This window comes from Hansschlegelia sp. KR7-227 (assembly GCF_049446035.1).
Classification (GTDB): domain Bacteria; phylum Pseudomonadota; class Alphaproteobacteria; order Rhizobiales; family Methylopilaceae; genus Methylopila.
Genome location: NZ_JBMSEA010000001.1, coordinates 617,734 through 672,606, shown reverse-complemented (window position 1 = coordinate 672,606; position 54,873 = coordinate 617,734). Strand labels below are relative to the sequence as shown.

The window sequence follows — 54,873 nt, the reverse complement described above, 5'->3', positions numbered from 1 at the left end:
CTGGTCGAAGCCGACATAGCCCGGAGGCGCGCCGATCAGGCGGCTGACCGTATGGCGCTCCATATATTCCGACATGTCGAAACGCAGCAGCTTGACGCCGAGCAGCGACGACAGCTGGCGCGCGACCTCGGTCTTGCCGACGCCGGTCGGGCCGGAAAACAGGTAGCAGCCGATGGGCTTCTCCGGATCCCGCAGCCCGGCGCGGGCGAGCTTGATGGTGGACGACAGCGCCTCGATCGCCGCGTCCTGCCCGTAGACCACGCGCTTGAGATTGGTCGTCAGCGAGCGGAGCACCTCGGCGTCGTCCTTGGAGACGGATTTCGGCGGGATGCGCGCCATCGTGGCGATCGTGGTTTCGATCTCCTTCACGCCGATGGTCTTCCGGCGCTTGTTCTCCGGCAGGATCATCTGGCTCGCGCCGGTCTCGTCGATCACGTCGATCGCCTTGTCCGGCAGCTTGCGGTCGTTGATGTAACGGAATGACAGCTCGACCGCGGCCTTGATCGCCTCATTGGTGTAGCGGACCTGGTGGAAGCTCTCGTAATAGGGCTTGAGGCCCTTGAGAATCTCGACCGTGTCCTCGACCGAGGGCTCCGCGACGTCGATCTTCTGGAAGCGGCGGACGAGGGCCCGGTCCTTCTCGAAATGCTGGCGGAACTCCTTGTAGGTCGTCGAGCCGACGCAGCGCAGCGTGCCGCTGGCGAGCGCGGGCTTCAGCAGGTTGGAGGCGTCCATCGCGCCTCCGGAGGTCGCGCCGGCGCCGATGACGGTGTGGATCTCGTCGATGAACAGGATCGCGCCCGGCGTCGCTTCGAGCTCCTTGACCACCTGCTTGAGGCGCTCCTCGAAATCACCGCGGTAGCGCGTGCCGGCCAGCAGGGAACCCATGTCGAGCGCGAAGACCGTCGCGTCCTGGAGCACTTCCGGCACCTCGTCGCGCACGATGCGCAGCGCCAGGCCCTCCGCGATCGCGGTCTTGCCGACGCCTGGATCGCCGACGAACAGCGGGTTGTTCTTGGTGCGCCGGCAGAGGATCTGGATCGTCCGGTTGATCTCGGCGTCGCGGCCGATCAGCGGATCGATGCGGCCCTCCCTCGCCTTCTTGTTGAGGTTGACGCAATAGGCGTCGAGCGCGTCGGCCTTTTTCTTGGCGCCGCCGCCGCTTTCCTCGGTGGACGAGGTCGTGTCGTCGTCCGCGCCGCGGGCGGGACGGGCTTCAGACAGGCCGGGACGCTTCGCGATGCCGTGGCTGATGTAGTTGACCGCGTCATAGCGCGTCATGTCCTGCTCCTGCAGGAAGAACGCGGCGTGGCTCTCGCGCTCGGCGAAGATCGCGACCAGCACGTTGGCGCCCGTCACCTCCTCGCGGCCGGACGAAGTCACATGGATCACGGCGCGCTGGATCACGCGCTGGAAGCCTGCGGTCGGCTTGGAATCCTCGGTGGTCTCCCCCACGAGATTGTCGAGCTCGGTGTCGACATACTCGATGAGGTTGCGGCGCAGGATCTCGACGTCGACGTTGCACGCCCGCATCACCGCCGCCGCGTCCTGGTCATCGACCAGCGACAGCAGCAGATGTTCGAGGGTGGCGTATTCGTGGCGACGCTCATTGGCGAATGCGAGCGCGCGATGAAGGGACTGTTCGAGGCTGCGCGAGAAAGATGGCAACGGGTTACCTCACTTCTTTTCCATGACGCACTGCAATGGATGCTGATGCTTACGCGCGAAATCCATCACCTGGGTCACTTTGGTTTCGGCCACCTCGTGGGTGTAGACGCCGCATTCCCCCACCCCGTGATTGTGGACGTGCATCATGATGCGCGTCGCAGCCTCGCGGTCCTTCGAAAAGAACTGCTCGAGCACGTGCACGACGAACTCCATGGGCGTGTAGTCGTCGTTCAGGATCAGGACGCGGTAGAGACTCGGCCGCTTGACCTTGGGCCGCGTCTTCGTGACCACCGACGTCCCCGGTCCCTCGTCGCCGCGGCGCGGTCCGGCCATCAGCCAGCGTCCCGTGGATCGGCCGGCCGGGCCTCGATCCCGACCGCCTCTTGGAAGCCCCGTGGAAATCGTTTTGCCCACCTCTCTCATGGGATCCGCCGTCCGGTCCGCCGACCGAGGACGCCCGTCCTCATGGCGACGCGCCAAATCATATCGTCGATCCTAGCTCTGGATGCGTCCCTGCGCCAGACCAACGCTCCGGCGCCCAAGGCTCAGTTATGGTCGGGCGCCGCCTCTGAAAAGGGCGCCCGCCCCGCCGATCGTGAAACGCAAAAAAGCCCGGCGCGGCGGCCGGGCTTCCTTAATCGACGCGCGCCCCACGAGGCGCGCATGAAACTGGGGTCGATTACTTGACCTTCGCGAGGGCCGTCTCGACCGGCTTGTAGCTTTCCTTCGCGAGATCGGCGTACAGCTCGCCGATCTTGGTCAGGCGCGCAAGATAGGCTTCATAGCTCGACTTGACGAAGGCCGACTGCACTTCGATCGCCTTATCGAGCGACTTCACGCCGATCAGCTTTTCGAAATGGGCGGAACCCTCTTCCAAGGCCTTCTTGGAGTAGTCGGCCACCTCTGCGGCGATCGCCTGCACGCCCTTGCTCACCGAGCCAAGGCTCTTGAGCGCAACATCGACGTTCTCGCGGCTCATCTTCTGGACGTCGTCAAACGTAGTCGTCGTCATGATCTTTTCCCTCTCTTGGCGCCGGGATGCATTGATTGCGATGTTCTATGCAGTGCGCCAGATGTCATGAGAAGACCTTGACGCTTACCGGACGCTTCACCGTTTCGGCGGGACAGATATATGCGCCGCAGCAAAAGTGTCAAGTTTTTTTTGCGTTGCACAATGAGCTTTCCGCTTAACCGCTCCGTAACCGCGTCTGACTACCGTCGTTGACTGAGACGTCGGCGCGACACTGGCCCCGACGGTTGTGATTCCAGGCCGCACACGGGGCGGCTCCTCCCGATGCGGCGGGCGGACGAGCAGGCGACAGGGACGGCGGGCATGATTTCGCGTTGCGTATCGAAATGGGCCGGCGGCCTGCTCACCTGCGCCACGACCGCAGCCATTCTCGCCGGAGCGATGGTCGTCACCGTCGACAGCGCCGAGGCCCGTTCCAAGCGCCGCATTCATAAGGCGCCGCGGCCCGCGGCGGCCGCGAGCTTCACCGCCGCTTCCAACTACGCGGCTCTCGTGGTGGACGCCAAGACCGGGCGCGCGCTCTTCGAGAAGAACGCCGACGCCACCCGCTTCCCCGCCTCCATCACCAAGGTCATGACGCTCTATCTCGTGTTCGAGGACCTGGAGCGCGGCCGTATCCGCCTCGACAGCGACATGACCATGAGCGCGCGCTGCGCCGCCCAGGCCCCCTCCAAGCTCGGGCTCCGTCCCGGACAGACCATCTCGGTCGAGAACGGCATCAAGGCTCTCGTCACGAAGTCCGCCAACGACGTGGCCTGCGCCTTCGGCGACAACCTCGAAGGATCGGAGGCCGCTTTCGCCGATCGCATGACGCGCAAGGCGCGCGCGCTGGGCATGAGGGAGACGGTCTACCGCAACGCGTCGGGTCTGCCGAACCCCTATCACGTCACCTCGGCGCGCGATCTGGTCACGCTCGGCCTCGCGATCCAGGACCGTTTCCCGCGCTATTACGGCTACTTCGGCACCCGTGTCTTCGCCTACGGTAAGCAGCGCATCGGGAACCACAACCGGCTGCTCGGCCGGGTCGAGGGCGTCGACGGCATCAAGACCGGCTACACCAACGCCTCCGGCTTCAACCTGCTGACTTCGGTCAAGAGCGGCGGACGCAGCGTCGTGGCCGTCGTGATGGGCGGACGCACCGGCGCTTCGCGCGACTCCCACATGCAGCAGCTGATCGCGCTGAACCTCCCGCGGGCCTCGACCGGCGCGCGCACGGCGCCGCTCGTCGCGGAAATCGGCGAACGGCCCGCGCCGAGCCGCATGCGGACCGCCTATGTCTCGGCGGGCCCGCTGCCTCCCCCCGCGGCCACGGAGCCGGAACGCGTCGCGTTCGTGACGCCCGCCACGGCGCCGCTTCCCCTGCCGGCTCCGGCGCGCGCGGTCGAGCCCAGACAGGACGATATCGCGGCCGCCCCTCTCGAAGGCGCCACCCCGAAGGCTCCGCTGCGCGCGGCGTCCGCCGACGCCCGGCCGGTCGTGGCCTCCTCCGCGCCGACCACGACGCCGCAGGCCTTGCGCTGGGTCGTGGGCAACCAGCCGGCGACGACCGGCAGCGTCGACCGCGGCTCCATCGACGACGCGGCCGAGACCGACCTGGCGGTCGCGCCTGCGCCGCGCCGGGCGACCCGGCTCGCGGCGGCCGAGACCAAGATCGAACCCAGGCCCGCGCCCACCGCCGAGCAGACTCCGCCCCGCAAGGGCTGGATCATCCAGATCGGCGCGACGACCGAGGCGGCCAAGGCCAAGGACCTGCTGAGCGACGCCAAGTCCAAGGCCGGCCGCGCGCTCGCCTCCGCCGAACCGTTCACCGAGGTCTACGCCAAGGGCGCGACCACCTATTACCGCGCGCGATTCGCCGGGCTGAACGAGCGCAGCGCGGACGCCGCCTGCAAGGCTCTGAAGCGCAGCTCGGTGAGCTGCTTCGCGATCAAGAACTGAACGGGAGGCCGGTCAGCCATGGCGCCGCTCCGCGAGAATGTCCTTGGCGGCGTTGACCCGCGCCGCGAGCTCCGTCGACCCCCCCTGGTCGGGATGGAGTTTCTTCATCAGCGCCCGATGCGCACGAACGATCTCTTCCGTGGTCGCCCCCGGCTGCAGGCCAAGGATCTTATACGCCTCCTCTTCCGTCATTACGCCCGACGGCCGGCCGCTCCGGCTCCGTCCGGGCCCCGGGTCCGCGTGTCCCTCGAAGTCTGGACGCCGGCCGGCCGGCCGGCGGCGACGGTCAGCTTTTCCAGCGCCGCGGCCTCCCGGGAGCGCTGACGGCCGCCGGGCGCCGACCGCCGCGACCCCCACGGCGCCGATCGCCATCAGCGCCAACCCGAGCAGGGGCTTGCCGGAGACCACCAGCGCAAAGCCGACCACCCAGGCGCCTCCGGCCGCGAAGCCGAGCGACTTGCGCGTGCGGACGGGATCAGCGTCGATGAGAATGCGCCCGACCGCGACGAATGTCGCGACCGCCATCGCGCCGAACAGAAACCAGATCATTCCAAGGCCTCGCGCCGGCGCCGCGCCGCGCCCTGCTTCGTGCGGGCCAAACTGGCACGACCGGGCGTTCGGGCGCCACGGCGAACGTCGCGTGGCGCCCAGCGCGGCGTGCTGCTAATTCCGCGTCGCGCTGGGCGCCGGCGATTCCGGAGCCGGCCGCCATGTCGCCCGCCCGCTCGCCGGAGCCTCCGCCATGTCCGACCTCCCCGTCGTCTCGACCGTCGAGGATGCGCGCGCCCGGATCGCCGGCTGGCGGGCGGCCGGCCGTTCCGTAGCGATGGTTCCGACCATGGGGGCTCTGCACGCGGGACATCTTTCGCTGATCGCCGAGGCCGCGCGCCGGGCGGAGCGCGTCGTGGTCTCGATCTTCGTGAATCCCACGCAGTTCGCGCCCCATGAGGATCTCGATACCTATCCGCGGGATCTCGACAGCGATCGCGGCAAGCTGGCCGACACGTCCGTCGCGCTGGTCTACGCGCCAACGGTCGCCGAGATGTATCCCGACGGCGCGGCGACCACCGTCACGGTCGGCGGACCGGCGGAAGGGCTCGAGAGCGTCGCGCGGCCGCATTTCTTCGCGGGCGTCGCGACGGTGGTCGCCAAACTGCTCATCCAGTGCGCGCCCGACGTCGCGGTGTTCGGCGAGAAGGACTACCAGCAGCTCGCGGTGGTGCGCCGGCTCGTCCGCGACCTCGCCTTGCCCGTCGAAATCGTCGCAGGGAGCACGGTGCGCGAAGCCGACGGGCTGGCGATGTCGTCCCGTAATGTCTATCTCAGCGCCGAAGAGCGAAGACGCGCTCCGGCGCTCCACGCCGCTCTCGCCGACGCGTCCTCCGCGATGGCGGGCGGCAGGGAGGTGGAGGAGGCTCTCTCGGACGCGCGGCGGCGGATCGAGGCGGCGGGCTTCGCGATCGACTACCTCGAGCTTCGTGACGCCCAAACGCTGGCGCCCTTGCGTGAACACGGGCCCCGCTCCGGGCGCATTCTGGTCGCCGCCCGTCTCGGCGCGGTGCGCCTCATCGACAATGTCGACGTCCCCGCCCTCACGAAAACGTGAGGCTCTGCCGCCGCATTCGGAACGGTTTGCTCAGTTTTACGTTTGTTCACTACCGTTGTTCAGGAACTGCCCAATCATGGCGTCGACCTCCACCCTTCCCCGCTTTTCGCCGATGACTGCGCCCGCCTTTCCGCGCGCGGAGCCGAAAGTCCGACGCCCGACGGCCATGGCCATCGAAGCGCGCGAGGCGCTCGCGCTGTGGCGACGCAAGAAGGCCGTCTTCGTCGATCTCCGGGATTGGGAGATGGTCGACGCCAACGGTTGGATCGAGGGGTCGCTGCACTGCCCTCCGGGCGAGTTCGCGAGCCTGATCGATCCGGCGAGCCCGCTGCACACGCGGCTGTTCGAGCCGGGCGTGACCTTCGTGTTCTACGGCGGCCCGAACACGGCGCCTCTCGCCGCCGCGCGTCGCGCACGAGCGCTCGGCCTTCATGGCGCGCTGGCGCTCCGTGGCGGCCTCACCTCCTGGCGAAACGCGGGCGGACGCATCGCAGGACACCCGAACAGCCCGCTGCCTGCGCTGCGCGCGTCGATCGCGGTCGCCAAGCGTTACGCCGGCTCGCGCCTGCGGCGCTTCATGCGGCGGCTTCGCGGCGCGAACGCGCAGGGCGGCGTCAGCCGCGGCTGAGCCGGACCCGACCGGTCCGTGCCGCAGATCATCACCCGAGGCTATAAGACTCTGCTGGCCGAGGCCGAGCGGCGCGTGCGCGCGCTCACGCCGGAGACGGCGATCGAGTTCGCCGCGCGCGACGGCGTCACTATGGTCGATCTGCGCGATCCCCGCGAGCTGGAGCGCGACGGCCGAATCCCCGGTGCGTTCCACTGTCCCCGCGGGATGCTCGAGTTTTGGATCGATCCCGAAAGCCCCTACCACAAGCCCGTCTTCGCTGAAGATCGCACCTTCGTGTTCTTCTGCGGCAGCGGCTGGCGCTCCGCGCTGGCCGCCGACGCCGCCCAGTCCATGGGGCTTCAGCCGGTGGCGCATGTCGCCGGCGGCTTCAAGGCGTGGCAAGCGGCGGGCGGTCCGGTTGAGCGCTGACGCCGCAAGCGGCCGCGTCTGAAGCGGTCGTGTTTGCCCGCCGCGTCCGGCCGGCCCTTCTCTTAGAGCTCTACTGTTGGCCCGACGTCCCGAGCCGGTCGAGGCGTGTCCTGCGGGCCGCCCGACCGAGGGGCGGCCCGCAGGCTCAGGTCGTTAGCCCCCGGAATGCGCCAGGATGGCGAGCAGCAGCAGAGCGACGATGTTCGTGATCTTGATCATCGGATTGACGGCTGGGCCGGCGGTGTCCTTGTAGGGATCGCCGACGGTGTCGCCGGTCACCGCCGCCTTGTGCGCCTCGGAGCCCTTGCCGCCGTGGTGGCCGTCTTCGATGTACTTCTTCGCGTTGTCCCAGGCGCCGCCGCCGGAGGTCATCGACAGGGCGACGAACAGGCCGGTGACGATCACGCCGAGCAGCATCGCGCCGAGAGCGGAGAACGCCTCGCCTTTGCCGGCGACCGCGAGAATCACGAAGTAGCCGACGACCGGCGACAGCACCGGCAGCAGCGAGGGGACGATCATCTCCTTGATCGCCGCCTTGGTCAGGATGTCGACGGCGCGGCCGTAGTCCGGCCGGTCCTTGCCTTCCATGATGCCCGGCTTCTCGCGGAACTGGCGGCGCACCTCTTCGACGATCGAACCGGCGCAGCGGCCGACGGCCGTCATGCCCATCGCCCCGAACAGGAAGGGCAGCATCCCGCCGAACAGCAGGCCCACGACTACGTAGGGGTTGGTCAGCGCGAAATCGAGCTTCACGTCTGCGAAGTACGGGTACTGCGCGGCGTTGGCGATGAAGTGGTTGAGATCGGAGGTGTAGGCCGCGAACAGCACCAGGGCCCCGAGGCCGGCGGAGCCGATCGCGTAGCCCTTGGTGACCGCCTTGGTGGTGTTGCCGACCGCGTCGAGCGCGTCGGTGGAGGCGCGGACGTCCGCAGGCAGGCCGGCCATCTCGGCGATGCCGCCGGCGTTGTCGGTCACCGGGCCGAAGGCGTCGAGCGCCACGACGAAGCCCGCCAGCGCGAGCATGGCGGTGACCGCGATCGCGATGCCGAACAGGCCGGCGAGCGAATAGGTCACGATGATGCCGGCGATGATCACCAGCGCCGGAGCCGCCGTCGCCTCGAGCGAGATCGCGAGACCCTGGATGACGTTGGTGCCGTGGCCGGTGACGGAGGCGGCCGCGATCGACTTCACCGGGCGGTAGTTCGTCCCCGTGTAGTACTCGGTGATGACGATAATCAGCCCGGTGATGACGAGGCCGACGACCGCGCAGAGATAGAGGTCCCAGCCGGTGAAGGTGACGCCGGTCGAGGTCGTGTACTCGGTCGTGAAGCCGACCTGCAGAGCGGTGACGATGGCGATGCCGACCAGCGACAGCGCGGCGGAGACGCCGAAGCCGCGGTAGAGCGCGCCCATGATCGACTGGCTCGCCGGCAGCTTCACGAAGAAGGTGCCGGCGATCGAGGTCACGATGCAGATCGCGCAGATGCCGAGCGGATACAGGATGAGGCTGCCGAGGGCGGCGTCGCCGGCGAAGAAGATCGACGCCAGCACCATCGTGGCGACCACCGTCACGGCGTAGGTCTCGAACAGGTCCGCGGCCATGCCGGCGCAGTCGCCGACATTGTCGCCGACATTGTCGGCGATGGTCGCGGGGTTGCGCGGATCGTCCTCGGGGATGCCGGCCTCGACCTTGCCGACGAGGTCGCCGCCGACGTCCGCGCCCTTGGTGAAGATGCCGCCGCCGAGTCGCGCGAAGATCGAGATCAGGGACGCCCCGAAGCCGAGCGCGACCAGGGCGTCGACCACCACGCGGTCGCCCGACTGGTAGCCGAGCATGCCGGTCAGGACCGCGTAGTAGATCGCGACGCCAAGCAGGGCGAGGCCTGCGACCAGCATGCCGGTCACGGCGCCGGACTTGAACGCGATCTCGAGACCAGCCGCCAGCGACTTCGTGGCGGCCTGCGCCGTGCGCACATTGGCGCGCACCGAGACGTTCATGCCGATGAAGCCGGCGGCGGCGGACAGCACCGCGCCGATCAGAAAGCCGATGCCGACCGCGATCGACAGAAAATAGGTGACGAGCAGGAAGATCACGACGCCGACGATGCCGATCGTCGTGTACTGGCGCTTGAGATAGGCCTGCGCCCCCTCGGCGATCGCGGCCGCGATCTCCTGCATGCGGGCGTTGCCGGCGTCCGCCTCCATCAGCGATTTGGTGGCCCAGACTCCGTACACGACGGACAGCAGGCCGAGCAACACGATCAGAAACAGCGCCATTGAAGCTTTTCCTTAGGACGTTTCCAGTTTCCACGCGCATGGAGCCTGTCCGGCTGCTTGGCCGCGGCTCTCTTTTTCAGTGTTTTGGGCGTCGTTCACCCTGTCGACCGGCAGGTCGGAGGGGAAGCTGCCAGAACGGCGGGGCGTCCGCAATGCAGCAGGACGCAGGCGCAGCGACAATCGTACGAGGACGCTGGGCTTTTCGCCCAAGGATCCACGGAAGCAAAAACGGCGCGCCCCAGGGGCGCGCCGTCGGCAGCTCCGGTTCCCGGCTTGCGCCGCGATGGGCTTACAGACCCTGTTCGATCTTGGTCGCGGCGTAGGCGATCGCCCGCTGATAGACGCTCGCGCGGTTCCACTCGCTCAGCACGGCGTAGTTGGCCGAGCCCTCCTCCCAGCCGCCGCCGGCCCGCCAGCCATGCGCCCTGAGATAATTGCCGATCGACGCGATCGTGTCGGCCGACGAACGCACCATGTCCGCGCGGCCGTCGCCGTCGCCGTCGACCGCGTATTTGAGATAGGACGACGGCAGGAACTGCGCCTGGCCGATCTCGCCATGCTCGGCGCCGCGCATCTCGCCCATCGTCAGGTCGCCGCGATCGACCAGGGTCATCGCGGCGATCAGCTCGCCCTGGAACATGTCGGTGCGGCGGCAGTCGAAGGCGAGCGTGGCGAGCCCGTTGAACACGTTCTTCCGGCCCTGGATCGCGCCGAACGCGGTCTCCATGCCCCAGATCGTCGCGATGATCGGCGCGGGAACGCCGTATTTGGCTTCGACCCGATCGAACAGCGCCCTGTTCTTCTGGATGCGGGACCGCGCCTGGCTGATGAGCGAGGCCGGGGCGCGCTTCGCGACGAACTGCTCGAAGCTCAGCTTGAACGGCCGCTGCGTGCGGTCGTAGGCGATCAGGCTCCGGTCGTAGCTGACATTCGCGAGCGCGGCCGAGGCCGTGCGCTGCGAGATGCCCTTCGAGACGGCCTCCTGCTGGAACTCCTGCACCCAGGCGTCGAAGCCCTCGGCGGTGTTGCCACAACTCGCGGCTTCGGCCGCGCCGACGAGGAGGATCGTCGCGGCCGCCCCGGCCGCGGCCGCGGCGAGAGACTTGAGAGTGGGTCGCATAGCGGCTCCGCCTGGCTGGTTTTTTCGATTCGTTACGGCTCGGAACCTGCGGCCGAAAAAAAGGCCATGATTCGATTGCGCGTCATCTTGCGTGGCGCCCGAAGGCTATTCAATCGCTTCGACGCCCGCTTTAGGGCCGGGCGTTGCGGGAGGGACACAGGCTCGCGCCGCTCAGAAATGACTGAAGCTCGTCCGACCGAGGGGGACGGCGCGGCCCTGGCGTTCGATCGTGACGCCCTCCCCCTCGATCACGACGCCGATGTCCGTCACGGCGACGGAGACGGCGGCGGCCTCGGCCTCGAAGCCTTCGGCGTCGTCGGGATCGACGGTGAGGAGGAGCTCGTAGTCGTCGCCGCCTGTCACCGCGATCGCGAAGGCCGACGGATCGGACTCGACGGCGCGTCGCGCCGCGTCCGACAGCGGAACCCGGGCCGCGTCGATCGCGAGCGCGACCTTGGAAGCGCCGGCGAGCTTTTCGGCGTCGCCCACCAGCCCGTCGGAGACGTCCATGGAGGCTGCGGCGTAGGTCGCGACCGCCTCGATCAGAGCGAGCCTCGGCTCGGGCAGAAGATAGCGGTCGAGCAGCCGCTCCTTCTCGGCCCGCCTGAGATCCCACGCGAGCTCCAGACGTTCGTCCTGACGCAGCTTCAACCCGAGCGCCGCGTCGCCGATCGTGCCGGTGACGTAGATCCGCTGGCCGGGCGCAGCCCCTGTCCGGCGCGGCGCCTGACCCTCGGGCGCATGTCCGAACGCCGTGATCGAGACGAAGAACGGCCCCGGCGTCCGCACCGTGTCGCCGCCGAACAGGCTGAGGCCGAACTCCTCCTGGTCGATCGCGAGGCCCTCGGCGAAGCTGTCGAGCCAGTCCGGCTCCCAGTCGTCCGTCAGCGCCAAAGTGACGAGATAGCCCACGGGCCGGGCGGCCTTCGCGGCGAGGTCCGAGAGATTGACCCGAAGCGCCTTGCGGGCGATCGCGTCCGGCGGATCCTCGGCGAAGAAATGCTCGCCCGCGATGAGCGCGTCCGTCGTGACCACGAGTTCGCAGCCATAGGCGTGCGGCAGCGTGGCGGCGTCGTCGAGCAGCATCGCGGCGCCGGGGGCTGTCGCGAGCGGCCGGAAGTAGCGGGCGATCAGTCCCGCCTCGTCGGGGCGGCGCGCGGTCATTTCGGCCACCCGCGCCGGGCGCTCACGCGAGCGCCGGCTTCTCGCCGTAGACGGCGTCGGCTCGGCGCTCGAAGGCTTCCGCATAGCGGCGGAACACCCGCTCGAACACCGAGCCCACCACCATCGCGAGCGTGCGGCTGCGAAGCTCCCAGTCGATGAAAAACTGGATCTCGGCCCCATGCTCCAGGGGCTTGAAGGTCCACCGGTTCTCCAGATGGCTGAACGGGCCGTCGAGATATTCGACGAGGATCGTGCGCCCTTCGCGGTCGAGCGTCACCCGGCTCGTGAAGGTCTCGCGGATGATCTTGTAGGCGATCGTCATGTCCGCGACGAACACGGGACGGCTGTCGCGCTCCTCGCGCCGGCGAATGCGCAGCGCCTCGCAGAGCGGCAGGAACAGCGGATACTTCTCCACGTCTGCGACGAGGTCGAACATCTCGTCGGCCGTGTGCGGCACGCGACGTGTGGTGCGGAAGGTCGGCATGCAGGTCCGGACGCTGTTTCGCCTTGGGCGCGATCATAGGGCAGGCGCGCGAGACTTGTCTCGCGCGGGCCCCGGCTCAGGGAATGAGGATCGTCGAGCCTGTGGTCTTGCGACCCTCGAGAGCGCGATGAGCCTCCGCCGCCTCCGCGAGGGGAAAGCTGTGGTTGACGTCGATCGTCACGACGCCGGAGGCGATGACGTCGAACAGATCCTCAGCCGTGGCCACAAGTTCCGGCCGGGTCCCGATGTGATGGAACAGGCTGGCGCGGGTCGCGAACAGCGAGCCCTTCTTGCCGAGCAGCGCGACCGGGAAATCGGGGACGGCGCCCGACGACTGTCCGAAGCTCACCCACATGCCGCGTTGCTTCAGACAGTCGAGCGATCCCGGAAACGCGTCCTTGCCGACCGAATCGTAGACGACGTCGACGCCCTTGCCGCCGGTGATCTCTCGAACGCGCTCGACGAAGTTCTCGGTCTTGTAGTCGATGACGTGCGCGCAGCCCTTGGTCTTGGCCAGCGCGACCTTCTCCGGCCCGCCGGCCGTGCCGATGACGGTGGCGCCGAGATGCGCCGCCCATTGGCAGGCGATCTGGCCGACGCCGCCAGCCGCCGCGTGGAACAGGATCACGTGCTCGGGGCCCACCCTGAAGGTCCGGCGGAGCAGATACTGCGCGGTCATGCCCTTGAGCATCGCCGCCGCGGCGGTCTCTTCGCTGACGCCGGCGGGAATCTTCACGAGCTTCGCCGCGGGAAAGACCCGCTCGGTGGCGTAGGAGCCCATCGGCGAGTCGGCGTAGGCCACGCGGTCGCCGACCGCGACCTCGGTGACGCCCTCCCCGATCGCGGTGACGACCCCGGCGCCCTCCATGCCGAGCGTGAAGGGCGGCGTCGCGACATAGATCCCCGTGCGATAATAGACGTCGATGAAATTGACGCCGATCGCCGTCTGGCGGATCGCCGCCTCGCCCTTGCCCGGCGCCGGGACGTCGACGTCCTCGAAGCTCAGAACCTCAGGACCGCCGGTCTGGTTGACGCGGATCGCCTTCGCCATCGTGCCGTCTCCTCTGTCGCGGGGCGCCGCCGCCGCTGTCGTCGCCCTGATCTAGCGGGAGCACGGCCTCGGCGACAGGGGCGCGAGATGCTCTCGCCGGATGCGCCGCCGCAACGCCGGCCCGTCAGCGCGAAGGCTCGGGGGCCGTCACGAAGTTGCGGAAGGTGACGTCGGGCGCGCTGGTGTTGTGCTTCGAGAGCTCGATCCGGTCGAACCGGACCTCGTGCGCGTTGGCGCCTTGGAAGTCCATGATCGGCTGATTGTAGAGCCCCGCGTCCGTCCGCCAGTTGATCCGCGCGGCGTCGGCGTTGGTCGGCGTCACGAACATCGAGCGGATGCCGGCGAATGGCGGCGGCGGGTCGCCCGCCGGCAGCCCGTCGAGCGAAACGTCGAGCACGACCCGTTTGGCGTCGACCTTGGCGACCTTCAGCACGCCCGTGCCGCCCTTGGCGTAGGTCATCCGGAACGTCAGCGTCTTGGGATCGATCTCGAGGCGCGAGATGTCGACGATCGGCCGATGCTGCGTCTCGATCGGCCCGACCAGGAAGGAGGTGCCATAGGCCGCGTCCGGAAACCGATCGGGCGGCAGCGGCTTCGCCCGCCAGTAGCCGTCGAACGGATAGACAACGAGATATTCGATCCATTTGCCGTCGAACTTCTGGAACAGCTGGATCAAATGCAGGTCGTCCTCGTCCGTGTCGCCGATCACCACCTCGGCGCCGTGCGCCCGCCAGGACTCTCCGTAGGTGTGGCCGACGATGCGGGTGTCCGCGTCCTCGTAGAGCGTCCGCTTCTTCGGCGTGAACCTATGCTTGGGATCGTCCTTCATCGCCTCGCAATTGGCGAAGTCCGGCCCGGTGCTGTCGGTCTTGAGGTCGTCGAGATAGACCGGCGCGCTGACGTCGATCCGGAAGGAGCGGACCTTCGGGTTGGCGAAGGTGTAGTAGACGTTGTCGAACTCCGCGCAGGTCGTCGGATCGCTGCGGTTCTGCACCCAGGCGGCGTCCGGCTCCTGCGCGGCCGCCGGCCCGGCCACCGCGACGCCCAGGACGAGCGCCGCGCATAGCCTCCGAGCGCGCGGGTCCATCGACCTCATGGTTCGCCGCCGGCGACCACGAGCGCTTGGCCCCGTTCGATCATGACGTCGTCCGATCCGACGGACGGGCGGGCGCGTCCTCCACGCCCGCGGCCTGGGCGAGCTTCAGGCGTCGGTTCTTGGCGGTCACGTTCAGGATCTCCACGACCAGCGAGAACGCCATGGCGGCGTAGATGTAGCCCTTCGGGACGTGGAAGCCGAAGCCGTCCGCCACCAGCACCATGCCGATCAGCAGCAGGAAGGCGAGAGCCAGAACCTTGGTGGTCGGGTGCTTCGCCACGAAGTCCGAGATCGGGCCGGAGGACAGATACATCACCGCCACCGCGATGACGACGGCGACGACCATGACCTCGATGTCCTCCGCCATGCCGATGGCGGTGATGATCGAGTCGATCGAGAACACGAGGTCGATGACGATGATCTGCGCGATGATCATCGCGAAAGCCTTCTGAACGCCGCCCTTTCCGGAGCCGTGCTCTTCGCCCTCGATGGAGTTGTGCAGCTCGAGCGTCGCCTTGACGAGAAGGAAGCCGCCGCCCGCGATCAGGATCAGGTCGCGCCAGGAGAATCCATTGCCGAACAGGGAGAAGACCGGCTCGCGCAGCGCCATCAGCCAGGTGAGCGCGAACAGCAGCACGATGCGGAAGATCAACGCGAGCGCGAGCCCGAGCTGGCGGGCCCGTTTGGCCTGTTCCTCAGGCAATTTCGCGACGAGAACGGAGATGAACACCACGTTGTCGATGCCGAGGACGATTTCCATCGCCGTCAGCGTGAGCAGAGCGACCCAGGCTTCGGGAGTCGCAAACACCTCAAGCATCGTTCGTCATCGCCTTTCGCCGCTGTTGCTATCGCGGCTGCGAAATATCCCGAGGCCTGCGAAATACAAGCCGATCGCCGACAGCGCCGCGATCACGATGCCATCAGGTCGAAGCTCTTCGGCGATGGCGACGACCGACAGGGCGGCTCCGACCAGCAGCAGCGACAGCGTCAGCGGCCGCAGCCGCCGAACCCGGAACGGGTGGACGAAGGGGATCGGCGCGAAGGTGAGCGCCGACAGCGCGACGACCACCGACAGCGTGACCATCGGCGGCGGCTGCAGCAGGAAAAGATAGAAGACGACGACGTTCCACACGGCCGGGAAGCCCTGGAAGTACCAGTCGTCCGTCTTCATCGTCGCGACGGCGAAATAGAGCGCGCTCGTCACGCATACGAGCACGGCGGCCGCCGCCCCGAGCGCCTCGGGAAGCAGGCCGGAAACGGCCAGCGCGTAAGCCGGCACGAGCACGTAGGTCACGTAGTCGACCACAAGATCGAGCGTGTCGCCGGAGAACGCCGGCGCAAACTCCCGGACGCGCGCCCTGCGGGCGAAGCTGCCGTCGATGCCGTCGACGACGAGGGCGACGGCGAGCCAGCCGAACATTGCGGGAAATTCGCCGCGTGTCGCCGCGAGCAGCGCGAGGAAGCCAAGTCCGGCGCCGGCGGCCGTGAAGAGATGTACGCCATACGCCACGATGCGCCGCATCGGGCCTGCCTCGACGGGCGGCGGAAAAGGCTCGGCCACGAAAACTCCCGGACGGGCGCCTCTTCTGAGCCGGGGCACCATGCGTGCACCATGACGTCGCGCGCGGGCCGCGGGAAGCCGGTTTGCGCGAGATGCTTCGGAAGCTTAGATGCGAGGCGTGAAACCTCCTGGCGGATGACAGCGTGATGGACATTCCGACGTGCGACGTCGCGGTGGTCGGCGGAGGGCCGGCCGGGCTGCTCGCCGCGCTTCTGGTCGGACGGACCGGTGCCGACGCCGTCCTCGTCGCTCCCCCGCCACGGCGCGACCCGCGCACCACCGCGCTGCTCGACGGCTCGGTCGCGATCCTCAGGGAGCTCGGCGTCTGGAGCGGCCTCGAGGCGGTCGCCGCGCCGCTCAGGAAGCTGCGGATCGTCGACGGCGGGCGGCGGCTGATCCGCGCGCGCGAGGTCATGTTCGACTCACGCGAGCTGGGGCTCGCGGCCTTCGGCTGGAACGTCCCGAACGCGGCGCTGGTGGACGCCCTGACGGCGGCGCTTGCGGCCAGCCCCACAGTCCGAATCGTCGCCCGGGAGGCCGTCGGCGCGCGACGCTCCGAGGACAGCGCCACGGTGCTGCTCGACGACGACTCGGAGCTGACGACGAAGCTCGTGATCGCGGCGGACGGCCGGCGGTCGGCGATGCGCGAGGCGGCCGGGCTGACGCTCCGCGCTTGTCCGGTCGATCAGACCGCCCTCGCCTTCACCGTCGCCCATGATCGCGACCATCAGGGCGTGTCGACCGAGATCCATGGCGAAGAGGGTCCGTTCACGCTCGTTCCCCTGCCGGGCCGTCGGTCGAGCGTGGTCTGGGTCGTGAAGCCCGCCCGGGCCGAGGCGCTGCTCGGGCTGACGCCGGCCGAGCTTGGGGCTGCGGCGACGGCGAAGAGCGGCCGCCTGCTCGGCGCGATGACCGTCGAAGGCGGGGTCGGCTCGTTTCCGATCGTGGTCGGCGCGGCGGCGCGGGTCGCAGGCGGCCGGACGCTGCTCGTCGGCGAGGCCGCCCACATCCTGCCGCCGATCGGCGCGCAGGGTCTCAATCTCGGCGTTCGCGACGCCGCGCGCGCCGCCAAAGTCGTCGCCGAAGCTCGCGCCGCGGGGCGGGACGTCGGCGGCGACGCCGCGCTCAGGGCCTACGCGCTCGCGCGCTCCGCCGACGTGTGGACGCGGACGGCGGCGACGGACCTGCTGAACCGATCGCTGATGACCCGGCTGCTTCCGGCGCATGCCGCGCGCGGCCTCGGTCTCGCCGCGCTCGCCGCGATAGGGCCGCTACGGCGCGTGGTGATGCGCGAAGGCCTCGTCGGCGGACGGGCGTTCTGAACCACGCAGGCGGCGAGGCTTCCGCCGCTATTTCCCGGCGTCGTAGAAGGCCTTGACGTCCTTTGCGAACGCCGCCCGCGAGGCGTCGCGGCTGTAGAACATGTGGCCGCCGGGATAGACCAGCAGCCTGGCCCGGTCCGGGTCGCCGAAGGCCGGCAACTGATCGAGCGCCATCTTGGATTCCATGTAGGGCGTTACGAGATCGGTCGCGCCATGGGCGACGATCACGCGCAGCTTGGGATCGAGCGCGAGCGCTTCGCGCAGCGCGCCGACGGATTCCGGCGCCGACTGGCCGGAGCCCCAGCGCCACTGCCTGTTGACCTCGTCGCTGAGCAGCTCGTAGCGGCGATCGACCTTGTAGCCGAGCTCGCGGGCGTAATAGTCGACCGCGGCGCGGGTCAGGGGCGCGCGGGCGCCGTCGAGCACCGGATCGTCGAAATTCGATCGCGCGGCCGAAGGGTCGGGATCGAAGGCGGTGACGTTCGCGTCGTAGAGCGAGCCGACCTTGCCCTCCTTGCGTCGCATCTCGCGCACGAAGCTCCGGATGTCGACGCGCCCGCCCAGCCTGCGCACGAAGTCGGGATCGAGGCCCGTCAGATCCGCCACGCGAGACGAGATCCGCTCGACGGCCTCCCTGTCGCGCGGCCCGCGCAGCAGGTCGGCCAGGAACGGACCGGTCGCGTAAGCCTCGACCTCGGCGAGATCGGAGCGCGCGGCCGGCTTGCCGTCGCTCTCGCGCTTCGTCGCCGCGAGCGAGGGCAACGCGTTGACCCAGGGCAGCGGCGACACGCCTTCGTCCTGGCGGATCGAGAAGTCGAGCACCGGCGAGATCGCCAACAGCCCCCTCACGCCGACCCCGTCACGCGTCTGCAGCGCGCGGGCGATGCGCGGAACGCGGAATCCGCCATAGGATTCGCCGGCGAGATAGACTGGCGATTTCAGCCGGTCCCGAGCCGCGAGGTTCTTGGCGACGACCCGCGACAGCGTCTCGACGTCGCCCTCGACGGAGTAGAAGCTCCGGCGAGACTCGTCCGATCCGCCGACGGCGCGGCTGTAGCCGGTTCCCACGGGGTCGACGAAGACCAGGTCGGTGAAGGCGAGCCACGTCTCGTGATTGTCGACCAGGTTCGGCAGGTCGGACGGGGCGCTCCCCTCCTTGCCGAACGGCAGACGTTTCGGTCCGAGCCCGCCGAAATTGAGCCAGGCCGACGACGCGCCCGGGCCGCCGTTGAAGACGTAGGTGATCGGCCGCGTGTTCGGATCGACCCGCTCGAGCGTGTAGCTCGTGACGACGATCTCCGCGACCTTCTCCCCCTTTGGATCGTAGAGCGGCGTCTGCTCCACGCGCGCCGTGTAACTCAGCGTGTCGTCGGCGGTGTCGACCTTGAGCTTGGCGGCGACGTCCGGCGGCAGCGCCGTCGGGTTCGGCCGCGGGGCCTCCTGCGCGGCGGCGAGAGGCGCGACGAGCATGGTTGCGACGAGGGCGAGCGGGGCGAGCAGGCGGCGCGATCGGGTCATGGCGGCCAAGATGGAGCGCGGCGCGTCCGGAGCGAGGGCGATCACGCTTATGCGACGACGCCCGGCGGTCCGGGCGGAGGCAGACAATCGGCCTGATGCGCCGTAGGCTTCGGAAGCGAAATGGCGGACGGAAGACGCATGCGCCTCGTGGCCCCCTCTCTGGCGGTTCTCGCTCTGTCCTGGGGGCTCGCTCCCGCCGCGGCGGCGGAGCCGACCTATGGCGCGATGGCCGGCGCCGCGCTCGGACAGGGCGCGAGCCTCAACGGCGCCGTTCCGTTTCCGAGGACCAATCCCTGGAACGTCGACATCTCGAAGCAGCCGGTCGACCCGCGCTCGGGCGCGCTGATCGCCTCGATCGGGCTCGACACGGGGCTGCACCCCGATTTCGGCAGCGGGACCTACGACGGATCGATCCTCGGCATTCCCTATTTCGTCGTGACGGGCGCCCGGGCCAAGGTGCGAATCCGGTTCACGGCCTATGGCGATCAGAGCGACAAGGGCCCCTACCCCATTCCGCCCAACGCCCGCATCGAAGGCTACAAGCCGAGCGGCCGGCCGTTCGACGGCGACCGCCACGTGCTCGTGGTCGATCGCGACAACGACCGCCTCTACGAACTGTACCGCGCGTTCAAGCGGCCGGATGGAAGCTGGAACGCCGACAGCGGCGCCGTCTTCCACCTCGACTCCAACGCGGTGCGGCCGACCGCCGAACCCGGCTGGACCAGCGCGGACGCGGCGGGTCTGCCGATCTTTCCGGGCCTCGTGCGCTACGACGAGGCCGCCGCCGGCGTGATCGCCCACGCGCTGCGCTTCACCGTCGACCGCACCCGCCGCGCCTATGTGCCGCCCGCGACCCATTTCGCGTCGAGCGACGCCTCGCCGAACCTGCCGCCGATGGGCATGCGCGTGCGGCTGAAGGCGAGCTACCGCATCCCGCCCGGCTTCAGCCGCCCGACCAAGGCGATCCTGCGGGCGCTGAAGACCTACGGCATGTTCGTCGCCGACAACGGGAGCGATTGGTTCATCTCCGGAGCGCCCGACCCGCGCTGGAACAACGACCGGCTGACGAGCGAACTGCGCCAGGTGAAGGGGCGGAATTTCGAGGTGGTCCGCATGCGCGGGCTCGTCGTTCGCTAGACCGCCTCAGCCCGCCTTCGTCCAGCGCCCGTCATCCGCCTGCTTCCAGTAGGCGCAGTCGTGGCCGGCCGCCTTCAGCGCCTTCCACTGGGCGCGGGCGGCGTCGAGCGCGTCCGGGTCGTGCCCGTCAAACAGGATCAGCGCGCGCTGGTAGGCCTCAAGGTCGGGCGGCGGCTCGGCGCCGTCGACCAGCACGCGCACGGCCGCGCCGTTGGGATTGCCCTCGGTCGTCGTCAGCCAGATCGGCTCATCCTGTCCGTCGGGATCAGCGGAATGGGCGAGAAAGCTCTCGTCCGACGAGGTCCACAGCGTGTCGTCGAGCGCCGAGACGCGTTCCGCGCTCGAAGCCTGCACGACGACCCTCCACTTCCGCTCGAGGCATTTTTCGAGCAGCGCCGGCAGCGCCCTGTCGAGCGGCTGCCGCGTAAGGTGGTAGAAGAAGATCTCGGTCATCGCCCCGCGGCCGTCCAGAAGCAAACGCGTCGTCCTCCGGCTCGACCGGAGGACCCATGTGCGTCGTCGAGCCCGACGTCCGACGGTGATGGTCCGGTCAAGCCGGACCATGACGAGCTCCCGCTTGGGTCGCCGCCCCACCGAGCGCGGGACGCCGGGCGGCTAACCCTCGTAGGAATCCCGCACCACGCGGTCGAGCAGGCGCACGCCCCAGCCCGAGCCCCAGCTCCGGTTGATGTCGCTCGAGGGCGAGCCCATGCCGGTGCCGGCGATGTCGAGATGCGCCCAGGGGGTGCCGTTGACGTGGCGCTTCAGGAACTGGGCGGCGGTGATCGAGCCGCCATGGCGGCCGCCGGTCTGCTTCATGTCGGCGAATTTCGAGTCGATCAGCTTGTCGTATTCCGGGCCCATCGGCATCCGCCACACCGGCTCGCCGGTCGCCTTGCCCGCCTTGAAGATGTTCTCCGATAGCTCGTCGTCGTTCGAGAACAGGCCGGCGTTGTCGACGCCGAGCGCGACCAGGATGGCGCCCGTCAGCGTCGCGAGGTTCACCATGAACTTCGGCTTGAAGCGGTCCTGCACGTACCAGAGCACGTCGGCCAGCACGAGGCGGCCTTCGGCGTCGGTGTTGATCACCTCGATGGTCTGGCCCGACAGCGAGGTCAGGATGTCGCCCGGGCGGTAGGCCTTGCCGTCCGGCATGTTCTCGACGCAGCCGATCGCGCCGATGACGTTGGCCTTCGCCTTGCGGCTCGCGAGCGCGTGCATCAGCCCGACGACGCAGGCGGCGCCGGCCATGTCGCCCTTCATGTCCTCCATGCCGGCGCCCGGCTTGATGGAGATGCCGCCGGTGTCGAACACCACGCCCTTGCCGACGAAGGCGATGGGCTGGGCGTCCTTGTTCTTCGCGCCGTTCCACCGCATCACCACGACGCGGCTCTCCTGCTCGGACCCCTGGCCGACCGCGAGCAGCGCGCCGAAGCCGAGCTTCTTCAGCGCCTTGTCGTCGAGCACCTCGACCTCGACGCCGAGCTCTTCGAGCTCCTGGGCCCGTTTGGCGAACTCCTTCGGGGTGAGCACGTTCGGCGGCTCGTTGACCAGGGTGCGTGCGGTCTCGACGCCCTCGGCGAGGCCTTCCTTCAGCTTCCAGGCCTTCTTGGCGGCGGACTCGTCGGCGACCGCGATGGTGACCTTGGAAAGCCGCGACGGCGTGTCGTCGTCCTTCTTCTTCGTCTTGTAGGTCTCGAACACGTAGCTGCGGAGCCGCATGCCGAGAGCGAGATCGGCGGCCGCCTCCGCGTCCGGAGCGCCGGACGCGGCGTCGAGCAGGACCACGACCTGTTCCGCCGCATCGGGGACGCGGCCGCGGATCTGCCCGCCGAGCTTCACCCAGTCGACGGGCTCCTTTCCGTCGCCGAGACCGACGACGACCAGCCGATCGAGATCCGTGATCAGCGGGGCAAGCATCTCGAAGCCCGAGCCGGCCTTGGCCTTGAAGCGCTCCGCGGCGGCCGCCCGCGCGATCGCCGGCTCGATCGGCGCCAGAAAGCGCGCCGTCGCGTCGCCGAAGGCGAGGTCCGGGCCGGCCAGCGCGACCACCACTCCCGACGGCTCGGCGGAAAGCTTCTGGAACGCGATCTTCAGCGGCGCCGCGGTCAACTCGATGGGTTTGGGCATGACAGGCGGAACTCCTCGGAGAATGTGGACGGCCTCGTGCTGAAGACGCGCGAGGACGAACGCGCGCAACCGCGAGGCGGAAATTCAGTGTCTCATCTATACGACACGCAGGCCGCCTTCCAGCGGTCGGAGGCCGGCTGGCGCCGACGCCGGCTTGCACGGACCGCCGAGCCGTCTTCAACTTGCAGCGCATGATCATCCGCGCGGCCGGGAGGCCGCGCCTCGGACAAGACGGCATGGCGCTGCTGTTCGGCCCAAGGACGCCCGAGCTGGGACCGAAGGCGCCGGGCCACGCGCCTCAGGCCAGAACGGCCGCTTCGGTCACGCCCCGTAAAGACTCCGCGCGCTATGGCTTTGCGGCGCGGGCCGAAGGGCCGCGGAGGAGTCTCGCGGCGCCCGATCGTACGCCGGCGCCACACCTCGGCGTCGAACGCGAGGGCCGCCCTTTTGGCGTTGGCGCGGAGCGCGGCTTCGTGCTTTATGGCGGCGCCGCATGCGCCGGTGATTTGGGGACGCGCAGGTCGGAGCGCCGACCGTCTTTCGCTCGCCAGTCAGCGGGTTTAGGACGGCTTCCTTCGGGGGTTGTGTTGTATCGGGAGGACGGATGACGCTCGCGCCGCGCCGCTCCCGTCCGATGCGTTCGGCGGGCCGGCGTCTCCTTTTCGCGACTCTGCTGGGTTCGGCCGGGCTCGCGCTCGGTCACGCTCCGACGAGCGCGCAGGTCTACAGCAACGACGTCCTGCCGCCCCTCCCCGACGGAGAGAAGCGAAAGCACGGCTTCGAGACGCTGCCGCGCAACCCCGTCGACAAGCGCCTGAAGAGCGCCAAGGCTGGTTCCGACGAGCACATGCTCATGGAGGCCAAGGAGCTCGTCTACGACTACGATCGTGAGGTCGTGACCGCCGTCGGCAAGGTCGACATCTACTACCAGGGCCGCGCGCTGCAGGCCGACCGGGTCGCCTACGACCAGAAGAACAACCGCGTCAAAGCGATGGGCTCCGTCAAGCTCACCGAGCGCGACGGCAACATCGTCTACGCCGACCAGCTCGACGTCACCGACGATTTCCGCGACGGCTTCGTCTCGCCTCTCAGGCTCGAGACGACGAACCGCACGCATTTCGCCGCCGCCCGCGGCCGGCGCGAGAACGGGACGCTGTCGGTGTTCGACCGGGGCGTCTACACGGCCTGCGAGCCGTGCCGGGAGAACCCGCAGAAGCCTCCTCTGTGGCAGGTGAAGGCCAAGCGCATCATCTGGCGCGAAGACGAGAAGATGATCTACTACGAGGACGCCACGTTCGAGCTGTTCGGTCAGCCGATCGCCTGGCTGCCCTACTTCTCGAGCCCCGATCCGACGGTGAAGCGCAAATCCGGCGTGCTCGCCCCGAGCCTCGCGCGATCCGGCGACGTCGGCTACAGCGTCGAGGTTCCTTATTTCTGGGCGCTGTCGCCGAGCTCGGACCTGACGCTCGCGCCGGTCGTCACGCAGAAGCAGGGCGTGATGCTGAAGGGCGAGTTCCGCCAGGAGCTGATCGACGGCGCTTATTCGATCCGCGCCGCCGGCATCAGCCAGACGAATTCGGACAAGTTCTCAGACAAGGTCCCGCTTCTCATCAACGGCGTGAAGCCGCAGGACGCGGGCCTTTCGATCGGCCCCGGCGACAAGAAGGAGCGCTGGGCGTTCGAGACCAAGGGCCATTTCGACATCAATGAGAAATGGTCCTGGGGCTGGGACGTGAACCTCGTCTCTGACAAATGGGTGCGCGGCGACTACGACCTCTGGGGCTCAAGCTACGACGCGACGTCGTCGCTCTATCTCATCGGCCAGGGCGACCGCAGCTGGTTCGAGCTTCGCGGCTACACCTTCTATGGCATGACGCGCTACGACCAGCAGGACCGCCTGCCTTGGGCGGCGCCCGTGCTCGACTACGAGTACACCTTCGAGAATCCGGTCGTCGGCGGCGAACTCTCGTTCGACATCAACGCCGCGACGATCCACCGCGACGAGTCGGACTATGCGCGCTACCGCACGCGCCTCCAGCCGCGGCCCGAGAACGCGCTGATCGGCGCGGCCGGAACCTACAGCCGCCTGTCCGGCGAGGTTCAGTGGCGCCGGCAGTTCATCGATCCGATCGGTCAGGTCTGGACGCCCTTCGCCTTCGCCCGCGGCGACCTGATCTACACGGACCCGAAGGACGACCCGCGCATGGGGCCGTTCCTCGACACCCGCCAGGACGCGGCGTTCCGCGGCATGGCGGGCGTCGGCCTCGAATACCGCTTCCCCTTCATCGCGGAGTCGAGCTTCGGCACGCACCAGGTTGAGCCGATCGCGCAGCTGCTGCTCCGGCCGAACGAAGGCCGGATCGGAAAACTTCCGAACGAGGACGCGCAGAGCCTGATCTTCGACGACACCACCCTGTTCGCCTGGAACAAATTCTCAGGCTACGACCGGATCGAGGGCGGCAGCCGCGCCAATGTCGGGGCGCAGTACACCTTCACCGCCGACAGCGGCGCGAGCTTCACCATGCTGGCTGGGCAGTCCTATCAGCTGTTCGGCCGCAACTCGTACAAGAGCTTCGACGATCCGACCCGTATCGGCCCGGATTCGGGACTGGACGAGCGCTCGTCGGACTATGTCGCGGGCGCGACGCTGGTCCCGAACCAGCATCTCGCCTTCGCCAGCCACTTCCGCTTCGACGACCGCGGCTTCGATCTGCGCTCCGCCGAAGTCGAGGGCCGCGCGACGTTCGAGCGGGTCCAGGCCAATCTGATCTACGGCCGCTACGACGAGCAGCCGCTGCAGGGTTATGACGACATCCGCGAGGGGGTGCTGGGCGGCGCGCGGATCTTCGTGACCGAGGACGCCTATGTCGAGGGCGGCGCCCGCTACAACTTCGACCGCGAAGTGTTCGACCGCACGCAGGTCGGCTTCGGGATCAACGACATCCAGCAGTGCCTGTCGCTCGGCTTCAGCTACATCCGCGAGATCGACAACAGCGCCGAGACGATCAAGCTGGACAAGGTCGATCACAAGTTCTTGCTGCGCGTCGATCTCAGGACGCTCGGAGGCGGAACCGTCACGACGCGCTCGAAGCAGACCCGCAACGACGACATGTTCGGCTCCAACCAGACCTTCCTCGCCCAGCAGCCGAACTGAAGGCGGACCGCGCAAATCGGCGGGCTCGCATCGTCTGATATGGTTGACGACCGGCGCCAGAACCCGGAAAAACGGCCGCGAGGTCCGCTTGGCGCGGGCGGTCGGCGAACCGATGGGAGTCGCATGTTCACCTCTGCGCGTATCCGGCGTCTTTTGCCCGCCTTCGCCGCCGCCGCGGCGCTCGCCGTCCTCTCGGCCGCGCCTGCGAGCGCGCAGTCGATCTCGGTGGTCGTCAACGGCCAGCCGATCCTGTCGAGCGAAGTCGCCGCGCGCGTCGCGCTGCTGAAGCTGTCCGGCGGCGGCAAGGGGGCGAGCGTCGCGGCCGCGAAGCAGGAGCTGATCGACGAGAAGCTCAAGGTCATGGAGGCCAAGCGCTACGGCATGACCGCCAGCGACGCCCAGGTCGACGCCGCCTTCGCGTCCATCGCTCAGCGCACCAAGATGTCTCCCGACCAGTTCGCCAAGGCGATCGGCCAACGCGGCGTCAGCGCGCAGACGCTGAAGAGCCGCATCGGCGCCGAGATGGTGTGGGCGCAGCTCGTGCGGCGCAAATTCGCCGCCCAGTTCGCCTCCAAGGAGCGCGACGTGATCGCGCAGATGGCCAGCCGCGGCGACGGCAAGGCCTCCAACAAGGCGACGCAGTACACGTTGCGGCAGGTGGTGTTCGTGCTGCCGAAGGGCGCGAGCGAGGCGCAGGCCACGCAGCGCCGGCAGGAGGCGATCAACGCCCGCGGCCGTTTTCCCGGCTGCGACGGCGCCGTCCAGTTCGCCGCGGCGCTGCGGGACGTCGCCGTCAAGGAGCCGATCACCCGCTCGTCCGGCGCGCTCGGCAAGGAGCTGACCGACATCCTCGACAAGGTGAAGATCGGCGGCCTCACCGAGCCCCAGCGCGTCGATCAGGGCTTCGAGATGATCGCGGTCTGCGAGCGCAAGGAGATCGCCGACGACAGCGTGCTCCGTCAGGCGGCCCAGGAGGAGCTGGGCAGCAAGGCGGCGCAGGAGCAGGCGGAGAAGTATCTCGCGCAGCTCCGCTCGCGCGCGGTCATCGAGAACCGCTGAGCGCGTGACGCGGCCCGTGGCCATGGCCCGGCCGCTCGCGCTCTCGATGGGCGAGCCGGCGGGCGTCGGTCCGGAGCTCGCGCTCGCGCTGTGGGCCCACCGGCGGACGCGCGACCTGCCCGCCTTCGCGGCCGTCGGCGACCCCGCGGTGTTTGCGGCGCGCGCGAAGACGATCGGCGTCGACGCGCCGATCGCCGAGGTGGAGCCCGAAGCCGCCGGCGCCGTGTTCGACGAGCGCTTCCCCGTCGTCCCCGTAGGCTCGACCTGCCTGGCCGCCCCGGGGCGCCCGGACCCGCGCGACGCGCAGACCGTCGTCGAAGCGATCAAGCGCGGCGTCGAACTGGTGCATGGCGGGCGCTGCTCGGCCCTGGTCACGCTGCCGATCGCAAAGGCCCCGCTCGTTGAGGCGGGCTTCCCTCATCCCGGGCACACCGAGTTTCTGGGCGCCCTCGCCGAAGAGCTGTGGGGCGCTCCCGTGCGCGCGGTGATGCTGCTGTGGGCCGAGGAGATCGCGGTCGCCCCGGTCACGGTCCACATCCCTCTCTCCGAGGTTCCGCGCCGCCTGACCGAAGACGCCATCGTCGAGACCGGCCGCATCGTCGCGCGCGATCTCTGCCGCCGCTTCCGGATCGCGCGTCCGCGACTCGCGGTCGCGGGGCTCAATCCGCATGCCGGCGAAAGCGGCGTTCTGGGCCCTGAAGATGACGCGATCGTCGCGCCCGCCGTGCGCCGCCTGCAGGCCGACGGCATTCTTGCGACAGGCCCTCTCCCGGCCGACACGATGTTCCACGCCGCCGCCCGCGCGCGCTACGACGCGGCGCTCGCGATGTATCACGATCAGGCGCTGATCCCCGTGAAGACGCTCGCCTTCGACCGCGCGGTGAACGTCACGCTCGGCCTTCCCTTCGTGCGGACCTCGCCCGATCACGGCACGGCGTTCGACATCGCGGGCAAGGGAGTGGGCGACCCGGCGAGCCTGCGCGCCGCGATCGAGCTCGCCGCGCGGCTCGCCCGCGAACCTGCCCTCGCGTGAGCCCGATCGACGATCTGCCGCCGCTCCGCGACGTCATCCGCCGCCACGACCTCGCGCCCAAGAAGTCGCTCGGGCAGAACTTCCTGCTCGACCTCAACCTCACCTCCCGCATCGCCCGCGCCGGCGGACGGCTCGACGGCGTGACCGTGATCGAGGTCGGCCCCGGTCCCGGAGGCCTCACGCGCGCGCTGCTCGCGGAAGGCGCCCGGAAGGTCGTCGCGATCGAGAAGGACTCCCGCGCCATCGCGGCGCTGGAGGAGATCGCGTCCCGCTATCCCGGCCGGCTCGAGATCGTCGAGGGCGACGCGCTCGAGATCGCGATGGAGGGCCTCGCCGGGGACGGTCCGGCGCGGGTCATCGCCAACCTGCCCTACAATGTCGCGACGCCGCTGCTCACCGGCTGGGTCGCCACCGAGGCTTGGCCGCCATGGTGGGACGGCCTCGTCGTGATGTTCCAGCGCGAGGTCGCCGAGCGGATCGTCGCGAAGCCCGGCGACGACGCCTATGGCCGGCTCGGCGTGCTGTGCGGATGGCGCTGCGAAGCGTCGATCGCCTTCGACGTGAGTCCGCAGGCTTTCACGCCCCCGCCGAAGGTCACGTCCTCGGTCGTGCGGCTGACGCCCCGCCCGACGCCGCTCGCATGCCCCGTGCGGGACCTTGAAGCCGTCACGCAAGCCGCCTTCGGTCAGCGCCGCAAGATGCTGCGGCAGAGCCTGAAAGGCCTGGGAGACGCTCAGGCGCTGCTGAGCGCCGCCGGCCTGGAGCCGACGCGGCGGGCGGAGGAGATTCCCGTGGAGGGCTTCGTGGCGCTCGCCCGCGCGGTCGCGGCGCGGCGCGGCTGAGCTTCAGATCAGGGTTTCGCCCAGTTCAGCCGCGAGCCGGTCGGCGAATTCGCCGATGGCGAGTCGGCGGACCCGCCTGAGGCGCTCCGCCTCGAGGATCGATCGAATCTCGTTGTAGCAGCGATCCAGATCGTCGTTCACGACGACATAGTCATAGTCCTTCCACCGCTCGATCTCGACCGCTGCGTTCCTGAGACGGCGCAGGATGACGTCGGGCGCGTCCTCGGCGCGCCGCTCCAGCCGCGCGCGGAGCTCGGCCGCCGACGGCGGCAGCACGAAGATGGTCGCGATGTCGTTCGGCATCGCCTCGCGCGCCTGCATCGCGCCCTGCCAGTCGATGTCGAACAGGATGTCCTGTCCCCCCGCCAACGCCTCCTCGACCGGCTTTCGGGGCGTGCCGTAGCAATTGCCGTGGACCACGGCCCACTCCAGCAATTCGCCGTTGTCGCGCATCGAGTCGAACTCGCGCTGACTTATGAAGCGATAGTGCACGCCGTCGATCTCGCTGCCCCGGCGCGCCCGTGTCGTGACCGAGATGGAGAGATTGAGACCCTCCGCCTTCTCCATGAGCGCGCGCGTGAGCGTCGACTTGCCGGCGCCGGACGGCGACGACAGCACGAGCACGAGGCCCCGCCGGACCATCTGTCGCGAAGCCACCACAGGGGTCGTCGCCATGCTCAGTCACTCCACGTTCTGGACCTGCTCGCGAAACTGCTCGACGACGGCCTTGAGTTCGAGGCCGATCGCGGTCAGAGCGCGGTCGTTGGATTTGGCGCACAGCGTGTTCGACTCGCGGCCGAACTCCTGGGCCAGGAAATCAAGCCGTCGTCCGACCGGCCCGCCTTCGCCGATCAGCGCCCGAGCGGCCGCGACATGCGCCACGAGACGGTCGAGCTCCTCGCGCACGTCGGCACGGGTCGCGATCAGGGCCGCCTCCTGATGCAGCCGCTCCGGATCGAGCGCGACGCCTGTTCCGATAAGCGCCGCGACCTGGTCGGCGAGGCGCTGGCGCACGGCTTCGGGCGACCGCCCCGGGCAGGCGTCGGCGCGGGCCACGAGATCCGCGATCGTCGCCAGCCGCTCGTTCAGCACAGCCTCGAGCGCGGCGCCCTCGCCCTCACGCGACATGGCGAGCGCCTCGACGGCCTGCGCGAAGTCGGCGACGACCGCCGCCTCGAACGCGGCGCGCTCGTCGGCGCCCTCCTCGGGTTCGACGAATTCGACGACGCCGCGTTGCGCCATCAGAGCGGCCACCGAAGGCGGAGTTGCGCTCGGCACGCGCTCGGCGATGGCCGCCGCCGCGGCCAGCACCGCCACGAGCGCCTCCTCGTTAATCCGCACCTCGACGCCGGTCGCCGTGCGGTCGATGGTGAGCGTCCCCTGGATCGCGCCGCGCTTCAGCCGCCCGGAAGCGACGGCGCGCGCCGCCTGTTCGACCGCGTCGAAGCCGGGCGGCGTGCGAAGCCGCAGGTCGAGACCCTTAGCGTTGACGCTCCGCAACTCCCACGTCCAGCGCGCGCGCTCGGACCCGCCGACGGTCCTCGAAAATCCGGTCATGCTGGCGAGAGGCATGGGCGGAAGGCACTCCTGTTCAATTGGGTTTGGAGCCTCTTTGAGCACAGAGGTCTCGCCGGCGCGCGCCCGAAGATGGACGCGAGGCGCCTTTTTCGGCGGTCAGAGGCTGAAAGGCTACGGCGCAGCCGCCCTCGACGCGCCCGCTCGCGATCCGCGGCCCAGGCGAGCCGCGCGCGCGTAAAGGCCGCTCTCAGCGCACGTCGGGCCGGCGACGGTCTGACGGCTTCGGCTTAGCGGGCGCCGACGATGACGAGGCGGGGGCCGCGCCCGTGGGCGCGTCGTCCGCCGGCGCTTCCGGCGCGGCGTCGTCGGGCGCGAGCCGATCCGCCGGCAGCGCGCGGCTGCGCTCGATCTTCCGCCACGCCGCGACGTTGCGGTTGTGCTCCGCGAGCGTCGTCGCGAAGGCGTGACCGCCGGAACCGTCCGCCACGAAATAGAGATCGTTGGTCTTCGCAGGGTTCGCCGCCGCCTCGAGCGAAGCACGCCCGGGATTGGCGATCGGCCCGGCCGGGAGGCCCGACACGACATAGGTATTGTAGGGCGTTCGGGAGGCGATGTCGGCGCGGTTCAGACTGCGGCCGAGCGTGCCGCGGCCGCCGACGAGACCGTAGACGATGGTCGGGTCCGATTGCAGCCGCATGCCCTTGGCGAGACGGTTCGCGAAGACCGCGGCGACGCGCTCTCGCTCCTCGGGAACGCCGGTCTCCTTCTCGATCAGAGACGCCAGCGTCACGAGATCATCGGGCGACTTGATGGCGGGCGACGGGGTGCGCGCCGCCCATACTTTTTCAAGCACCGCCTTCTGATGCTCCTGCATGCGCGCGATCATCTGCTCGCGCGACGCGCCGCGCATGAACTTGTAGGTCTCGGGCAGCAGCGACCCCTCGGGCGGCGTCGCCTTGACGTCGCCGGTCAGGAGCGGCTGGTCGCGCAGGCGATCGACGATCTGCAGGCTGGTGAGCCCCTCCGGGATCGTCACCGTATGCTCGATCGACTTGCCCGACGCGATGATGACCATCGCCTCGCGCATGCTGACTCCCGCCGGGAACGCGTATTCGCCGTAGCGCAGACGGTCCTTGACGCCATAGGCGCGCACGCCGAGCTCGAACAGCCTGGGATGATCGATGACCCCGGCGCGCTGCAGCGAATCGGCGATCTCGGAGACGCCCTGGTTGCGGGCGATCATGACCGTGGTCTCCTGGGCGAGCGGCCCGGGCTCGTCGAAGGTGGTCTTACCCCAGTAGAACGCGCCGGCGAGCGCGAGCACGACCAGGGTCAGGAACGTGAAGACGCCGCTGAGATAGCCCACGGCCGTCCCGTCGCGCCGCCGGCGCTTCCCGCGACCCGGCGGCGGCGTCTCGGGACCGCCGGCGCCGCCGCGTGACGTGGACGCAGGGGATCTGGACGCAGAGGATTTGGACGCCGGCGCCTCGGACGGGGCCGAGTCGGCGGACATGCGCGCGGTCGGATCGTCGGCTGGCGTCGCGGTAGGCTCGGGAGCCGGTCGTTCGGCTGTCACGTTTCACGCCCTCCGTCTTGTCGACGGCGCGCCGAAGCGGACCGTCGCGGGGTTGGAGCGCACTCTACCCGCGATTATGGCGAAAGACGCTCAGGCGTCGTAACGGCGGAACACCAGAGACGCATTGGTGCCGCCGAAGCCGAAGGAGTTCGACAGCGCGACCTCGATCGGCAGCTTCTTCGCCTTGAGCGGCACAAGGTCGAGGGCGGTCTCGACCGACGGCTCTTCGAGATTGAGCGTCGGCGGCGCGATCTGGTCGCGGATCGCGAGCAGCGAGAAGATCGCCTCGACCGAGCCGGCGGCGCCCAGCAAGTGGCCGATCGCCGATTTCGTCGACGACATCGTGATCTTGCCCGCGGCGTTTCCGACGAGGCGGGTCACCGCGCCGAGTTCGATCTCGTCGCCGAGCGGCGTCGAGGTGCCATGCGCGTTGATGTAGTCGACCTCGCTCGCCTGCAGACCCGCGCGCTTCAGCGCGGCCTGCATGCAGCGGAACGCGCCGTCGCCGTCCATCGCGGGAGCGGTGATGTGATAGGCGTCGCCGGACATGCCGTAGCCGACCACCTCGCCGTAGATCTTGGCGCCGCGGGCTTTGGCGTGCTCGAGCTCCTCGAGCACCACGATTCCGGCTCCCTCGCCCATCACGAAGCCGTCGCGGTGCTTGTCATAGGGCCGCGAGGCCCGCGTCGGCTCGTCGTTGAACGAGGTCGACAGCGCCCGGCACGAGGAGAAGCCGGCGACCGCGATGCGGCAGATCGGCGATTCCGTGCCGCCCGCTACCATCACGTCGGCGTCGCCGAGCGCGATCAGGCGCGAGGCGTCGCCGATGGCGTGCGCGCCGGTCGAGCAGGCGGTGACGACGGCATGGTTCGGACCCTTGAGCCCATGCCGGATCGAGACCTGGCCGGAGGCGAGATTGATGAGCCGGCCGGGGATGAAGAACGGCGATATCCGCCGAGGCCCCTTGTCGCGGAGGATGTGAGCGGCCTCCTCGATTCCCTGCAGGCCTCCGATGCCGGAGCCGATCATCACGCCCGTGGCGCAACGCTCGTCCTCGGTCTGGGGCTTCCAGCCGGAGTCCGCGAGAGCCTGATCCGCGGCGCCGATCGCGAAGGTGATGAAGTCGTCGACCTTACGCTGCTCCTTCGGCTCCAGCACCGCGTCGGCGTTGAAGGTTCCGTCGGAGCCGTCGCCGCGCGGGATGATGCCGGCGACGCGCGCGGGAAGATCGTCGACCTGGAACTGGTCGATCTTGCGCAGCCCGCTTTCGCCGGCCGTCAGCCTGCTCCAGACGGTCTCCACGTCGGCGCCGAGGGGGCACACGATGCCGAGCCCCGTGACGACGACCCGACGCATGCCATTCATGCCGTTCATGCCGCGGCCTTGATCGGACGTTTCTGACGCGTCATGACGTCGCCGGGCGCGGCTTACGCCTGCGCCGCATTCTTCTCGAGGAACTTCGTGGCGTCGCCGACGGTCAGGATGGTCTCCGCGGCGTCGTCCGGGATCTCGCAGCCGAACTCTTCCTCGAAGGCCATGACGAGCTCGACGGTGTCGAGGCTGTCGGCGCCGAGATCGTCGATGAAGCTCGCGTTCTCGGTGACCTTCTCGGCGTCGACGCCGAGGTGTTCGACCACGATCTTCTTCACGCGTTCGGCAATGTCGCTCATCGTTCTCATTCCTCGATCGTTGGGTCCGGAAGATCGTCCCGCCGGAACGTTCCGGCCTGGACCGTATCGTCCGGACCGCGATTCCACCGTGCAGGCTTTTTGAAGGCCGAGCGCGATCCGAGCAACTGATTTTGACGGACCGGCCCTGAAATCTGAGGCCGGCGCGCCTGTTGGCGCGGTCGGCGACGCAATTTTGCGGGTTCCTATCATGATCGCAACAGGCGCGCCAGACGCGCCCGCGCGCCGCCGAACGGCCTCAGATCATGGCCATCCCGCCGTTCACGTGCAGCGTCTGTCCCGTGACGTAGGCGGACTGTTCGCTCGCGAGATAGACCGTCGCGGCGGCGACGTCCGCGCCCACGCCGAAGCGGCCGGCCGGAATGCGGCCAAGCGCGCCCTCGCGCTGCTTCTCGTTCAGCGCGTCGGTCATCGGGCTCTCGATGAAGCCCGGCGCGATGCAGTTGACGGTGATGTTGCGGCTCGCGACCTCGGCCGCGAGCGATTTCGACATGCCGATCAGCCCGGCCTTGGAGGCGGCGTAGTTGCCCTGCCCCGGATTGCCGGTGACGCCGACGACCGACGTGATTCCGATGAGTCGACCGTAGCGCCGCTTCATCATGCCCTTCAGCGCCGCCCGGTACAGCCGGAAGCCGGCCGCGAGATTGACGGTCAGGACCTCCGACCACTCCTCGTCCTTCATCCGCAGGAACAAATTGTCCCGCGTCACGCCGGCGTTGTGGATCAGGATGTCGAGCCCGCCCATCGCGGTCTCCGCGGCGCCTGGAAGCGCGTCGACGGCCGCTGGGTCCTTCAGGTCGGCCGGCAGGACATGGGCGCGGTCGCCCAGTTCGCCCGCGAGCGCGTCGAGCGCCTCGCGCCGGGTGCCCGACAGCGCGACCGTCGCGCCCTGCGCGTGCAGAGCCTTGGCGATGGCGCCGCCGATGCCGCCTGTCGCGCCGGTGACGAGCGCGAAGCGCCCGGTGAGATCGAACATTCGCGTCTCCTCTCAGCCGTTGCCGACCCAGGTGGAATCAGCACTGACCCGCATGACGTCGTCGGGCGTTCCGACCGCCTCGCCGGTCGCCTCGGGCGCGATGCGCTTCACGAGGCCGGCCAGCACCTTGCCCGCGCCGATCTCGACGAAGCGCGTGACGCCGGCCCCCGCCATGAAGACGACCGATTCGCGCCAGCGGACGGAGCCGGTGACCTGCTCCACGAGCTTCGCCCGGATGGCTTCCGGATCCGTCAGGGGGCCGGCGGTGACGTTGGCGACTAGCGGCGCCCTGGGGGCGAGGATCTTCACGCCGGCCAGCGCCTCGCGCATGACCTCGGCGGCGGGCTGCATGAGCGCGCAGTGGAACGGCGCGGAGACCGGAAGCAGCATCGCGCGCTTCGCGCCGTGAGCCTTGGCGATCGCGATCGCGCGCTGGACCGCGGCCGTCGCGCCGGAGACCACCACCTGTCCCGGCGCGTTGTCATTGGCGGCGGCGATGACGTCGCCTTCGGCGGCCTCGAGGGCCACCGCCCGGGCTGCGTCGAGGTCGAGCCCGAGCAGGGCCGCCATCGCCCCCTGCCCCACCGGCACGGCCTTCTGCATCGCGTCGCCGCGGACGCGCAGCAGCTTGGCCGCGTCCGCGATCGACAGGCTGCCGGCGGCGGCCAGCGCCGAGTACTCGCCGAGCGAATGGCCCGCCACGAAGGCGGCATGGCGCGCGACATCGAGCCCGGCTTCCGCCTCGAGCACCCGGAGCGCCGCGAGGCTGACCGCCATCAGCGCGGGCTGGGCGTTGGCGGTGAGCGTCAGCGCGTCCTCGGGCCCTTCGAAAATGGTGCGGGACAGCGGCTCGCCGAGGGCGGCGTCGACCTCCTCGAACACGGCGCGCGCCGCGGCGAAACTGTCGGCCAAAGCGCGGCCCATGCCGACCTGCTGGCTTCCCTGTCCGGGAAAGATCAAGGCGATGCTCACTGCGCGGGGGTCCCCTTCCGCGGGCGTCTTGGCGGCCGTGCAAAGCAGGCGTGCGCGGGCCGTGTCAAGCGCGGCCATGCTGGACATGGCGCATCCCGGCTTTGCCGAACGACGCCGGCGAGCGGCCGCGACGCGATCCGCCGTCCGCCCGATTCGACGAAGCTGCGTGGAAGCTTGCGAAGGTCGACGCGCCCTACTGTAAGGTCTGAGTCGCCGCCCGCGACCGCGGATCTCAGGAGGCCTGATGACGGACGACACCGACGAGACCCGCCGCGCGCGGGCGAAACGCACGCTCGCTGAGTATCATGGTCCCTTCGGCGAACAGGTGATCGCCCGCCTCGCGGACGTCGCTCCGGACTTCGCCGACCAACTCGTCGACTACGCCTTCGGCGACGTCTACTCCCGGCCCGGCCTCGACCGCCGCGCGCGCGAGATCGCGACGCTCGCAGGGCTCGCGGCGCTCGGCAACGCTGAGCCGCAGCTGAAGTGGCACATCCGCGGCGCCCTCAACATCGGAATCACCCGCACGGAGGTGATCGAAATCCTGTCGCAGATGGCGATCTATGGCGGCTTTCCCGCAGGCGTCCGCGCGCTGATGGCGGCGAAGGAGGTGTTCGACGAGATCGACGAGTTCGCGACGGAGCTGGCGAGGCAGGACGACGCCTGAGCGGAGAGCGGTTCGTCTGCCCGGTCCGGCACATCCGCCAAATGAATGGATGCTCGCCGCGAGCGCTCCTACAACGGCCTCAAAGCCCAAATGCCCGAGCGCGGCTGGGCTTCGATCCGACTCCCGCCTTGCCTCGCAGCCCCTGATCCTCTATAGGCCGCGCTTCGCGTCGTTCGGCTGGGGGCTGAACGGAGGGGTCCGGATTCGTCCGGGCAGGATCGCAAGGTCCGGCCTCCCGTGTCTCCGCCTTCGAGAATTCGTTCGGGCCTTCGCGGGCTCGGAGGGCTTCGCGCCGAATGGCTGACGTTGATCTGAAACCTGAAGGCCACCCCACATGCCGCTCTACGAACACGTCTTCCTGGCCCGCCAGGACGTGACGTCGCAGCAGGTCGAGGAAATGACGGCGCAGTACAAGTCGGTCCTGGAAGCTCAGGGCGGCGAGGTCAAGAAGACCGAGTACTGGGGCGTCAAGCCGCTCGCCTACCGCATCAACAAGAACCGCAAGGCCCATTACACCCTGCTCAACATCGACGCGCCGGCGCCCGCCGTCGCCGAGATGGAGCGCCAGATGGGCATTTCCGAAGACGTCCTGCGCTTCATGACCATCAAGGTCGAGGAGCTCGAGGAGGTCCCCTCCGCGATGCTCCAGCGCCGCGACCGCGACGACCGTGACGACCGCCCGCGCGGCGGCGGACGCGGCTTCGGCGGCGGCGGGGGCGACCGTGATCGCGGCCCGCGCCGCGACCGCGACGACCGCCCGCGCCGCGACGACGCGCCCCAGCAGGAGACGCACTGATGGCCACGCCGGCTCCGACTTCGTCGTCCTCGAGCGGCCAGCGCCGCCCGTTCTTCCGCCGTCGCAAGACCTGCCCGTTCTCCGGCGCCAACGCTCCGAAGATCGACTACAAGGACGTGCGGCTGCTGCAGCGCTACATCTCCGAGCGCGGCAAGATCGTGCCGTCGCGCATCACGGCGGTCTCCGCCAAGAAGCAGCGCGAGCTCGCCAAGGCGATCAAGCGCTCGCGCTTCCTCGGCCTGCTGCCTTACGTCATCAAGTGACGTGACGGGCGGCTCGGCCGCCCGACGACTGCTCCGGCGCGGCTGCGGCCGCGTCGGTTGTTCCAGGCGCTCATGCGGGCGCCGCTCCAGGCGCCGGCGTCACGCCGGCGTCGTTGGGCCGGGCTTCGATCCGGCCCTAACCGCGCATTCCGCGCGGGACAGCCGGGTTTCGAACGCGCGATGACGCTCTCCGTCCTCCTGATCGGCTTCGGCGCCGGAACGGCCTCCGCGCTGCTCTACGCCGCGGTCGCGTCCGGCTCCCCGCTCGCCGTCCTCCTGCTCTACGTCGCCCCGCTCCCGATCCTGCTCGCGGGCGTCGGCTGGCGACACACCGCCGGCCTCGTCGCGGCCGTCGTCGCGGCGCTCGCGCTGACCGTCGGGGTCGGCCCGAAGACCGGGCTCTATTACGCGCTGGTCGTCGGCGTGCCGTCGTGGTGGCTGGCCTATCTCGCTTTGCTCGCCCGGCCCGGCGCGACGCCCGAGCAGACCGAGTGGTACCCGATCGGCCGGCTGGTGATCTGGACGGCGGCCCTCGGCGCCCTGCTGGTGACGGCCTCGATCCCGCTGGTCGCGACCACGCTGGAGGAATATCGCGCGACGCTGCGCGAGGTGTTCTCCAAGGCCTTCGAAAGCGCAGGCGCCGCGGGCGCGCCGCTTCCGACCGGCCAGGACCCCAAGGCGCTCGTCGACTTTATGGCTCTGGTGGCGCCCGGCGTTGCCGCCACCTTCTGGACCGCGTCGTCGATCCTCAATCTCTGGCTCGCGGGGCGCATCACCCGCGCGTCCGGCCGGCTGGTGCGGCCTTGGCCGGATCTCAGGGGCGTGAGCTATCCGACCACGGCGGCCTATGTGCTGCTGGCCGCCTTCGCCGGCTCGTTCGCCCCCGGACTGGTCGGCCTCGCCGCCGAGCTGTTCGCCGCGACCTTCCTGATCGCCTTCGCCCTTCTCGGCCTCGCGACGCTGCATGTCGCGACCCAGAAGACTCCGGCGCGCGGCCTCATCCTGTTCGCGACCTACGCCATGCTGGTGCTGCAGCCCTGGATCGTCGTGTTCCTCGCGGGCCTCGGCCTCGGCGAGCAGTTCTTCAACATCCGGCGGCGCTTCGGCCCGCCCCCCGGCGGTCCGCCCACGGCGGTCGCCAACCTCCCCTGAAGCATCGCAAAACCACTTTGAACGGAGACTTCCCATGCAAGTGATCCTGCTCGAACGCATCGCCAAGCTCGGCCAGATGGGCGACGAAGTGCGCGTCAAGGACGGCTACGCCCGCAACTTCCTGCTCCCGGGCAACAAGGCGCTGCGCGCCAACGACGCCAACCGCAAGAAGTTCGAAGGCCAGCGCGCTCAGCTCGAGGCGCGCAACCTCGAGCTCAAGTCCGAAGCCGAGCGGCTCGGCGAGACCGTCGACGGCAAGGTGCTGGTGCTGGTCCGCCAGGCCGGCGAGACCGGCCAGCTCTACGGCTCGGTGTCGACCCGCGACGTCGCGGAAGCGCTCACCAAGGACGGCACCTCGGTCGGCCGCAACCAGATCGTGCTGAACGCGCCGATCAAGACCATCGGTCTCCACAAGCTTCCGGTCCGCCTCCATCCGGAGGTCGAGGTGACCGTGACGGTCAACGTGGCCCGCTCCGAGGCCGAGGCCGAACGCCAGGCCAAGGGCGAGGACCTCTCGCAGCGCGAGGAAGGTCCGGCCTTCGAGACCTTCAAGGAAGACGATGACGACGACGACCGCCGCCGCGGCCGCGACGACGATTACGAGCCGGCGGCGGCAGACGAGGAGCCGGCCGAAGAGGCGCGCGACTGACGCATCCCGCGGCTTGCCCGAACGAAACGCCCGGCGGCAGCGCCGGGCGTTTTGCTGTTTGAAGCATCCAACCTCCGCCGTCGTTCCGGGCTCGTCCCGGAACCCATTCCCGCCGCGTATCGAACCGGCCGGCGCTGGCGGCGGAAATGGATCCCGGGACGAGCCCGGGATGACAGCCCGAGATCGCGCGCTTCAACCGGAGGCGATCGTGCCTGAGCCGGTCGGTCGCCGTCGCTTCACGCCGGCGGGCGGAAGCTCTGCACGCTGTCGGTGGGGAAGTCGTAGAGCTTGCCGGTCTCGGTCCACTCCGGCGCGCACATGGCGACGAGCTTCGGCGCGAACTCCGCCGGGGTCCTCAGCGTCGCCGGGTCCTCCCCCGGCATCGCCCGCGCCCGCATCGCGGTGCGCAGCGGACCGGGATTGGCGAGCATCACGCGCACGGGCGTATGGTTCTTCGTCTCCGCGGCGTATGAGCGGGCGAGCGCCTCGACCCCGGCCTTGGTCACCGCGTATGGCCCCCAATAGGCGCGGTCCTTGTGGACGACGCCGGAGGTCAGGAACACGGCCCGGCCGGCGTCCGAGGCCCGCAGTAGCGGGTCGAGCGAGCGGATCAGCCGCCAGTTGGCGGTAAGGTTGATCGCGACCGTCCTGTCCCAGTCCTTCGGATCGACATGCCCGAGCGGCGTGACCGGGCCGAGCTGGCCGGCGTTCGCGACCAGCGCGTCGAGCTTGCCGAAGCGCTGGTAGAGCGCGCCGCCCAGCCGGTCGATCGCCTCGAAATCCGTGATGTCGAAGGGGGCGAGCGTCGCCGCGCCGCCGACGGCCTTGATCGCGTCATCCAGGTCCTCGAGGCCGCCCTGGGTGCGCCCGGTCGCGACGACATGCGCGCCGGCCTCCGCCAGCGCCAGCGCCGTGGCGTAGCCGATCCCGCGGGTCGCGCCTGTGACGACCGCGACGCGGCCTGCAAGATTAGGAGATGTCATGGCGTCAAAGGACCCGGAACTCGGCGAGGAGCCGAGACCTCATGTCCCGGCCTTGAGCCGGGACCCATAGCCGCTGACGCCGCCGAATGAAACCGCAGCGACGCGCGGCGCTCAGCTCGCTTCGGCGATCAGCGACAGCTGCCGCGGGGTCGCGTCCATCTGGTCGGTGAGCGGCGTCGGGTAGTCGCCCGTGAAGCAATGGTCCGTGAACTGCGGCCGCAGGTCGTCGCGCCCATCATAGCCCATGGCCCGGTACAGCCCGTCGACCGACAGGAAGGCGAGGCTGTCGGCGCCGATGAACGCCCTCATCTCCTCGAGCGTGTGCGTCGCCGCCAGCAGCTTCTCGCGCTCGGGCGTGTCGATCCCGTAGAAATCGGAATGCTTGATCGGCGGGCAAGCGAGCCGGAAATGCACCTCGGTGGCGCCGGCGTCGCGCATCATCTTGACGATCTTGAGCGAGGTGGTGCCGCGGACCAGGCTGTCGTCGACCAGCACGATGCGCTTGCCGGCGACCTGGCTGCGGTTGGCGCTGTGCTTCATCCGCACCCCGGACTCACGCACGCCTTGCGTCGGCTGGATGAAGGTTCGCCCGACATAGTGGTTGCGGATGATGCCGAGCTCGAAGGGAATGCCGGATTCCTGGGAGAAACCGATCGCCGCCGGCACCCCGGAATCCGGGATCGGCACGATGACGTCCGCCTCGGGCAGCGACTCGCGGGCGAGCTCGACGCCCATCTTCTTGCGGACCTCGTAGACCGACTGGCCCTGCACGACCGAATCCGGCCGCGCGAAATAGACGAACTCGAACACGCACGGCCGCATGCGCTGCGGCGGGAACGGGCGCAGCGACTGGACGCCGCTCTCCGAGATGACCACGACCTCGCCATTGTCGATGTCGCGGATGTATTTGGCGCCGATGATGTCGAGCGCGCAGGTCTCCGACGTCAGGATGTAACAGCCGTCGAGCTCCCCCAGCACCAGTGGACGGATGCCGAGCGGGTCGCGCGCGCCGATCAGCTTCTTGGTGGTGAGCGCGACCAGCGCGTAGGCGCCTTCGATCTCGCGCAGCGCGTTGACGAAGCGGTCGATGATGCGCGGCCGCCGGCTCTGCGCGACGAGGTGGAGGATCACCTCGGTGTCGGAGGTCGACTGGCAGATGGCGCCGGCGCGGACGAGGTCGCGGCGCAACGTCAGAGCGTTGGTGAGGTTGCCGTTATGGGCGACCGCCATGCCGCCGGCGTCGAGTTCGGCGAACAGCGGCTGGACGTTGCGGAGAATGGTCTCGCCGGTCGTGGAGTACCGGTTGTGGCCGATTGCGGAGCGCCCCGGCAGCCGGGCGATCACGCGGGCGTCGGAGAAGTGGTCTCCGACGAGGCCCAATCGCCGCTCGGCGTGGAAGCGATGCTCGTCGCGGCTGACGATGCCGGCGGCCTCCTGCCCCCGGTGCTGCAGCGCGTGCAGGCCGAGCGCGGTCAGCGCCGCGGCGTCCGGGTGTCCGAAGACGCCGAAGACGCCGCACTCTTCGTGCAGGCGGTCGGAGTCGAGGTCGAACCAGTCCTGCGCCTCGTGGGTCGCAGCCGTGGAATCGCTCATGCTGTCCGTCTCCCGAAGGCGGGGTCGCCGCCTCGTTCGTCCGCCGGCGCCGCCCGCCGGGGGTCGTCACTGCCTCGGCTTGTCGCCACGCTCGAGCAGGTTGTTGATGCCCTGCCGGTCCTGCGGGCTGACGTCCGGACTTTCGTCGGGCGCGGGCGTCGTGTCCGGCGCCTGCGGCGCGGCCGGGCCTGTCGCCTCCCCGCCGTCGCGTCGCTTCAGCCTCTGCAAGATGGTGCTTTCCGGGTCTTCCGGCAACAAGGCGAGCAATTTCTCGCCGGCGTCCTGAAGAACGGGCTTCGACTGCGCCGTGCGCACCCATTCCGGCTGGCCCTTGTCCGGCACCAGCCAGTTGAAGAACAGGAAGGCCACGACGACGAGCAGCAGCCCGCGCGCGGCGCCGAAGGCGAAGCCGAGGATGCGGTCGACGGGCCCGACTCGGCTGTCGAGGATCGCGTCTGAGATCTTCATGGTGATGAAGGACACCACCAGCAGCACGACCAGGAACACGCCGCCGGCGGCGATCACGTCGGCGATCTGGGGCGGGTTGAACTTGATGTAGTCGCGCGCGATCGCCCGCGCCGGCTCGAAGAAGTAAATCGCAGCCGCCGCCGCGGCGACCCAGGAGGCGATCGAGAGCACCTCGCGGGTGAAGCCGCGCACCATGGCGAGGGCGGCGGAGATGAGCATCACCCCGATCAGGATGAGGTCGAGAAGCGTGACGGTCATCTAGATACGCGCGAAAGCCGGCCGGTGAGCGGGTGCGGACCTACGCGGTCCGCGGGCCGGCTCTCTATACCCCGCACGCCCGGCGCCGTCACGCATCATTCGGTCGCGCTGCGCCCGCGCGCGCGGCGAGGCGGGCGACGAGCGCGTCGAGCGTCGGCACCGCGAGCGCGACGATGCCGGACTCCGCCGCGGCGTCCGCCGCCGCCGCCGGCAGCGCCGCGCGCTTGAAGCCGAGGCGCGCCGCCTCCCGCAGGCGGGGCCCGGGATGGGCGACGGGCCTCACCGCGCCGGTCAGACCTACCTCTCCGAAGAACACGGCGTCGACCGGGAGCGGCGATCCCGTCATCGACGACACGAGCGCCGCGGCGACCGCGAGGTCGGCCGCCGGCTCCTGCACGCGCAGGCCGCCGGCGACGGCGAGATGGACGTCGTGCCCCCCAAGCCGCACGCCGCAGCGCGCTTCAAGCACCGCGAGCACCATGGCGAGCCGCGCATTGTCCCAGCCGATCACCGCCCGCCTCGGCGTGCCGAGCGTCGACGGCACCACCAGCGCCTGGATCTCGACCAGCAGCGGACGCGACCCCTCGAGCCCCGCCAGCACCGCCGTGCCCGGCGCGTCGGGCTCGCGGTCGCCGAGGAAAAGCGCGGAGGGGTTCGTGACCTCCTCCAGCCCGTCGCCGGTCATCGCGAACACGCCGATCTCGTCGGTCGGGCCGAAGCGGTTCTTCTGGGCGCGCAGGATGCGGAAATCACGGCCCGAATCGCCCTCGAAGGAGAGCACGGCGTCGACCATGTGTTCGACCACGCGCGGACCCGCGATCTGTCCGTCCTTGGTGACGTGGCCGACGAGCACGATGCAGGCGCCGGTGGTCTTCGCGTAACGGATCATCGCCTGCGCGGACGCCCGGACCTGGGTGACCGTGCCCGGCGCCGACTCCACCTGGCCGGTCCACAGCGTCTGAATCGAATCGACGATGACGAGCCTCGGCTGCGGCCCGTCCTTGAGCGTCGCCAGGATGTCCTCGACGCAGGTCTCCGCGGCGAGGGCGACCGGCGCGTCGCCGAGACCGAGCCGCTGGGCGCGCAGCCGCACCTGGCCCGCCGCCTCTTCGCCCGAGACATAGACGACGCGAGCGCCGGAGCGCGCCAGCGCCGCGCTGGCCTGGAGGAGCAGCGTCGACTTGCCGATGCCGGGCTCGCCGCCGAGCAGCAGCACCGACCCGAACACGAAGCCGCCGCCGGTCACGCGGTCGAGTTCGGCGATCCCTGAGGCCAGCCTCGGCGCCTCGTCCGTCGCGCCCGTCAGCCCTTCCAGCACCACGACCCGACCCCGGCCGAGCGCCCGAGCCGCCGCCGTCCCTCCGGTCAGCGGCGCCGCGGCCGCCTCCTCCACGATCGCGTTCCATGCGCCGCAGGCCTCGCATTTGCCCGACCAGCGCGGCGCGACGGCGCCGCAGACCTGGCAGACGAATGAGGGTTTGAGGCGAGCCATGAGAAATCCATGAGGACGACGGCGTCGCGCTATGGCGCGTCGCTCAGCCTTGCGAATGGCGAAGCTGGCTCAGACGGCGAGCTTCAGCCGGTAGGCGTAGGCGTCCCCGCGGAACAGTCCCTCGACATATTCGACCATGCGACTGTCGGGGTCGAAGGTGCGGCGCTTGATCAGCAGACACGGGCGCGGCGTTTCGAAACCGAAGATCGCGCACTCCTCTTCGTTCGGCTGGGTGGCCTCGATCGTCTGCTCGCAACTTGTCAGGGGCGCGCCGAGCTCTCTCAGCGTCTCATACACCGACCCGCTGACGTCGGCGGACTCGAGGCCTTCTGCGGCCGCGAGATTGTACCAGGCGACTTCGCGCGACAGAGGGATGCCGTCGCCCATGCGCACGCGCACCAGCTTCAGGAAGGAGGCGGTCGACGGCAGGCCGAAGAGAGAGGCGATGGACCTGTCGTGGATCACAACCCGCTCAAGAACTTCCGACGAGGGCACGCGACCGAGCTCTCGCATCTCCTCCGTGAACCCCTTCAGGCGCTCCATGCCGGGTTTGATCTGCGCGTCCGGCGGCTCGACGATGAAGCCGAGTCGACCATGCGCGCTGAGCAGGCGCTTGCGGCGCAGCGCGCCATAGCAATGTTGAACCGTCGTCCGGCTGATGCCGAGGTATTGCGCAAGCTGACGTTCCGCGGGCAACGTGGTGCCCGGCGGCAGCTCGCCGCTGCGAATCAGAGCGCCGATCTGATCTTCAAGCTGGCGATACATCGGCATCGCCGTGTCGTCGCGAAGTCGAAGACGACTCTGAAGGCTAGGCTGCTCTTTCACTGGGGTGTGCACGGTCCGGGCATTATTAAGCGGGCGACCGTCGCCCCGACGCATCCCAGCATTCACAGTTTTGTTCAACATGGCGCCAGAATGATGCCTGAAACAGGACGAGTTGCGAATCTTTTCATTCTCGGCAGCTTCGTAGCGGCCTGCACCGCGCAGGTCGAGCGTCTGCCGGAACCGGGGGAAACGCTCGCCGCGACGGCGTTCGCCCTCGAAGCCGGCGGCAAGGGCCTGAATCTCGCCGTTGCGGCGCGGCGCCTCGGCGCGCATGTCGACGGCCTCATCGCCATTGGTGACGATGATTTGAGCGCGCTCGCCGAACCGGCGCTGCGGCGGGCGGATCTGCCGGTCTCCATGCTGCGACGCCGGCGCGCGCCGACAGGCGCCGGGGTCGGCTTCATAGCGCAATCCGGCGAGACCTGTCTCGCCGTTCATTCCGGGGCCAATTTCGCCCTGACGGGGGAAGACGTCGCCGCCTCCGCCGAACTCGTCGCCGAGGCGGACGCCGTTCTCGCGCAGTTCGAAATTCCGGACGCCCCCATCGTGGAGGCTTTTGCGATCGCACGGGCGGCCGGCAGGCTGACGTTTCTGAACCCGTCCCCGTTCCGCCCGCCTTCGGCGGCCATGCTGGCGGACACCTCCATCCTGATCGTCAACGTCGTGGAGGCGGCCGGTCTGGCGCGAATGGTCGGCGCGCCGCCGCCGGGGGACCGCGCGGAGAGCGCCGAGCCGCTCGCGGAGGCGCTGTTCGAGCGCGGCGTCCGGGCGCTTGTCGTCACGATCGGATCCCGCGGCGCCCGGGCCTTTCGACGGGGCGAGGAGCCTCTGACGCAGTCAGCCTTCCCGGTCGCCGCCATCGACACGCTCGGCGCGGGGGACGCCTTCGCCGCCGGACTCGCGGTCGCGCTGTGCGAGGGTCGCGCGTGGGAGGACGCGCTGACCCGGGCTGTGGCCGGGGGAGCCCTCGCGACCACGCGCTTCGGCGTGTTTGACGCCCTGCCGGGCCGCGACCAAGTGGAGCGGCTTCTGGAACGGCGCGCGACGGCCTGACGGAGACCGGATCTCCGGAGGCCTCAGCGCGCCTCGCGCTCCCAGTAGCCCACCACGAGATGCCGCTCGCGGGGCAGGCCCCGGACGCTCCTGAGATGCTTCCGGATCGTCTTCGACGCGCCATATTCGCACGCGACCCAGACGAACAGGTCCGGCTCGTCGGGCCAAGGCAGGGCCGCGATCGCCGCGACGAGCGGCGCGCCGGCCGTCTCGCCCCCGCGCCGAAGCCAGCGGATCTCGAGGCCGGCGGGCGCATCGAGCGGGATCTCGTCGCTTTCGTCCTCGACCTCGATCAGGGCCGCGCCCCGGGCGTCGGCCGGCATCGCCTCGAGGATACGCGCGATTGCGGGCAACGCGGTCTCGTCGCCAGCGAGCAGCGTCCAGGCGGCCGTCGGAGCGGTGCGGCCGAGCGGCCCCGCGATCCCGCAGACCGATCCGGCCGCAGCTCGCAGGGCGAAGTCGGCGCCCGGGCCGGCGTCGGCGTGCAGCACGAAGTCGAGATCGATTTCGCCGGTCGCCACGTCGACGCGGCGCACCGTGTAGTAGCGGACCTCGGGCTTGCGGTCGTCCGCGGGCCAGATCGTGCGACCGTCGGGACCGGGCCGGGGCCATTCCGGCTCGGCCAGTCCCTCGGGCGGAAAATACATGCGGACGTGCAGGTCCTTTTCGGACGCGAAGCGCGCGACGTCCCCGGCAAAGGTCAGCCGTCGCATGCGCGGGGCGATCGTCCGGACGCCTTTCAGCGTCACCTCGCGGAAGTCGGAGAAGGCGTCGCTCCGCCCGACGCCGCCGCGCCAGACGATCGACGGCTCCGGGCCGTCCGCGAACTCCACGACATGCGAGGCCACGAAGGAGCGCAGCATTTCGAGCTTTCCGAGATCGTCGGCCTCGAGCCGCACCTTGAGCAGGGGGCCGCTGGCCTCGAGCACGCCCGCGCCGATGCCGAGATCCGCCACGGTGCGCCCCGCCGACGTCTCGCAGGCGACGTCATGCTCGGCGAGGTGTTCGATGAACTTGGCGGCGAGCCCGGCGGCGTCGGGCAGCGTGATCTCGGCTTCGGTGACGAGCGACGTCATGGACGCAACCTCCGCTGGCCTCGTGAACGCTGGCCGATCGACGATCGGCTGTAGTCCAGGAGGCGGCGCCGAGGCAAGCCAGCGCAGCAAAGTTATAGTTATTCCAATTACATGCAGGTGACTGTCCAAGAAGCTCGCGAGGGCCGCCCGAGGTCAGGCCATGTTGACCCCGCCGTTCACGGCGTAGTCCGCGCCGGTGACGTACGCCGCCTCGTCGGACAACAGGAAGCAGGCGACGGCGGCGACATCCGCGGTGTGGCCGAGGCGCTTCAGCGGCACCGCCTGGGCGACGGCGGCCTTGTAGGCGGCCTTGGCGTCGGCGGTCATGCCAGCGCGATCGTGAAAGCCGGTCTCGGTCAGTCCCGGCGTCACCACGTTCACGCGAATCTTGCGCGGCGCGAATTCACTCGCAAGCGATCGGGCGATCTGGCGGATCGCGGCCTTGGTGGAGGCGTAGACCAGCACGTCGGCGCGAGGCGAGCCGACGGTGCCCGAGCCGACCAGAAGGAACGACCCGCCGTCCCGCATCACCGGGCTGAGCGCCTTGGCCTGCAGGATCGGACCGCGGACGTTGAGCGCAAACTGCCTGTCGATGTCCTCCGCCGACACGTCCTGCAGCGTGTTGAAGGCGCCGGCGCCCGCGTTCAGGAACGCGCCGTCGAGCTCGCCGACCGTGCCGCGGATTTCGACCGCGAGCGCCTCCGCCGCCTGTGGATCCGCGGCGTCGTTCGCGATCACGACGGCGTCGGGAAGCGCCTTGCGCGCCTCGTTGATCCGGCCGGGGTTCTGCCCCGTGAGAACGACCCGCGCGCCCTCCTCCGTCAGACGCTGCGCGGTCGCGAAGCCGATGCCGGACGTGCCGCCGGTGATGAGTATGATCTTGCCCTGAAAGCGCGTCATGGCGCGGACTCCTTGGTTGGGGGAAATGACGGCGAGCGGCGAACAGGCCGCAGAATGGCGTGAGCGCGCACCTGCGCCGAGGGTCGTTCAAGTCAAGGACGGCCGCTCCCGTCGCCGGCGCATCGCCGGATTGCTCCGATGCAGGGTCGGCAGGTCCAGGACGATGACGACCGCGTAGACCGGCCCTCGCTCTCCCTCATCCGGCGACCGCCATGCTCAGAATCGCTCTGACCGCCGCCCTGCTCCTGCTTTCATCCGTCGCGTCGGCCGAGGGCGGCCGCGCCGACGGGTGGACGTACACGGCCGAACTGCCGGACGCCGGCGGCGGCTACGCCACCGCGCTCCTGCCCGCGCCCTCGGCCTCCTACAACGAACCGAGCTACATGATCGCGCGCTGCCTCAGCGGACGCACCGAATTTCTGGTCGGAACGACCGGCGGATGGGGCGCTTCCGGACAGAAGCTCGCGGTGACGTTCGAGGTCGGCGCCGGTGAAGCGAAGGCCTCGAAATGGGTCGTCTCCACCAACGGAAAGGCCGTCTTCCTCGACGACCCGCCCGAGGATTTCCTGCGGGCGATATCCGACCCGGGGACGCTGCGATTCACGGTCCGGGAGCCGAGCGGCGCGGTTCATGAGACCGTGTTCGACACGTCGGGCTTCGCGACCGTGCGCGCCAAGATCGCCAAGGCGTGCGGCTGGACGCCCTGACGGAGTTCGCGCGTCGGGATGCCGCCGCCGGCGCTTCCGGTTGACACCTGGCGGTCCGATCACCACTCTTTCCACGCATCCGAGGGGCGCCCGCAGGGGCTGAGACGGCGATCGGCCGGACCCTTTGAACCTGATCCGGGTCATGCCGGCGAAGGAACGGGTTCCGCGGCGCCTGAGGCGTCCGCTCCGCTTTTCCTTCACTGTCGACGACGATCCGTGATCGCGAGGCTTTGCGTCGAGCGGAGGTCGAAGGAGCGTTGGAGCCATGCGCGTCACGGTGATCGGCGCCGGCGTCGCCGGCCTCGTTGCAGCGGTGGAGCTCGCCCGGCGCGGCGCTGAGGTCGACGTCCTCGAGCGGAGCGAACGCCTCGGCGAAGACGCGTGCTCCTGGGCCGCCGGCGGCATGATCGCGCCCTGGTGCGAGGCGGAGGCCGGCGAGGACGAGGTCGCCGAGCTCGGACCCGAGGCTCTCGCCTGGTGGCCGCGCGAGATCGACGAGGTGGACGTCAACGGCACGCTCGTCGTGGCGTCGCGCCGCGACGCCGCCGACCTCGCCCGTTTCGCCCGACTGACCGAGCGCTACGAACGCGTCGACGGGGAGCGTATCGCGGAAATCGAGCCCGACCTCGCCGGACGCTTCGCGACCGGGCTGTTCTTCCCGCAGGAAGGCCATGTCGATCCGCGCAGGGCCCTGCCCGCGCTCATCAGGCGGCTGGAGGCCCTGGGCGGTCGCGTGCGGTTCGCGGTCGACGCCGACCCCGAGACGGCCGAGGGCGACGCCGTGCTCGACTGCCGTGGCCTCGGCGCGCGCCGCGACCTGACGGAGCTGCGCGGCGTCCGTGGCGAGATGCTGCTGCTCCGCACGGACGAGATCTCGTTCTCGCGCCCAATCCGCCTTCTGCATCCGCGCATCGCGCTCTATGTCATCCCGCGCGCGGACCATCTCTTTATGGTGGGCGCGACGTCGATCGAAAGCGCCTCGCGCGCCGGCGTCTCGGCCCGCTCGGCCGTCGAGCTCATCAATGGCGCCTATGCGCTTCATCCGGCCTTCGGCGAGGCGGAGATCGTCGAAACCTGCGCCCAGTTGCGGCCGGCGTTTCCGGACAATCTCCCCCGGATCGAGCAGCGGGGACGCCTGTTCCGTCTCAACGGCTTCTACCGCAACGGCTTCCTGCTCTCGCCGGCCTACGCCCGTAAGGCTGCGGACGCCGTATTCCAGACTTCGGAGCCTTCGCATGAAACTGATCGTCAACGGCTCAGCGCGTGAGCTCGAGGCGGCCGATCTCGCCGCAGCCCTCGCCGCGCTCGATTATGGCGACGCCGTCGTCGCGACCGCCGTCAACGGCGCCTTCGTGCCGGCGCGCGCTCGGGAAGAGACCGCGCTGACCGACGGCGACCGCATCGAGATCGTCTCGCCGCGGCAGGGAGGCTGACGCATGGACTTTTATGGAACCCCGATCGGCTCGCGGCTGCTCCTCGGCACCGCGCAATATCCCTCCCCGGCCGTGCTCGCCGACGCGGTGCGCGCCTCGGGCGCCGAAATCGTCACGGTGTCGCTCCGCCGGGAATCCGGGCGGCTGCGCGAGGGCCAGGATTTCTGGGGACTGATCCGCGATCTCGGCGTCCGCGTGCTCCCCAACACGGCCGGCTGCCATTCGGTCAAGGAGGCCGTCACAACGGCGCAGATGGCGCGCGAAGTGTTCGGCACGCCGTGGGTCAAGCTCGAAGTGATCGGCGACGCCGACACGCTGCAGCCCGACGTGTTCGGTCTCGTGGAGGCCGCCAAGATCCTGACCGACGACGGTTTCGAGGTGTTTCCCTACACGACGTCCGACCTCGTGGTCGCCGAGCGGCTGCTGGAGGCCGGCTGCAAGGTGCTGATGCCCTGGGGCGCGCCGATCGGCACCGGCATGGGGCTGAACGACGTCTACGCCCTGCGCTCGCTCCGCGCGCATTTCCCCGACGTGCCGCTGGTGGTCGACGCCGGCATCGGCAAGCCGAGCCACGCAGCGGCCGCCATGGAGCTCGGCTACGACGCCATCCTGTTGAACACGGCTGTGGCGAAGGCCGCGGACCCCGTGGCGATGGCGGGCGCCTTCGGACGCGCGATCGAAGCCGGCCGCTCGGGCTTCCTCGCAGGCCCCATCGAACCGCGCGACATGGCGGCGCCGTCCACGCCGGTGTTTGGCCGGGCGAGCCTCGCGTGAGCCAACCGCTCGACGCCTTCTATCCCGTCGTCGACAGCGCGGCGTGGGTGCGCCGGCTGGTCGGCGCCGGCGCGCGGCTGATCCAGCTGCGGATCAAGGACGCCCCCGCCGACGAGGTGCGGCGCGCGGTGCGCGAGGCGCTGTCGGACTGCCGGCGCGCGGGCGCCGTGCTCGTCGTCAACGACTACTGGGAGATCGCGATCGACGAGGGCGCGAGCCACGTCCATCTCGGCCAGGAGGACCTCGACGCCGCGGACCTCGCCGCCCTTCGGGCCAAGGGCCTGGAGATCGGCGTCAGCACCCACGACCACGCCGAGCTCGACCGCGCGCTGTCCGTCGGGGCGGATCAGATCGCTCTCGGACCGATCTGGCCAACGATCCTCAAGACAATGCCCTTCGGCCCGCAGGGGCTCGACAGGATCGACGAATGGAAGCGGGCGATCGGGGACCGCCCGCTGATCGCGATCGGCGGCCTCACGCCCGACAGGGCGCGCCAGTGCCTCGCCGCCGGCGCCGACATCGTCGCGGTCGTCAACAACGTGCTCGGCGCCGCGGACCCCGAGGCGCGGGCGCGGGAATGGCTCGCGGTCACGCGGGAGCCGGTCTGACCGAAGGCTGGGACGACGTCAGGAGACGCCGTCGTCGGTCTCGGTGGTGACCTCGTCCGGCGGGATCGCGCCGGGAGACGCCGGCGACGCCGCGGGGGCCGGCTCGCCGTCCTTGCGCTTCGAGCCGGCAAGTTCGCCGGCGTCCGGCGCTTCGTCGCCGGCCGGCGAGCCGCCCTCGCCCGGCCCGACCCCCTTGCGGTGTTCAAATTTGACGGGACGAGCGGCGTCGGCCTCGGACGCGCCGTCGACCATCGTGCTGTCCTCTTCCGGCTTAGGTGAACCTGCGCTCATCGTCGTCCCCGCGTTGCCTTGTGCCTGGGAACAAGCCGTAGCGAGGCCGATGGTTCCGCGAGCGACGCCGGGCCGCGCGCCGCGCCGCGCTCACTCGTCGGTGAGGGGACCCAGCGCCAGCGGCTCGACCTTCATCCAGTAGGCCAACTGCTGATACGTCAGGCCGACGGCCTTCAGGTCGTAGACGACTTCCGAGCGGGTCGGCCCGACGCATTCGTCCTCGCCTTTGTCGGTCTTCTGCTTCTTGCAGTAGTCTTCCGTGTCCTTGTAGTAGACGCGTCCATACAGGCCGGGCTTGCTTTGGTCGGATGAGGAGAAGAACGCGTCCGCGTCCTGGGACTGGCTCGAGGAGAAGAACGACTGGTCGTTCTGGACCGCCTGTTCGTTCCACCTCAAATTGTAGTCGTAGTAACCGGTGTAGTCGCGCTTCTTGCCGGCCGGATCGGTGAACGAGCCTTCCTCTTCGACATAGCGGATCGAGCCGGTGACCTTGTCGCTGTAAGGCCGGTCGCCGATCGTGTAGGCGAAGTTGAGGCCTCCGCCGTCGGTCAGCCAGTTGCCGAGCTCATAGTCGTAATCGAGGTTTCCCGTCACCTTGGTCGGCACGAGGAACGAGAACGGCCCGGCCGCCAGCGCCACGTTCTCGAATCCGAGGGGATCCGGATTCTTGACGGTGATGGTCACCGTTTTTCCCTCGATGACGCGGGCGTAGATCTTGTCGGCCTCGGCGCGGGCGGTCTTCAGACGCTCGGCCACGTCCCACCATTTCAGCACCCGCCGGCCCTGCAGCACGCCGCCGAACTTTGAGGACGACTGCTGGCCCTTGACGACGTCGATGCGCAGATTGCCGTCGGCCGGCAAATAGCGGCCCTTGGCGTCGATCGGAAGGTCGCCGCGCAGGATCGCGACGTCGCGCGCGATCTGCGAGGGATTGGCGGGATTGAACACGTCGTAGCGCAGGCTGTAGGTCATGCGCGCGCCCGGCTGCCTCTGGACCGTTCCGCGCATGATGAACAGGTCGGCGACCTTGAGCTCCTGGATTTCATAGGTGTCGATGCCACTCGCCGAGCGTTCGGAGCGCGAGGCGTAGTCGATGGTCATCTGTCCTGTGACGCGCGCCTTGTCGGCGGGAACCTCCACCGTGGCCCGGTTCTGGGCCGATACGGCCGCAGGCGACATGGCCGCCAGCGCGAATGTCGCCCGAACGACGAAGCGAAAGAGACGACGCGTCATCGGTAGTTCCCCCATGAACGTGTTCTTGATCTAAGGGTCAGGACGCTAACGACGGTCCAAAAAAAGCACAAGACGACTTGCGGAAGCCAGGCGCGTTCCCGGGAAGCCCGACGCCGCCCGCGCGCGGCGCTTGACGGCCGATTGCGCGAGCCGCCATGTCCTTGGCTCCGCACGAAGCAGGCGTCCCGGACATGGCGAGCGACCGCACTTACGGCCCGATGACCGAACTCGTGATCCGGGGGCGCGATCCCGCGGAGCAGTTCGGCTTCGTCAACCCGCCAATCGTGCGCGGCTCGACGGTCGTCTGGGAGACCATGGCGGATTATGCGTCCGCCAAGGGACGCTACAGCTACGGCCGACGCGGGACCCCGACCTCGGACGCGCTGTGCGACGCCCTGGCCGCGCTCGAAGGCGGCGCCCATGTCGCGCTCGCGACGTCGGGCCTCAACGCCTGCGCGCTCGCGCTGCTCGCCGCGCTCGGGGCCGGCGACCACCTGCTGATGACGGACGGCGTCTACGAGCCGACGCGGCGACTGTGCGACGGTCTGCTGAAGAAGCTCGGCGTCGAGACGACCTATTACGACCCGGCGCTCGGCGCCCATGTCGCCGACCTCATGCGGCCAAACACGAAGGCCGTCTATGTCGAGAGCCCGAGTTCGCTGACCTTCGAGATCCAGGACGTCCCGGCGATTGCGGGCGCGGCCCACGCGCGCGGCGCGGCGGTCATCATGGACAACACCTGGGCGACGCCCTTGTACTTCAAGGCTCACGACCACGGCGTCGACCTCGCGGTCTCCGCCGGCACCAAATATCTCGGCGGCCACGCCGACGTTCTCATCGGCTGGGTGTCCGCGACGGGAGCCTATGCGCCGGCCCTGAAAGCGGCCCACGGCGCGCTCGGGCTGTGCGTCGGGCCGGACGACATGTTTCTCGCGTTGCGCGGCCTGCGGACGCTCGGCGTGCGGCTCGCCCATCACCAGGCGTCGGCTCTGCGGGTGGCGCGCTGGCTGGAGCTTCGGCCCGAAGTCGCCAAGGTTCGCCATCCCGCCTTGGAAAGCGACCCCGGACACGCGCTGTGGAAGCGCGATTTCAGCGGCGCGTCGGGACTCTTCGCCCTGGAGCTCAAGCCGGCCCCGAAAGATGCGGTGGCGGCTCTGCTCGACGGGCTCGAGCTGTTCGGTCTGGGCTATTCCTGGGGCGGATTTGAAAGCCTGGCCATCCCTTACGACGCCTCCGGGGTGCGGACGGCGACGAACTGGACTCCGAGGGGCCCGACGCTGCGGCTTCACATCGGGCTGGAAGACGTCGAGGATCTGATCGGCGACCTAGAAGCCGGCCTTGAGCGTTATGTCGCCGCGAGCTGACGGCGCCCAGGCAAACGGGCCCCAAGACAAACGAAAGCCCCGCGCGGCTTGCGCTGCGCGGGGCTTCGAATTTCCTAGAAGAGACTGAGCTTTAGGCTCAGAGCTCCGCCGGGCTGTACGAGGTGACCTCGAGGCCGACGGGGGTCTCTTCAACGATGGGAGCGGTCCACAGAGCCATGATAAATCTCCTTCAGGTCACGCGGTCATTCGCACCGCGGGGCGTAGGAGCGCTTGCTGCGTCCTGTCTCGAACAACATAGGACGGGGCGGGGTGGAGCGCTAATTAATTCCCTGTCATGTTTCTCCCGCCGGGCCGGATGGCGCAGTCATCGACAGGTTTGGCGGCTTGGTCGCGGATATAAGAGCTTCATAAGCTTCACGCCCGAAGGTCGGCCCGAGATCAGCTCGGCCCGGCGTCACGCCGTTCCGGGCGCGATGTCTTCTTTCTCTCCGCGCGCCACGATTTTCAGGAGATGGGACGGGAGCGGCCTCTGAAGAGTCCGCGCCTCGGCCCAGTCGGCGCGAAGCCAGACGTCGATCTCCTCCGGGGTCGTCAGGATCGCCGGCATCGCCTTGGGGTGAATCGGCGCCACCACGTCGTTGGCCTCGGTGGTGAGGATGCCGAAAAGATCAGCCGTAACCTCGCCTTCCCGCACTTTCCTCACGCTGGTCCACCTCGCCCACAGCCCCGCGAACACGGCGAGCGGCCGGCTCTCGTCAAGGGCGAACCAGACCGTCGCCTTCTTGCCCTCCGGCGTCGTTTCGTACTCGGTGAAGCTTGTGAACGGCGCGACGCAGCGGTTTGCGGGCGAGAGCCAGCGCCGCCAATGGGGAGACGCCGTGTTGCGGATGTTGGTGACGCCGGGGTCTGTCGATCGCCCCTGCAGAGCGAAGAGCGGCGAGGGCATGCCCCAGCGCGCCAAAGCGAGCTCTCGCTCGCCGTCCGCGACCCGGACGATCGGAGCGGGCTGATCCGGAAAGATCGCCGCAAGAGCGGGTAGATTGCCTGCATGATCGCGCAAGGCGCGCGTCATCTGGCGGACCGCATCCTGCGGCTTGGTCATCGAATAGAGATTGCACATCGCTTTCGCCACCATGCCGCCCGGCTGCCCGCGACGCCAGCGCGACGTCGACGTCGACGTCGACGCGGTCCATAGTCCGCCGCCATGTCGAAGCCGGGACGCAAGAGCGACCATGACTCCAGAACCGATCCGCCGCATGATGATCGCCCGGGCGGCGATCGCCGCCTTCCTGCTCGCAGCCCCGCTGGCGGCTTGCGCCAATGTGAAGCCGGCGGAGGGAATCAACCCGGCCACCCTGCCCCACCGCG

54 protein-coding genes, 3 pseudogenes and 1 riboswitch (2 of these 58 cut by a window edge) are annotated in these 54,873 nt (G+C 69.4%); of the genes and pseudogenes, 23 read left to right on the top strand and 34 right to left on the bottom strand.

Annotation, left to right across the window (positions count from 1 at the left end):
• From clpA to ACO2RJ_RS03150, 3 genes are all read right to left on the bottom strand, one after another.
• On the bottom strand, positions 1-1,668 hold the 5' portion of the coding sequence (gene clpA, locus ACO2RJ_RS03160) for an ATP-dependent Clp protease ATP-binding subunit ClpA (protein ID WP_423266550.1). It extends 750 nt beyond the left edge of the window; 1,668 of the gene's 2,418 nt are visible here — the first part of the coding sequence; the start codon lies at positions 1,666-1,668; its stop codon lies off the left edge, out of view.
• A 9-nt stretch (positions 1,669-1,677) separates the two neighbouring features.
• Positions 1,678-2,001 carry an ATP-dependent Clp protease adapter ClpS gene (clpS, locus tag ACO2RJ_RS03155; protein ID WP_423266549.1) on the bottom strand — a complete coding sequence of 108 codons (324 nt, stop codon included), beginning with the start codon at positions 1,999-2,001 and terminating at the stop codon, positions 1,678-1,680.
• 346 nt (positions 2,002-2,347) lie between these two features.
• Complete coding sequence (locus ACO2RJ_RS03150; protein WP_423266548.1) at positions 2,348-2,680, bottom strand: phasin family protein; 333 nt, start codon at positions 2,678-2,680, stop codon at positions 2,348-2,350.
• Positions 2,681-3,001: 321 nt separating this feature from the next.
• Here ACO2RJ_RS03150 and ACO2RJ_RS03145 point away from each other — a divergent pair, with 321 nt between their 5' ends.
• Positions 3,002-4,636 carry a serine hydrolase gene (locus ACO2RJ_RS03145; RefSeq protein WP_423266547.1) on the top strand — a complete coding sequence of 545 codons (1,635 nt, stop codon included), beginning with the start codon at positions 3,002-3,004 and terminating at the stop codon, positions 4,634-4,636.
• 12 nt (positions 4,637-4,648) lie between these two features.
• On the opposite strand, the pseudogene ACO2RJ_RS03140 reads toward ACO2RJ_RS03145, so the two are convergent.
• Positions 4,649-4,918, bottom strand: a pseudogene (locus ACO2RJ_RS03140) (DnaJ domain-containing protein); the annotation flags it as partial.
• A gap of 460 nt (positions 4,919-5,378) precedes the next feature.
• Between ACO2RJ_RS03140 and panC the strand changes: the two are divergent.
• The 3 genes from panC to ACO2RJ_RS03125 all read left to right on the top strand — a co-directional run bounded on the left by panC (position 5,379) and on the right by ACO2RJ_RS03125 (position 7,281).
• Positions 5,379-6,242, top strand: coding sequence for a pantoate--beta-alanine ligase (gene panC / locus ACO2RJ_RS03135; RefSeq protein WP_423266546.1), 864 nt, complete (start codon positions 5,379-5,381; stop codon positions 6,240-6,242).
• Between the two features lie 166 nt (positions 6,243-6,408).
• The gene (locus tag ACO2RJ_RS03130; protein ID WP_423266545.1) at positions 6,409-6,870 is read left to right on the top strand and encodes a rhodanese-like domain-containing protein; all 462 of its coding nucleotides are present in this window, start codon (positions 6,409-6,411) and stop codon (positions 6,868-6,870) included.
• An 18-nt stretch (positions 6,871-6,888) separates the two neighbouring features.
• Entirely contained in the window at positions 6,889-7,281 is a 393-nt protein-coding gene (locus tag ACO2RJ_RS03125; protein WP_423266544.1) for a rhodanese-like domain-containing protein, read from the top strand.
• Between the two features lie 153 nt (positions 7,282-7,434).
• Here the strand turns inward: ACO2RJ_RS03125 and ACO2RJ_RS03120 are convergent, their stop codons facing one another.
• From ACO2RJ_RS03120 to ACO2RJ_RS03085, 8 genes are all read right to left on the bottom strand, one after another.
• Positions 7,435-9,558, bottom strand: coding sequence for a sodium-translocating pyrophosphatase (locus ACO2RJ_RS03120; protein WP_423266543.1), 2,124 nt, complete (start codon positions 9,556-9,558; stop codon positions 7,435-7,437).
• A 289-nt stretch (positions 9,559-9,847) separates the two neighbouring features.
• A complete protein-coding gene (locus ACO2RJ_RS03115; RefSeq protein ID WP_423266542.1) occupies positions 9,848-10,678 on the bottom strand; it encodes a lytic murein transglycosylase in 831 nt (276 codons plus the stop codon).
• A gap of 171 nt (positions 10,679-10,849) precedes the next feature.
• A complete protein-coding gene (gene thiL / locus ACO2RJ_RS03110) occupies positions 10,850-11,842 on the bottom strand; it encodes a thiamine-phosphate kinase (RefSeq protein ID WP_423266541.1) in 993 nt (330 codons plus the stop codon).
• Between the two features lie 22 nt (positions 11,843-11,864).
• Positions 11,865-12,326 carry a type II toxin-antitoxin system RatA family toxin gene (locus ACO2RJ_RS03105; RefSeq protein ID WP_423266540.1) on the bottom strand — a complete coding sequence of 154 codons (462 nt, stop codon included), beginning with the start codon at positions 12,324-12,326 and terminating at the stop codon, positions 11,865-11,867.
• Positions 12,327-12,402: 76 nt separating this feature from the next.
• Positions 12,403-13,377 (bottom strand): quinone oxidoreductase family protein, encoded by a 975-nt coding sequence (locus ACO2RJ_RS03100; protein ID WP_423266538.1) that lies wholly within the window; start codon positions 13,375-13,377, stop codon positions 12,403-12,405.
• Between the two features lie 124 nt (positions 13,378-13,501).
• Entirely contained in the window at positions 13,502-14,464 is a 963-nt protein-coding gene (locus ACO2RJ_RS03095) for a hypothetical protein (RefSeq protein ID WP_423266537.1), read from the bottom strand.
• A 49-nt stretch (positions 14,465-14,513) separates the two neighbouring features.
• Positions 14,514-15,290, bottom strand: coding sequence for a TerC family protein (locus ACO2RJ_RS03090; protein WP_423266536.1), 777 nt, complete (start codon positions 15,288-15,290; stop codon positions 14,514-14,516).
• Positions 15,291-15,296: 6 nt separating this feature from the next.
• On the bottom strand, positions 15,297-16,034 hold the full coding sequence (locus ACO2RJ_RS03085) for a CDP-alcohol phosphatidyltransferase family protein (RefSeq protein WP_423266535.1): 738 nt from the start codon (positions 16,032-16,034) through the stop codon (positions 15,297-15,299).
• Positions 16,035-16,180: 146 nt separating this feature from the next.
• Between ACO2RJ_RS03085 and ACO2RJ_RS03080 the strand changes: the two genes are divergently transcribed.
• Positions 16,181-17,356 carry a UbiH/UbiF family hydroxylase gene (locus ACO2RJ_RS03080; protein ID WP_423266534.1) on the top strand — a complete coding sequence of 392 codons (1,176 nt, stop codon included), beginning with the start codon at positions 16,181-16,183 and terminating at the stop codon, positions 17,354-17,356.
• A gap of 27 nt (positions 17,357-17,383) precedes the next feature.
• Here ACO2RJ_RS03080 and ACO2RJ_RS03075 read toward each other — a convergent pair whose 3' ends face one another.
• Positions 17,384-18,919: a S10 family peptidase gene (locus ACO2RJ_RS03075; protein WP_423266533.1), complete on the bottom strand. Its 1,536-nt coding sequence runs from the start codon at positions 18,917-18,919 to the stop codon at positions 17,384-17,386.
• A gap of 93 nt (positions 18,920-19,012) precedes the next feature.
• On the opposite strand from ACO2RJ_RS03075, the gene ACO2RJ_RS03070 reads away from it, so the two are divergent.
• A complete protein-coding gene (locus ACO2RJ_RS03070) occupies positions 19,013-20,011 on the top strand; it encodes a hypothetical protein (RefSeq protein ID WP_423266532.1) in 999 nt (332 codons plus the stop codon).
• A gap of 6 nt (positions 20,012-20,017) precedes the next feature.
• On the opposite strand, the gene ACO2RJ_RS03065 is transcribed toward ACO2RJ_RS03070, so the two are convergent.
• Both ACO2RJ_RS03065 and ACO2RJ_RS03060 read right to left on the bottom strand, forming a co-directional pair.
• Positions 20,018-20,464 (bottom strand): DNA polymerase III subunit chi, encoded by a 447-nt coding sequence (locus ACO2RJ_RS03065; RefSeq protein WP_423266531.1) that lies wholly within the window; start codon positions 20,462-20,464, stop codon positions 20,018-20,020.
• 162 nt (positions 20,465-20,626) lie between these two features.
• Positions 20,627-22,141 carry a leucyl aminopeptidase gene (locus ACO2RJ_RS03060; RefSeq protein ID WP_423266530.1) on the bottom strand — a complete coding sequence of 505 codons (1,515 nt, stop codon included), beginning with the start codon at positions 22,139-22,141 and terminating at the stop codon, positions 20,627-20,629.
• Positions 22,142-22,745: 604 nt separating this feature from the next.
• On the opposite strand from ACO2RJ_RS03060, the gene ACO2RJ_RS03055 reads away from it, so the two are divergent.
• The 4 genes from ACO2RJ_RS03055 (at position 22,746) to rsmA (ending at position 28,229) form a co-directional block, all read left to right on the top strand.
• Complete coding sequence (locus ACO2RJ_RS03055) at positions 22,746-25,295, top strand: LPS-assembly protein LptD (RefSeq protein WP_423266529.1); 2,550 nt, start codon at positions 22,746-22,748, stop codon at positions 25,293-25,295.
• A 123-nt stretch (positions 25,296-25,418) separates the two neighbouring features.
• The gene (locus tag ACO2RJ_RS03050) at positions 25,419-26,354 is read left to right on the top strand and encodes a SurA N-terminal domain-containing protein (protein WP_423266528.1); all 936 of its coding nucleotides are present in this window, start codon (positions 25,419-25,421) and stop codon (positions 26,352-26,354) included.
• A 22-nt stretch (positions 26,355-26,376) separates the two neighbouring features.
• Positions 26,377-27,387 (top strand): 4-hydroxythreonine-4-phosphate dehydrogenase PdxA, encoded by a 1,011-nt coding sequence (pdxA, locus tag ACO2RJ_RS03045; protein WP_423266527.1) that lies wholly within the window; start codon positions 26,377-26,379, stop codon positions 27,385-27,387.
• Complete coding sequence (gene rsmA / locus ACO2RJ_RS03040) at positions 27,384-28,229, top strand: 16S rRNA (adenine(1518)-N(6)/adenine(1519)-N(6))-dimethyltransferase RsmA (RefSeq protein ID WP_423266526.1); 846 nt, start codon at positions 27,384-27,386, stop codon at positions 28,227-28,229. Before pdxA ends, rsmA begins: the two co-directional genes overlap by 4 nt.
• A 3-nt stretch (positions 28,230-28,232) precedes the next feature.
• Here the strand turns inward: rsmA and gmk are convergent, their stop codons facing one another.
• The 7 genes from gmk to fabD form a co-directional block, all read right to left on the bottom strand.
• Positions 28,233-28,904, bottom strand: coding sequence for a guanylate kinase (gene gmk, locus ACO2RJ_RS03035; RefSeq protein ID WP_423266525.1), 672 nt, complete (start codon positions 28,902-28,904; stop codon positions 28,233-28,235).
• A gap of 6 nt (positions 28,905-28,910) precedes the next feature.
• On the bottom strand, positions 28,911-29,801 hold the full coding sequence (locus tag ACO2RJ_RS03030) for a YicC/YloC family endoribonuclease (protein WP_423266524.1): 891 nt from the start codon (positions 29,799-29,801) through the stop codon (positions 28,911-28,913).
• 193 nt (positions 29,802-29,994) lie between these two features.
• A complete protein-coding gene (gene mltG / locus ACO2RJ_RS03025) occupies positions 29,995-31,113 on the bottom strand; it encodes an endolytic transglycosylase MltG (protein WP_423266523.1) in 1,119 nt (372 codons plus the stop codon).
• 300 nt (positions 31,114-31,413) lie between these two features.
• Positions 31,414-32,679 carry a beta-ketoacyl-ACP synthase II gene (gene fabF, locus ACO2RJ_RS03020; RefSeq protein WP_423268896.1) on the bottom strand — a complete coding sequence of 422 codons (1,266 nt, stop codon included), beginning with the start codon at positions 32,677-32,679 and terminating at the stop codon, positions 31,414-31,416.
• A gap of 71 nt (positions 32,680-32,750) precedes the next feature.
• On the bottom strand, positions 32,751-32,993 hold the full coding sequence (locus tag ACO2RJ_RS03015; RefSeq protein ID WP_261402796.1) for an acyl carrier protein: 243 nt from the start codon (positions 32,991-32,993) through the stop codon (positions 32,751-32,753).
• Positions 32,994-33,249: 256 nt separating this feature from the next.
• Positions 33,250-33,987 carry a 3-oxoacyl-[acyl-carrier-protein] reductase gene (fabG, locus tag ACO2RJ_RS03010; RefSeq protein WP_423266522.1) on the bottom strand — a complete coding sequence of 246 codons (738 nt, stop codon included), beginning with the start codon at positions 33,985-33,987 and terminating at the stop codon, positions 33,250-33,252.
• Positions 33,988-33,999: 12 nt separating this feature from the next.
• Positions 34,000-34,959 carry an ACP S-malonyltransferase gene (gene fabD / locus ACO2RJ_RS03005; RefSeq protein ID WP_423266521.1) on the bottom strand — a complete coding sequence of 320 codons (960 nt, stop codon included), beginning with the start codon at positions 34,957-34,959 and terminating at the stop codon, positions 34,000-34,002.
• 244 nt (positions 34,960-35,203) lie between these two features.
• On the opposite strand from fabD, the gene ACO2RJ_RS03000 reads away from it, so the two are divergent.
• From ACO2RJ_RS03000 to rplI, 5 genes are all read left to right on the top strand, one after another.
• On the top strand, positions 35,204-35,626 hold the full coding sequence (locus ACO2RJ_RS03000; protein WP_423266520.1) for a carboxymuconolactone decarboxylase family protein: 423 nt from the start codon (positions 35,204-35,206) through the stop codon (positions 35,624-35,626).
• A 334-nt stretch (positions 35,627-35,960) separates the two neighbouring features.
• Positions 35,961-36,422, top strand: coding sequence for a 30S ribosomal protein S6 (gene rpsF, locus ACO2RJ_RS02995; protein WP_423266519.1), 462 nt, complete (start codon positions 35,961-35,963; stop codon positions 36,420-36,422).
• Positions 36,422-36,685: a 30S ribosomal protein S18 gene (gene rpsR / locus ACO2RJ_RS02990; protein ID WP_423266518.1), complete on the top strand. Its 264-nt coding sequence runs from the start codon at positions 36,422-36,424 to the stop codon at positions 36,683-36,685. Before rpsF ends, rpsR begins: the two co-directional genes overlap by 1 nt.
• A 180-nt stretch (positions 36,686-36,865) precedes the next feature.
• Positions 36,866-37,837 (top strand): DUF2232 domain-containing protein, encoded by a 972-nt coding sequence (locus tag ACO2RJ_RS02985; RefSeq protein ID WP_423266517.1) that lies wholly within the window; start codon positions 36,866-36,868, stop codon positions 37,835-37,837.
• Between the two features lie 34 nt (positions 37,838-37,871).
• Positions 37,872-38,486 (top strand): 50S ribosomal protein L9, encoded by a 615-nt coding sequence (gene rplI / locus ACO2RJ_RS02980; RefSeq protein WP_423266516.1) that lies wholly within the window; start codon positions 37,872-37,874, stop codon positions 38,484-38,486.
• Positions 38,487-38,722: 236 nt separating this feature from the next.
• Here the strand turns inward: rplI and ACO2RJ_RS02975 are convergent, their stop codons facing one another.
• From ACO2RJ_RS02975 to ACO2RJ_RS02950, 6 genes and pseudogenes are all read right to left on the bottom strand, one after another.
• A complete protein-coding gene (locus tag ACO2RJ_RS02975; RefSeq protein WP_423266515.1) occupies positions 38,723-39,469 on the bottom strand; it encodes an SDR family NAD(P)-dependent oxidoreductase in 747 nt (248 codons plus the stop codon).
• A 111-nt stretch (positions 39,470-39,580) separates the two neighbouring features.
• A complete protein-coding gene (gene purF, locus ACO2RJ_RS02970; RefSeq protein WP_423266514.1) occupies positions 39,581-41,062 on the bottom strand; it encodes an amidophosphoribosyltransferase in 1,482 nt (493 codons plus the stop codon).
• A 66-nt stretch (positions 41,063-41,128) separates the two neighbouring features.
• Complete coding sequence (locus ACO2RJ_RS02965) at positions 41,129-41,788, bottom strand: CvpA family protein (protein WP_423266513.1); 660 nt, start codon at positions 41,786-41,788, stop codon at positions 41,129-41,131.
• An 88-nt stretch (positions 41,789-41,876) separates the two neighbouring features.
• Positions 41,877-43,280 (bottom strand): DNA repair protein RadA, encoded by a 1,404-nt coding sequence (radA, locus tag ACO2RJ_RS02960; RefSeq protein ID WP_423266512.1) that lies wholly within the window; start codon positions 43,278-43,280, stop codon positions 41,877-41,879.
• Between the two features lie 69 nt (positions 43,281-43,349).
• The gene (locus ACO2RJ_RS02955) at positions 43,350-43,745 is read right to left on the bottom strand and encodes a GntR family transcriptional regulator (protein WP_423268895.1); all 396 of its coding nucleotides are present in this window, start codon (positions 43,743-43,745) and stop codon (positions 43,350-43,352) included.
• A 168-nt stretch (positions 43,746-43,913) separates the two neighbouring features.
• A pseudogene (locus tag ACO2RJ_RS02950) lies at positions 43,914-44,045 on the bottom strand (GntR family transcriptional regulator); the annotation flags it as partial.
• 150 nt (positions 44,046-44,195) lie between these two features.
• Here ACO2RJ_RS02950 and ACO2RJ_RS02945 point away from each other — a divergent pair.
• A complete protein-coding gene (locus ACO2RJ_RS02945) occupies positions 44,196-45,158 on the top strand; it encodes a ribokinase (protein WP_423266511.1) in 963 nt (320 codons plus the stop codon).
• Between the two features lie 23 nt (positions 45,159-45,181).
• Here the strand turns inward: ACO2RJ_RS02945 and ACO2RJ_RS02940 are convergent, their stop codons facing one another.
• Both ACO2RJ_RS02940 and ACO2RJ_RS02935 read right to left on the bottom strand, forming a co-directional pair.
• Positions 45,182-46,234 (bottom strand): DUF2218 domain-containing protein, encoded by a 1,053-nt coding sequence (locus ACO2RJ_RS02940; RefSeq protein ID WP_423266510.1) that lies wholly within the window; start codon positions 46,232-46,234, stop codon positions 45,182-45,184.
• A gap of 153 nt (positions 46,235-46,387) precedes the next feature.
• On the bottom strand, positions 46,388-47,134 hold the full coding sequence (locus ACO2RJ_RS02935) for an SDR family oxidoreductase (protein ID WP_423266509.1): 747 nt from the start codon (positions 47,132-47,134) through the stop codon (positions 46,388-46,390).
• Between the two features lie 212 nt (positions 47,135-47,346).
• Between ACO2RJ_RS02935 and ACO2RJ_RS02930 the strand changes: the two genes are divergently transcribed.
• The 5 genes and pseudogenes from ACO2RJ_RS02930 (at position 47,347) to ACO2RJ_RS02910 (ending at position 50,656) form a co-directional block, all read left to right on the top strand.
• Complete coding sequence (locus ACO2RJ_RS02930) at positions 47,347-47,841, top strand: hypothetical protein (protein ID WP_423266508.1); 495 nt, start codon at positions 47,347-47,349, stop codon at positions 47,839-47,841.
• A gap of 72 nt (positions 47,842-47,913) precedes the next feature.
• A riboswitch (TPP riboswitch) is annotated at positions 47,914-48,015 on the top strand.
• Positions 48,016-48,085: 70 nt separating this feature from the next.
• Positions 48,086-49,108 (top strand): annotated as a pseudogene (gene thiO / locus ACO2RJ_RS02925) (glycine oxidase ThiO); the annotation flags it as partial.
• Positions 49,077-49,274 (top strand): sulfur carrier protein ThiS, encoded by a 198-nt coding sequence (gene thiS, locus ACO2RJ_RS02920; RefSeq protein ID WP_423266507.1) that lies wholly within the window; start codon positions 49,077-49,079, stop codon positions 49,272-49,274. The pseudogene thiO and the gene thiS, both read left to right, overlap by 32 nt.
• A gap of 3 nt (positions 49,275-49,277) precedes the next feature.
• Positions 49,278-50,048, top strand: a complete 771-nt coding sequence (locus tag ACO2RJ_RS02915) for a thiazole synthase (protein WP_423266506.1) — start codon at positions 49,278-49,280, stop codon at positions 50,046-50,048.
• Entirely contained in the window at positions 50,045-50,656 is a 612-nt protein-coding gene (locus ACO2RJ_RS02910) for a thiamine phosphate synthase (protein ID WP_423266505.1), read from the top strand. The genes ACO2RJ_RS02915 and ACO2RJ_RS02910 overlap by 4 nt, the downstream gene beginning before the upstream one ends.
• Before the next feature lie 18 nt (positions 50,657-50,674).
• Here ACO2RJ_RS02910 and ACO2RJ_RS02905 read toward each other — a convergent pair whose 3' ends face one another.
• Both ACO2RJ_RS02905 and ACO2RJ_RS02900 read right to left on the bottom strand, forming a co-directional pair.
• On the bottom strand, positions 50,675-50,947 hold the full coding sequence (locus ACO2RJ_RS02905) for a hypothetical protein (RefSeq protein WP_423266504.1): 273 nt from the start codon (positions 50,945-50,947) through the stop codon (positions 50,675-50,677).
• 90 nt (positions 50,948-51,037) lie between these two features.
• The gene (locus tag ACO2RJ_RS02900; RefSeq protein WP_423266503.1) at positions 51,038-52,180 is read right to left on the bottom strand and encodes a hypothetical protein; all 1,143 of its coding nucleotides are present in this window, start codon (positions 52,178-52,180) and stop codon (positions 51,038-51,040) included.
• A 191-nt stretch (positions 52,181-52,371) separates the two neighbouring features.
• Between ACO2RJ_RS02900 and metC the strand changes: the two genes are divergently transcribed.
• Complete coding sequence (gene metC / locus ACO2RJ_RS02895; RefSeq protein ID WP_423266502.1) at positions 52,372-53,544, top strand: cystathionine beta-lyase; 1,173 nt, start codon at positions 52,372-52,374, stop codon at positions 53,542-53,544.
• Positions 53,545-53,641: 97 nt separating this feature from the next.
• Here the strand turns inward: metC and pqqA are convergent, their stop codons facing one another.
• Complete coding sequence (gene pqqA / locus ACO2RJ_RS02890; protein WP_128779492.1) at positions 53,642-53,722, bottom strand: pyrroloquinoline quinone precursor peptide PqqA; 81 nt, start codon at positions 53,720-53,722, stop codon at positions 53,642-53,644.
• Between the two features lie 237 nt (positions 53,723-53,959).
• Positions 53,960-54,625, bottom strand: a complete 666-nt coding sequence (locus tag ACO2RJ_RS02885) for an SOS response-associated peptidase (protein ID WP_423268894.1) — start codon at positions 54,623-54,625, stop codon at positions 53,960-53,962.
• A 112-nt stretch (positions 54,626-54,737) separates the two neighbouring features.
• On the opposite strand from ACO2RJ_RS02885, the gene ACO2RJ_RS02880 reads away from it, so the two are divergent.
• Positions 54,738-54,873, top strand: the 5' portion of a protein-coding gene (locus ACO2RJ_RS02880) for a hypothetical protein (protein WP_423266501.1). The gene runs 23 nt beyond the window's last position; only the first 136 of its 159 coding nucleotides appear in the window; it begins with the start codon at positions 54,738-54,740; the stop codon falls past the right edge of the window.

Coding starts and splice junctions, on each gene's coding strand:
- rplI (WP_423266516.1), top strand. CDS start 37,872: ATGCAAGTGATCCTGCTCGAACGCATCGCCAAGCTCGGCCAGATGGGC.
- metC (WP_423266502.1), top strand. CDS start 52,372: ATGGCGAGCGACCGCACTTACGGCCCGATGACCGAACTCGTGATCCGG.
- ACO2RJ_RS03115 (WP_423266542.1), bottom strand. CDS start 10,678: ATGCGACCCACTCTCAAGTCTCTCGCCGCGGCCGCGGCCGGGGCGGCC.
- ACO2RJ_RS03030 (WP_423266524.1), bottom strand. CDS start 29,801: ATGCCTCTCGCCAGCATGACCGGATTTTCGAGGACCGTCGGCGGGTCC.
- ACO2RJ_RS03080 (WP_423266534.1), top strand. CDS start 16,181: ATGGACATTCCGACGTGCGACGTCGCGGTGGTCGGCGGAGGGCCGGCC.
- ACO2RJ_RS03065 (WP_423266531.1), bottom strand. CDS start 20,464: ATGACCGAGATCTTCTTCTACCACCTTACGCGGCAGCCGCTCGACAGG.
- ACO2RJ_RS02900 (WP_423266503.1), bottom strand. CDS start 52,180: ATGACGCGTCGTCTCTTTCGCTTCGTCGTTCGGGCGACATTCGCGCTG.
- ACO2RJ_RS02935 (WP_423266509.1), bottom strand. CDS start 47,134: ATGACGCGCTTTCAGGGCAAGATCATACTCATCACCGGCGGCACGTCC.
- fabF (WP_423268896.1), bottom strand. CDS start 32,679: ATGCGTCGGGTCGTCGTCACGGGGCTCGGCATCGTGTGCCCCCTCGGC.
- ACO2RJ_RS03100 (WP_423266538.1), bottom strand. CDS start 13,377: ATGGCGAAGGCGATCCGCGTCAACCAGACCGGCGGTCCTGAGGTTCTG.
- ACO2RJ_RS02965 (WP_423266513.1), bottom strand. CDS start 41,788: ATGACCGTCACGCTTCTCGACCTCATCCTGATCGGGGTGATGCTCATC.
- fabG (WP_423266522.1), bottom strand. CDS start 33,987: ATGTTCGATCTCACCGGGCGCTTCGCGCTCGTCACCGGCGCGACAGGC.
- rpsF (WP_423266519.1), top strand. CDS start 35,961: ATGCCGCTCTACGAACACGTCTTCCTGGCCCGCCAGGACGTGACGTCG.
- ACO2RJ_RS03000 (WP_423266520.1), top strand. CDS start 35,204: ATGACGGACGACACCGACGAGACCCGCCGCGCGCGGGCGAAACGCACG.
- ACO2RJ_RS03145 (WP_423266547.1), top strand. CDS start 3,002: ATGATTTCGCGTTGCGTATCGAAATGGGCCGGCGGCCTGCTCACCTGC.
- pdxA (WP_423266527.1), top strand. CDS start 26,377: ATGGCCCGGCCGCTCGCGCTCTCGATGGGCGAGCCGGCGGGCGTCGGT.
- rpsR (WP_423266518.1), top strand. CDS start 36,422: ATGGCCACGCCGGCTCCGACTTCGTCGTCCTCGAGCGGCCAGCGCCGC.
- ACO2RJ_RS02905 (WP_423266504.1), bottom strand. CDS start 50,947: ATGAGCGCAGGTTCACCTAAGCCGGAAGAGGACAGCACGATGGTCGAC.
- ACO2RJ_RS02940 (WP_423266510.1), bottom strand. CDS start 46,234: ATGACGTCGCTCGTCACCGAAGCCGAGATCACGCTGCCCGACGCCGCC.
- ACO2RJ_RS02885 (WP_423268894.1), bottom strand. CDS start 54,625: ATGTGCAATCTCTATTCGATGACCAAGCCGCAGGATGCGGTCCGCCAG.
- thiS (WP_423266507.1), top strand. CDS start 49,077: ATGAAACTGATCGTCAACGGCTCAGCGCGTGAGCTCGAGGCGGCCGAT.
- ACO2RJ_RS03060 (WP_423266530.1), bottom strand. CDS start 22,141: ATGCCCAAACCCATCGAGTTGACCGCGGCGCCGCTGAAGATCGCGTTC.
- ACO2RJ_RS03105 (WP_423266540.1), bottom strand. CDS start 12,326: ATGCCGACCTTCCGCACCACACGTCGCGTGCCGCACACGGCCGACGAG.
- ACO2RJ_RS02975 (WP_423266515.1), bottom strand. CDS start 39,469: ATGACATCTCCTAATCTTGCAGGCCGCGTCGCGGTCGTCACAGGCGCG.
- ACO2RJ_RS03090 (WP_423266536.1), bottom strand. CDS start 15,290: ATGCTTGAGGTGTTTGCGACTCCCGAAGCCTGGGTCGCTCTGCTCACG.
- ACO2RJ_RS03120 (WP_423266543.1), bottom strand. CDS start 9,558: ATGGCGCTGTTTCTGATCGTGTTGCTCGGCCTGCTGTCCGTCGTGTAC.
- ACO2RJ_RS03050 (WP_423266528.1), top strand. CDS start 25,419: ATGTTCACCTCTGCGCGTATCCGGCGTCTTTTGCCCGCCTTCGCCGCC.
- purF (WP_423266514.1), bottom strand. CDS start 41,062: ATGAGCGATTCCACGGCTGCGACCCACGAGGCGCAGGACTGGTTCGAC.
- ACO2RJ_RS03130 (WP_423266545.1), top strand. CDS start 6,409: ATGGCCATCGAAGCGCGCGAGGCGCTCGCGCTGTGGCGACGCAAGAAG.
- ACO2RJ_RS03095 (WP_423266537.1), bottom strand. CDS start 14,464: ATGGACCCGCGCGCTCGGAGGCTATGCGCGGCGCTCGTCCTGGGCGTC.
- panC (WP_423266546.1), top strand. CDS start 5,379: ATGTCCGACCTCCCCGTCGTCTCGACCGTCGAGGATGCGCGCGCCCGG.
- ACO2RJ_RS03070 (WP_423266532.1), top strand. CDS start 19,013: ATGCGCCTCGTGGCCCCCTCTCTGGCGGTTCTCGCTCTGTCCTGGGGG.
- ACO2RJ_RS02915 (WP_423266506.1), top strand. CDS start 49,278: ATGGACTTTTATGGAACCCCGATCGGCTCGCGGCTGCTCCTCGGCACC.
- radA (WP_423266512.1), bottom strand. CDS start 43,280: ATGGCTCGCCTCAAACCCTCATTCGTCTGCCAGGTCTGCGGCGCCGTC.
- ACO2RJ_RS02945 (WP_423266511.1), top strand. CDS start 44,196: ATGATGCCTGAAACAGGACGAGTTGCGAATCTTTTCATTCTCGGCAGC.
- ACO2RJ_RS03150 (WP_423266548.1), bottom strand. CDS start 2,680: ATGACGACGACTACGTTTGACGACGTCCAGAAGATGAGCCGCGAGAAC.
- ACO2RJ_RS02985 (WP_423266517.1), top strand. CDS start 36,866: ATGACGCTCTCCGTCCTCCTGATCGGCTTCGGCGCCGGAACGGCCTCC.
- ACO2RJ_RS02930 (WP_423266508.1), top strand. CDS start 47,347: ATGCTCAGAATCGCTCTGACCGCCGCCCTGCTCCTGCTTTCATCCGTC.
- ACO2RJ_RS03015 (WP_261402796.1), bottom strand. CDS start 32,993: ATGAGCGACATTGCCGAACGCGTGAAGAAGATCGTGGTCGAACACCTC.
- pqqA (WP_128779492.1), bottom strand. CDS start 53,722: ATGGCTCTGTGGACCGCTCCCATCGTTGAAGAGACCCCCGTCGGCCTC.
- clpS (WP_423266549.1), bottom strand. CDS start 2,001: ATGGCCGGACCGCGCCGCGGCGACGAGGGACCGGGGACGTCGGTGGTC.
- gmk (WP_423266525.1), bottom strand. CDS start 28,904: ATGGCGACGACCCCTGTGGTGGCTTCGCGACAGATGGTCCGGCGGGGC.
- ACO2RJ_RS03055 (WP_423266529.1), top strand. CDS start 22,746: ATGACGCTCGCGCCGCGCCGCTCCCGTCCGATGCGTTCGGCGGGCCGG.
- thiL (WP_423266541.1), bottom strand. CDS start 11,842: ATGACCGCGCGCCGCCCCGACGAGGCGGGACTGATCGCCCGCTACTTC.